This window comes from Variovorax dokdonensis, from assembly GCF_030316895.1.
Classification (GTDB): domain Bacteria; phylum Pseudomonadota; class Gammaproteobacteria; order Burkholderiales; family Burkholderiaceae_C; genus Variovorax; species Variovorax dokdonensis.
Genome location: NZ_JASZYV010000003.1, coordinates 967,270 through 1,023,497 on the forward strand (window position 1 = coordinate 967,270; position 56,228 = coordinate 1,023,497).

The window sequence follows — 56,228 nt, forward strand, 5'->3', positions numbered from 1 at the left end:
GTCGCCTGGAACTGGGCCAACACTTGATCGGCGTTCATCACGAAGCACTCCCTTCGACGCTGGCACGCAGGCCATCGACCAATTGGTCCAGCTTGTCGTCGCTCATGAAGCTGCACATGGTGCGATCGTTGACCAGCATGACCGGCGAATCGGCGCAGGCGCCGAGGCATTCGCTCTGCTGCAGCGTGAACAGGCCGTCGGCCGTGGTCTCGCCCATCTGGATGCCCAGCTTCTTCTCGAGGTGGTGCAGCGCATGCTGGCCGTCGCGCAACTGGCACGGTAGGTTCGTGCACACATTGAGCTTGAAGCGGCCAACCGGGCGCTGGTTGTACATGTTGTAGAAGGTCGTGACCTCATGCACGGCGATCGGCGCCATGCCGAGATACTCGGCCACTTCGCGCTCGCGCTTCACGCTGACGAAGCCTTCTTCATGCTGCACGATGGCCAGGCAGGCCATCACGGCCGATTGCTGTTGGCCCGCTGGATACTTGGCCACTTCGCGGGCAAAGCGCTCCAGCGTGGCAGCCGACAGCGGCGCGCTGCCGGGACCCTGTTCGGTATTCATGTGCGTACTCATCGATCAATCTCGCCGAACACGATGTCCATGGTGCCGATCACAGCCACGGCGTCGGCAATCATGTGGCCTCGTGCCATTTCGTCCAAAGCCGCCAGGTGGGCGAAGCCGGGCGCACGGATCTTCAGGCGGTAGGGCTTGTTCGCACCATCGCTCACGAGGTAGATGCCGAACTCACCCTTGGGATGCTCGACCGCCGCATAAGCTTGACCCGGCGGCACGTGGAAGCCTTCGGTGAAGAGCTTGAAGTGGTGGATCAACTCTTCCATGTTGGCCTTCATGGATTCGCGCGAAGGCGGGGCCACCTTGTGGTTGTCGGTGATCACCGGGCCCGGGTTGGCGCGCAGCCACGCCGAACACTGCTGGATGATCCGATTGGCCTGGCGCATCTCTTCGACACGGACCAGGTAGCGGTCATAGCAATCTCCAGTCTTGCCCACCGGAACATCGAAGTCCATGCGGTCGTAGACGTCGTAAGGCTGCTTCTTGCGCAGATCCCACTCGACGCCGGAGCCACGCAACATGGCTCCGGTAAAGCCCAGATTGAGGGCTCGCTCGGGCGAAACCACGCCGATGCCGACCGTGCGCTGCTTCCAAATGCGATTGTCGGTGAGCAGCGTCTCGTACTCGTCAACCATCTTCGGAAAGCGCTTGCAGAAGTCGTCAACGAAATCCAGCATCGAGCCCTGGCGGTTCTCGTTGAGCTTGGCAATCGCCTTGGCATTCTTGATCTTGCTGACCTTGTACTGCGGCATGGTGTCCGGCAGATCGCGGTACACGCCACCAGGACGGAAGTAGGCCGCGTGCATGCGAGCACCCGACACTGCCTCGTACAAGTCGAACAAGTCTTCCCGCTCACGGAAGCAGTAGATGAGCATGTTCATCGCGCCGCAATCCAGCCCGTGCGCACCAAGCCAAAGCAGGTGGTTCAGCAGGCGCGTGATCTCGGCGAACATGACGCGGATGTACTGGGCACGCAGCGGCACTTCCAGACCCAGCATCTTTTCGATGGCCAGGCAATACGCGTGCTCGTTGCTCATCATCGAGACGTAGTCCAGCCGGTCCATATAGGGCAAGGACTGGATGAAAGTGCGCGTCTCGGCCAGCTTTTCGGTGGCGCGGTGCAGCAGGCCAATGTGCGGATCTGCGCGCTGGATGACTTCGCCATCGAGCTCGAGCACCAGGCGCAACACGCCGTGCGCCGCCGGGTGCTGTGGCCCGAAGTTGAGTGTGTAGTTCTTGATTTCAGCCATGGAACTCGTGCGCCTCAGTGAAGGCCGCTGCCGTACTTGTCTTCGCGGATCACGCGCGGCGTGATTTCGCGCGGCTCGATGGTCACCGGCTGATAGATCACGCGCTTCGCCTCGGGGTCGTAGCGCATTTCCACATGACCCGAGATCGGGAAATCCTTGCGGAAGGGGTGGCCGATGAAACCGTAATCCGTCAGGATTCGGCGCAGATCTTCGTGCCCTTCGAACACGATGCCATAGAGATCGAATGCCTCGCGCTCGAACCACACAGCCGCGTTCCAGATGGCACTGACAGAGTCGACCACCGGCAGATCATCGTCAGGCGCAAAAACAGTCAGGCGCACGCGTTGATTGAGGGCCACGGACAGCAGGTGGCTCACCACGCCGAAGCGCAAGCCCTCCCATTCGCCGTCGCGGTAGCTGGAGTAATCCATGCCGCAAAGGTCGATCAACTGCTCGAACCGGCAGCCCGGCGCGTCGCGCAACAGGCGGGCCACTTCCAGATAGTCAGCCGCGTCCACCACCAGGTTGACTTCACCCAACTCGACGCTGACGCGCTTGGCTTTGCTGCCCAGCACCTCAACCAAGGTGGCCTGCAAGGATTCAGGGGAAATTGCGAAATCGCTCATCGTCGGCATCCGCGTCTCAAGCGCGCGCAATGGTGTTGGTGCGGCGGATCTTCTGCTGCAGCTGAATGATTCCGTAGAGCAGCGCCTCTGCCGTCGGCGGACAGCCAGGCACATACACGTCGACGGGAACGATGCGGTCGCAGCCACGCACCACCGAATAGCTGTAGTGATAGTAGCCACCGCCGTTGGCGCAGGAGCCCATCGAGAGCACCCAGCGCGGCTCCGGCATCTGGTCGTAAACCTTGCGCAATGCCGGCGCCATCTTGTTGCACAGCGTGCCGGCCACGATCATGAGATCGGACTGGCGAGGGCTGGGACGGAACAGCATGCCAAAGCGATCGATGTCGTAGCGAGCCGCACCCGCATGCATCATTTCGACCGCGCAGCATGCAAGACCGAAAGTCATCGGCCACAGCGAGCCGGTCTTGGCCCAGTTCACCACGGTGTCGTACGTCGTGGTGACAAAGCCTTCTTTCAAAACGCCATCAAGGGCCATTTGCTTAGTTCCTCGTCATTCCCAGTCAAGGGCGCCTTTTTTCCACTCGTAGACGAAGCCCACGACGAGGATGGCCAGGAAAATCATCATGGCCCAGAAGCCAACAGCGCCGATCTCCTTGAGCGCAATGGCCCAGGGAAAGAGAAATGCAATTTCAAGATCGAACAGGATGAAGAGGATGGCGACCAGGTAGTAGCGCACATCGAACTTCATGCGGGCGTCCTCGAAGGCTTCGAAGCCGCATTCGTATGGGGAGTTTTTCTTGTCGTCAGGGCGATTGGGGCCCAACAAGAAACCGAGGACCTGCGGTGCAACTCCTACACCGACACCGACCAGGATGAACAAAAGGACGGGGAGATAGGAATCGAGGGTCATCGGGGGTTCTTTACCGCTTGCCACCGGCAGGAAGGAATTCCTGCCGGTGAGATTTGGTGCCGTCGGCGAGACTCGAACTCGCACAGCTTTCGCCACTACCCCCTCAAGATAGCGTGTCTACCAATTTCACCACGACGGCTGTATTCGTGTGCCCGGATGGCATGAGGTACCGAGGCGAGTACCTCTGGCTTTTGGCTTTCCGGACAGCTTTAGAGTTTACCCTGAAATGCGGTCGTTTCCGTCACGACTGCACACAAGTTCACCAACTCATTTGTTTGGGATCTGATCGGCACTGCCAGACGCCGGTGCTTTTGCGCCCGCGGGCTGCCCTGCAGCGGCGCCCGTCGAGGGAGCGGCAGCCGGCTTCTGGCTTGCGCCAGCCGGAATTTCAGAGGCAGGCGCGACAGGTGCAGCCGCCGGAGCCGCTGGGGCCTGGGTCGCTGCGCGCTCGAGCAAGCTGTCGCCGCCGGCCGGACGCGAGTGCCCCAGGTAAGCCAGGCCCAACGTGCATCCAAAGAACACCACTGCCAGGGCCGCCGTCGTGCGCGACAGGAAGTTGGCGCTGCCACTGGCGCCAAACAGGCTACCTGCACTGCCACTGCCGAAGGCAGCGCCCATATCCGCCCCCTTGCCATGCTGAAGAAGGATCAGGCCAATCATTGCCAGGGCTGCCAGCATTTGGACGCCGACCAGCAAATTCATCATCACGTTCATTCGTTCTTACTCCGGATTTCTTGTTTCTTGGGTATCAGGGGCGGACGCCAGCTTTTGCGACGTCGTTCGCGGCAGCAATGATCTGCAGGAAGTCGGCCGACTTCAGGGACGCGCCGCCGATCAGGCCACCGTCGATATCGGGCTGGGCCAGCAACTGTGGCGCGTTGGCAGCATTCATGCTGCCACCGTAAAGGATACGAATGCCGGCGGCATGGTCGCCAGCTGCGTGGTGCAATTGAGCGCGCAGCAAATGGTGCACTGCCTGCGCCTGCTCGGGCGTGGCGGTCTTACCAGTGCCGATGGCCCACACCGGCTCATACGCGACGACGATCTCGCTGATGCAGTGACCGTTGTCGTGAATGACGGCCGCCAACTGCCGCTTGACCACCTCTTCGGTCTGACCGGCCTCGCGCTCGGCGAGCGTCTCGCCGACGCAGACGATGGGCGTGATGCCGTGTCGGAGGGCCATCGCCGTCTTGGCAGAAACGACTTCGTCGCGCTCGCCGTGGTACTGGCGACGCTCCGAGTGACCTACGATTGCATAACGGACACCGAACTCCTGGAGCATCGCCGCCGACTGCTCGCCGGTGTATGCCCCGCTCGGATGTGCAGAGACGTCTTGCGCGCCGAGCGCGATCGCGCTGCCACTGACGATCCCGCCCACCTGGGCAAGGTAGGGACCGGGGACGCAAACGGCGACATCGCACACGGACGCACCCAGACCTTCCAGCACCGCCTTGAGCAAGGTCTCATTGGAAGCCAGGCTGGCGTTCATCTTCCAGTTGCCGGCAATCAGTTTGCTCTTGTGAACCGTCATGCTTTCAGTTTCCTTGCCAGTTCAGCACGATCTTCCCGATGTGCTGATTCGATTCCATCAATGCGTGCGCCTGTGATGCTCCGCTAGGTTCGCCAGCAGCAGCGAACGTGCTGTGGATCACGGGTCGCACGGCTCCGCTTTCCAGCAGCGGCCACACCTTCTCGCGCAGGGACTTGGCAATGGCCCCCTTGAATTCCACCGGGCGCGGACGCAAGGTCGAGCCCGTGATGACCAGCCGGCGACGCAGGACCTGCCCGGCATCGAAGCCGCTTTTGACACCCCCCTGAATCGCAATGATCACGAGTCGACCGTCATCGGCCAGGCAACTGACTTCGCGCGCCACGTACTCGCCAGCGACCATGTCCAGGATCACGTCCGCCCCTTTGCCGCTCGTGAGGCGCTTGACCTCTTCGGCAAAGTCGGCCGTCTTGTAATTGATGGCGTGATCCGCGCCAAGGCGCTTGCACGCCTCGCACTTTTCATCGCTTCCCGCCGTGGCGATCACTGTCGCACCCAGAGCCTTGCCGAGTTGAATGGCAGTGACGCCGATTCCGCTCGTACCGCCCTGGATCAGCAGGGTCTCGCCTTTTTGCAGGCGACCGCGATCGAAGACATTGCTCCACACGGTAAAGAACGTCTCTGGCAACGAGGCCGCCTCGATGTCACTCCAGCCCTTGGGAACCGGCAGGCACTGCGCCACGGGAGCGACGCACAATTGCGCGTAGCCGCCGCCAGCCACGAGCGCGCACACGCGGTCACCCACCTTCAGCCCAGCCTCTCGCATGGCCGCCTCGTCGCCCGAGACAATTTCGCCTGCGACCTCCAACCCTGGAAGGTCAGACGCACCCGGCGGAACCGGGTAGTGGCCTTTGCGCTGAAGCACGTCTGGCCGGTTCACGCCGCTGGCCGAAACGCGGATCAGCAGTTCGCCCGATCCGGCAGCCGGATCGGGACGCTCGACTTCACGAAGTACCTCGGGGGCACCGTAGGACGCAATTTCAATGGCTTTCATGATCCCTCTGGCGACGAAGCCGCCAGCGTGTTAACGCGGGCGGCTGAGTTGGCAAAGAATACCGAGAGTGATGCCCCGCCACACAGGCGAGGCACGCACTGTCAGCCCTGCTGGCCGGGTTCGGCGTCGCCAGACGGCTGCTGTTGCTGCTGGTTGACCGAAGCGTCGTTATTGCCTTCGACGTTGCTGGCACGTGGCGCGCGTTCCTCGCGCGGAGGACGCTCGCGACGGTCACCGCGTTCGCCACGCTCACCCCGCTCGCCGCCTTCCGGCATGCCAGCCGGTCGCTCGGCCAGAGCCTTCATAGAAAGCTTGACGCGCCCCTTGTCATCGGTCTCGAGGACCTTGACCTTCACGATCTGGCCTTCGCTGAGGTAGTCGCTGACCTTCTCCACACGTTCGTGCGCGATCTGGCTGATGTGCAGCAGGCCGTCCTTGCCGGGCAGCAGATTGATCAGCGCGCCGAAGTCCAAGATCTTGGTGACCGGGCCTTCGTAGACCTTGCCGATTTCCACCTCTGCCGTGATCTGCTCGATACGGCGCTTGGCCTCCTCGGCCTTGGCGCCATCGGTAGCGGCGATCGTGATCGTGCCGTCTTCCTCGATGTTGATCTGCGTGCCGGTTTCGTCGGTCAGCGCACGGATCACGGCGCCGCCCTTGCCGATCACGTCCCGGATTTTTTCCGGATTGATCTTCATCGTATAGAGCTTGGGCGCGAAGTTGGACACCTCGGTCTTGGCCTCGCCCATCGCGTCCTGCATCTTGCCCAGGATGTGCATGCGTGCCTCCTTGGCCTGCGCCAGAGCGACTTGCATGATCTCCTTCGTGATGCCCTGGATCTTGATGTCCATCTGCAGCGCGGTGATGCCGTTGGTCGTACCGGCCACCTTGAAGTCCATGTCGCCAAGGTGATCTTCGTCGCCCAGGATGTCGGTCAGCACGGCGAAGCGGTTTTCTTCCTTGATCAGGCCCATGGCGATGCCTGCCACGTGCGCCTTCAAGGGCACACCGGCGTCCATCATCGACAGGCAGCCACCGCAGACCGACGCCATCGACGATGAGCCGTTGGACTCGGTGATCTCCGACACGACGCGGATGGTGTAAGGAAACTCGTCCTTCTTCGGCAATACGGCCACAAGGGCACGCTTGGCCAGGCGGCCATGGCCGACTTCCCGGCGCTTGGTCGAGCCCATGCGACCCACTTCGCCAGTGGCAAAGGGAGGCATGTTGTAGTGGAAGAGGAAATTGTCTTCGTATTCGCCCGCCAGAGCGTCGATGCGCTGCGCGTCGCGCTCCGTGCCCAAGGTGGTCACCACCAGGGCCTGCGTTTCGCCGCGGGTGAACAAAGCGGAGCCGTGCGTACGGGGCAGCACGGCGTTGCGGATTTCGATCGGGCGAACGGTGCGCGTATCACGACCGTCGATGCGCGGCTCGCCGGCCAGAATCTGGCTGCGCACGATCTTGGCTTCGAGTTCGAACATGAGGTCGCCGACCTTGGCGGCATCGACCGCTTCGCCGGACTCACCCAGAGCAGCGAGCACATCGGCCTGCGCCTGGCGCAAGGCCTGGGTACGAGCCTGCTTGCTGCGAATCTGGTAGGCGGAGCGCAGCTTTTCTTCGGCCACGGCGGTGACCCTGGAGATGAAAGCCTCGTCCTTAGCGGCGGGCTGCCAGTCCCAGACAGGCTTGCCGGCGTCGCGGGTCAGTTCGTGGATGGCCTCGATGGCAACGCGGGCCTGGTCGTGGCCGAAAACCACACCGCCGAGCATCACTTCTTCGGACAACTGCAGGGCTTCGGATTCGACCATCAGCACGGCAGCTTCGGTGCCGGCGACGACCAGATCCATCTGCGAGTCCTGGCGAGCCGTCTTGCCTGGGTTGAGCACGTACTGACCATTGATGTAGCCCACGCGCGCAGCACCGATCGGGCCGCTGAACGGAATGCCGGAGATCGAGAGTGCGGCGCTGACGCCGATCATGGCGGCGATGTCGGCATCCACCTCGGGGTTGAGCGACAACGTGTGGATGACCACATGCACTTCGTTCAGGAAACCTTCGGGGAACAGCGGGCGGATCGGCCGATCGATCAGACGCGACGTCAGGGTTTCAAGTTCGCTGGGCTTGGCTTCACGCTTGAAGAAACTGCCGGGAATCTTGCCCGCCGCGTAGGTCTTCTCGATGTAGTCGACCGTCAGCGGAAAGAAGTCCTGACCCGGCTTGGCGCTCTTGGAGGCCACCACGGTAGCCAGCACAACGGTGCCGTCGATGTCCACCACCACTGCGCCCGTGGCCTGACGGGCGATCTCACCCGTTTCCATGACGACGGTCTTGTCGCCCCACTGGAAGGACTTGGTGACTTTATTGAAAAGGCTCATGTTTGCTCCTTGTTGTGAGCAGGCCCCGGAAAAGGTGCCTGCAACGGCCGGAGCAGCTTGCCCAGAACACGATGCCATTCCAGCAAAACCCGCCACATCACAAGTGGCGCAGACCTTGTTGGAATGACACAGCTTCGCTCTGTGGTGCAGCTCCGAAGTAAAAAACGCCTGAGCTAGCGGGCTAACTCAGGCGTCTTGCATGTGATTGGCGCTTACTTGCGCAGACCCAGCTTAGCGATCAGCGCAGTGTAGCGGTCGGCGTCCTTGGACTTCAGGTAGTCCAGCAGCTTGCGGCGGCGGCTCACGAGGCGCAGCAGACCGCGGCGGCCGTGGTGATCCTTGGCGTGCGTCTTGAAGTGCGGCGTCAACTCGTTGATGCGAGCGGTGAGAATGGCGACTTGCACTTCTGGGCTGCCCGTGTCGTTGGCAGCGCGTGCGTTGTCCTTGACGATCTCTGCCTTGGCGGCGGAATTGATCATGTTTGATTTCCTGTCGTTCCGGAATATTTGACTTGCGAGCGCGCGATGGAACTGCACGCGCCGTGTGCCCTTGCGAGATGCAAAGCCCGACGATTATATACCGGGCCATAAAACGGGGGATTTATTGCGCAGACAACCAATTGCGTAGGCGCTCGACACCTTCTCGCAAGCGGGCCGGGTCCTTGGAGGCAAAACACCAGCGAAGCCACCCCTCGCCCTCTTCTCCGAAGGCAGAACCGGGCGCCAGACCGAGGCCTGCCTCGACCACCAGTCGCTTGGCGAGCGACAGCGAGTCGCTAAAACCGTCGATCCGGAAGAACGCGTACATGCCTCCCCGCGCTGGCGCCACCTGTACGCCAGGCACCTGCTTCAGCAACGGCACCAATGTGTCACGGCATTGCTTGAGGTGCGCAACCACGCGCGGAGTCACCTCATCGGTGCGCTGCAAGGCGGCGATGCCAGCCCGCTGAGTAAAGACGCTTGCGCAAGAGGTGTTGAACTCGATCAGCTTGCCAATGCCTTCGACCAACTGCGGCGGAAGGACCAGCCAACCCAGACGCCAACCCGTCATCAGAAAACTCTTGCTGAAGCTGTGGACCACCACCAACCGATCATCCGGCGAGGCAATATCGAGGAAGCTCGGCGCGCAGCCGTTGGTTGTTGGCTCGAAATAGAGCCGCTCATATACCTCGTCGGCCAGGATCCAGGTGCCCGTCGCGCGGCAATGTGCGAGCAATGCCTCCTGCTCCGGGCGACTGAGCGTCCAACCGGTCGGATTGTTGGGCGCGTTGACGATCAAGAGGCGGGTTGCCGGCGTGACGGCGGCACGCACGGCGTCCATGTCCAGCATCCACTCTCCATCGCGCGAAGTGAGGGACACGCACCGGACCTTGGCGCCCATGATGGCCGGTTGAGCCGTCAGGTTTGGCCAGACGGGAGTAATGGCCACGACGTCATCGTCCGCATCGACCAGCGCCTGGACGGCCAGCATCAGCGCGCTGACGCCGCCCGAAGTCACCGCGATGCGCCCGGCATCCACCCTGGGGTGGTAGCGACTCATGTAGCCGGCCACGGCGTCGCGCAATTCGGGCAGGCCGAGGTTGTGCGCGTAGAACGTCTCGCCCTTGGCCAGGGAGTCGAGCGCGGCTTGCCGGATGAAGTCAGGCGTGACTTCATCGCTCTCGCCGAACCAGAAGGCCAGCACGTCGGTGCGGCCGATGCCGGCATTTGCCACCTCGCGAATGCGAGATGCTTCCAGGTTCGAAATGGCTTGTCTCATGTCATTGTCCGGAAATGTCTAGTCGCTCAAGGTCGCACCATGCGGCAGGTCGTCGGCATGCGCGCCTGTTCGGCCGAGAGGCTGCGGATGACGCGGAAGCCGTAGCCAGAGCCCTCCACATCGAACTGCACGCCCGGCTCACCCCGGCGGTCCATCACCCCGACCACGAGCGACTGTTGGAATTGGTGGTCTTCGGATCGCATGAAGCCGCGCTGCCCCGCGAGCGAGACGTCGGCGTGCTCAAGTGCCCGCGCCACCGGCGATGCTTCACTGCTGCCAGCGCGCGAGATCGCCTGGGCCAACGCCTCGATCATGAGCTGCATGCGCATGTGAACGTAGTCGTCGGCTGGCTTGGGGAAGCGTTCGCGAAATGCCTTGTAGAAGGCGGCCGATTCGCCAGTTGGCACGTTGGGCAGCCAGTCTGCCACCGCCACGACGCGGCCAACACCCGCCTCGCCGATGGCCGCCGGCGCACCCAGCGCATTGCCATAGAAGGTATAGAACTTGCCCGAAAACCCGATCTCGCGTGCAGCCTTCACCAACAGCGTCAGGTCATTGCCCCAATTGCCCGTGATCACCGCCTGCGCGCCGCTGGCCATGATCTTGTTCGCATAGGGCGCGAAGTCCTTCACCCGGCCCATGGGGTGCAGTTCATCACCCACGATCTGCACGTCGCCGCGCACTTCGCCGAGTTGGCGGCGTGCTTCGCGCAACACGGCCTGTCCGAAGCTGTAGTCCTGTCCGATGAGATAGACACGCTTGAGCTCACGATCATCGCGAATGACCTGCATCAGCGCTGCCATGCGCATATCGGCATGAGCGTCGAAACGAAAGTGCCAGAAGCTGCAGCGCTCGTTGGTGAGCGCCGGGTCGACCGCCGAGTAGTTGAGGAAGACCGCCTGCCTGGAGGGGTCGCGTTGGTTGTTCTTCTCGATGGCATCGACAAGCGCTGCGGCAATGGCTGAAGAATTGCCCTGCAGCACGATGCGCGCTCCGTCATCGAGCGCCGAACGCAGCGCGGACAGCGCCTCTTCGTTCTGCCCCTTGCTGTCGTAGCGTTCAAGCGCCAGCAGCCGCTTCGTGCCGGCGATCGTGACGCCCCCCCGCTGGTTGACCCGCTCCGTTGCCCAGATGAGGTTGCGCCAAACGGCTTCGCCGGTATTTGCAAAGGCGCCACTGAGGCTCTCGATCAGCGCCAGCCGGATGGGCTCGGATGAAGCGGCCTTGGCTTGGCGGGTTGCCGCCAAAGCTTGCGAAAGACTCACGCTACCGGCGCCGGCGCATAGTGCCGCGGCGCCCGTTTTCAAGAGTTCACGTCGCGAAAAAAAGGGATTGCGCATCGACTTGAAAAGCGCCGCGCACATTCCCAGCTTGGATGCATGCGGCACTCATGGTTGAAGGCCGCGCAGTGTAAGGGACGCGATTCTCCGCGCCCGTCGTTTGCCCAACTTCTTCAAGGAGCCGTCCATGTTTTTTGCACCCACCGTCATCCGTAGTCGCAACTTCTCCCCGCGCGCATTCGACCGCAGCTTCGAGCGATTCTTCAACGAAGCCTTCACGGCAGCTCCCTCGCGGAACATGCAGTTCGAACAGGACGAGAAGAACTGGAGCCTGTCGCTTGACGTCCCAGGCCTGTCCCGTGACGACCTCGCCATCTCGATCGAAGGCGCGACGGTGCGCATCGAGAGCAAGGCTGACGCCAAGCGGCAATTCAAGGCTGCTTACGAGTTGCCGCTTGAGATCGACGTCGCGGCCAGCGAGGCCAAGCTCGAAAACGGCGTCCTGAGCCTGAAGCTTTCCAAGAAGGTCCCGGAACGCAACATCAGCCAGCTCGCGATCAACTGAGATTTCGGAGAGCCAAAGGGCGGATCCACAGCGCCCAAAACGAAGAAACCCGCCGGTGTCGAAACCGGCGGGTTTACTTTTTTGTTGCACTAATCTGTAATTGCAACATTCAGTTGCTTTTGGTTTCACAACAACAGCCGACAATCCGGAAGCATCCCTACGTCTTTTGAGGCACAAAGGCTTGTTAACTTTGTGCTTATGAGGACGGATTGACGCTTTATAGATCGTATTGTGGCCAGAAGGAGCTGTAACCGATGAAACCAATGGGCACGCAAATCATGCGTTCGGGCAAAACTTCACGCTCGGACACACTGATGATCTTTCTGCCCGGCGCGTATCTGGCGCCCGAGGACTTTGAGCGCGAAGGTTTCGTCAGCGCAGTGCGAGAGCGGGACCTCGAAGCCGACGTGCTCCTGGTGGACGCCGACGTCTCCTACTACTACGACCAGACCTTCATCGAGCGACTCGACGCCGATGTGCTTCAACCTCAACGGGCGCGCGGCTACGAAACGATCTGGCTGGTGGGCATCTCCATCGGCGGCTTCGGCGCTTTGATTCATGAACTGGCTCGGCCGGGTGGCGTGGACGGCATCGTCGCGCTGGCGCCCTACTTGGGCCGCCGCCCGCTCGGCGCAGAAATCCGCAAGGCCGGTGGGCTGCGTACCTGGCGGGCTCCGGATGGCCCGGCGCCCGACGAGGAGATCGACCGCAAGTTGTGGCCTTGGTTGCAGCAGTACGCCGACGGCGGCGAGGCGGCGAAGCACCTGCCCCCTCTTTACCTCGGTTTTGGTCTGGCCGATCGCTTCGCGCCCAATCACCAGTTGCTGGCCGATGCCCTTCCGTCCGATCGCGTATTCACCACCGAAGGTGGCCATGACTGGCCGCAATGGTCCGAGTTGTGGACGCGCATGCTCGACGTGCTGCCGCTGCAGGCGACTCGCCGCGCAAGCCGCACCCGCAGCCTGGCCGACGGCATGCCTGAAGGGATTTCGCTGGAGCCGTCGCGTCCGGTAACCGTGCCGCCTATGCTGCCGCGCCAGCCAGCGGCAGTGCATCAAGCGGCCATCGCGGCTTGACGTCGAAGGCGTAGCGGGCCGACGCGGCTTCCAGGCCCGCTTGCATGCGCATCGCCGCCGCCATGGCAATCATGGCGCCGTTGTCTGTGCACAGGGCAAGCTCGGGATAGTGAACGCGGACATTGCGCCGAGCGCAGGCTGCGTTCAACTGCTCCCGCAAGCTGCGATTCGCTCCCACGCCCCCAGCCACGACCAATCGGCCAAGGCCGGTGCGATCCAACGCGGCCAGCGATTTCTTGAGCAGCACTTCGACGATGGCTGCCTGCGTGGAGGCTGCGAGATCGCTCTTTCTCGACTCGAGGTCGTCGCCGAGACGCCGCGCCTGCGTGAGCACCGCAGTTTTCAGTCCGGCGAACGAGAAGTCCAGATCGCCGCTGTGCAGCAGCGGGCGAGGCAGCTTGAAGGCCTGGGAATCGCCCTGTTCGGCCAACTTGGCGAGCCAGGGGCCACCGGGGTAAGGCAGGCCGAGCAGTTTTGCGCTCTTGTCAAACGCCTCTCCTGCGGCATCGTCAATGGTCTCGCCGAGGATTTCATAGCGTCCGACGGCTTCGACCGCCATCAATTGCGTATGACCGCCAGAGACCAGTAGCGCGACAAACGGGAACTCGGGGGGATCCGCGCTCAGGAATGGCGACAACAGATGCCCTTCGAGATGGTGTACCCCCAGAACGGGCTTGCCCAACGCAACGCCCAGGGCGCAAGCCACGCCGGCGCCAACCAGAAGCGCGCCTGCCAAGCCAGGCCCACGCGTATAGGCCACCACGTCCACTTCGTCCAGGTCGCGGCCGCTTTCGCCCAGCACCGATTGCGTCAACGGCAATACGCGGCGGATGTGATCGCGACTGGCCAGTTCCGGCACCACGCCCCCGTAGGCCTGGTGCATGGCAATCTGACTGTGCAATGCGTGCGAAAGCAGCCTGGGCACGGCCGAGCCTTGCGTCTCGACCAACGCGACCCCGGTTTCATCACAAGACGATTCGATTCCCAACACCAGCATGGCCGGAAGTGTAGGCGGCGAGGCATGGCAAGGCACGGGACTTGCTCAATGGCCCTCGAGTCACACAAGAGATCCCTTCCGCACGCGATGAAGTCCGGTCTGAGCTTCCTGGTCGCTGCCAGGCAATGCGAAATCGAAGTCCTCGAACAGTTGGGCCGCTCGGTCGAACTGGTCGGTGCCATCGGTTCGCTCGTGCATGCGCTTCAGCGCGAACGGGGTCTGTCCAACGGCTGGCTGGGCTCGGGCGGGCAGCGCTTTGCGCAAGAGTTGGATGGGCAGACGGCGCAGAGCGACGAGCAGGAAGGGCATTTGCGCAACGCGCTCGCACATTTGATCGAATCGCCGCATGGCGCTCCGGGTGCGCGCCTTTGCAACCGCGTGGCCTGGGCGCTCGCGGGGCTGGACGCTCTTCCCGCATTGCGCCGGAGCATCCGGGCGCAAGGGCTTTCGGCCGAACGTGCCACCTCGGCCTACGTCAAGCTCATCGGCGCCCTTCTGGGGGTGGTCTTCGAAGCAGCTGATGAGGCCAGCGATCCGGCCCTGTCCCGGCCGCTCGTCGCGCTGTTCAATCTGATGCAAGGCAAGGAGTTCGCCGGCCAGGAGCGCGCTTGCGGTGCGCTGGCGTTTGCCTCGGGTGTGAACGACCTGGCACGGCAGCAGCACTGGCTTCATCTGATCGACTCGCAAGAGCAGTGCTTTCGCATCGTCGCAGAGTTCGCCAGTCCTGCATTGCTCCAGTTGTGGAAAGCCAGCCTGGACGAAGCGCCGACGGCCGAACTGGAGCGACTTCGCCGCATCGCGTGCGCAGCGCTGCCCGGCGCCACGCTGGATGGCGAACAAAGCGCCGTGTGGTTCGAGGTGTGCTCGCAACGGATCAACGCCATGCGAAGGACCGAGGTTGAACTCATGAGGGAACTGCTGACTCTCAGCCAGGATCGGCTGGTCCAGGCGCGTCACGAGCTTCAGACACAGCACGCGCTGCTGGCAAGACTGCCTGGTGCACCGGCCCACACGCCCGAAGACTTCTTCGACCGCGCGCCCTTGATGCCGACCGCCATCGGAGGAGCACGTTCTTACGGGGTGCAACTGCAACGCTCCATTCTCGATCTGGTGCAGGAGCAGGCCCAACGCATACAGGCCGTGAACGATGAGTTGCAGACGGCGCGCGCCTCGCTCAACGAGCGCAAGCTGGTGGAACGCGCCAAGGGGTTGCTGATGGCGCACCGGCGCCTGTCGGAAGAAGACGCCCACAAGATGCTGCGCCAGACCGCCATGAACCAGAACCGGCGCCTGGTCGACGTGGCCGAGTCGGTGCTGGCCATGTCCGAGTTCCTGCCCACGAACGAAGCACGTTGAACCGGATCGTCCGGCCGCCCCGGCCCGATTTGGTGCAATGCACAAGCACTGTGCCTGCGCACTCAGTTCCGGCGAGTTGCGCGACGTCCCGCCCCGATCCGCGTGCGCATTGGCGTTGCTGCTATCGATTTGGGAGCGCGGAGCACTGAACAAGGCTTGGCACGCGGCTTGCTCAACTGAGCGCGTAGACCCATCAGGGGTCTGAAGGCAACGCAGTCCAATGACGGAAGGCGTTCAGCCGACCAGGACAAAGGCGTCCTCGAATGCATTCGCCGCTGCTTCAGTGCAGCACGGCGAACGCGGATCGAGGACGCCTTTTTTGTTTTCTTTCTTTGGTTTGTCTGGAGTCCACGATGCCTCAGTCCTCTTCCCGCACGCTTCGCCGCCGCCAATGGCTCGGCGGTGCTGCCGCCCTGGCCGGCAGCACCGTCCTCGGCCTGCCCCGCGCCTTTGCCGCCAAAGGCGGCGTCGAGAAAGACACGCTGAAATTCGGCTTTATCAAGCTGACCGACTGCGCGCCACTGGTCATTGCCTATGAGAAGGGCTTCTTTGAAGACGAAGACCTTGCCGTGACCCTCGAAGCTCAGGCGAATTGGAAAGTGCTGCTCGACCGCGTGATCGACGGCCAGCTCGACGGCGCACACATGCTGGCAGGCCAACCTCTGGGCGCCAGCATCGGCTTCGGCACCAAGGCCGACATCGTGACCGCCTTCAGCATGGACCTCAACGGCAACGCCATCACGGTCTCGAACGCGGTCTGGGAACAGATGAAGCCGCTGCTGCCCACCGAGGCCGGCAAGGTCAAGCACCCCATCAAGGCCGACGCGCTCAAGAAGGTCGTGGACAAGTGGAAGTCGCAAGGCAAGCCTTTCAAGATGGGCATGGTGTTCCCGGTATCCACGCACAACTACGAACTGCGCTATTGGCTCGCTGCCGGCGGACTCAACCCCGGCTACTACACCGAAGGCGACATCACCGGCACCGCCAAGGCCGATGTACTGCTGTCGGTGACACCGCCGCCACAGATGCCCGCCACCATGGAAGCCGGCACCATCAACGGCTACTGCGTTGGCGAACCCTGGAATCAGCAAGCCGTATTCAAGGGCGTCGGCGTACCGGTCATCACCGACTACGACATCTGGCGCAACAACCCGGAGAAAGTGTTCGGCGTCACGCGTGGATGGGCCGAAAAGAATCCCAAGACCCACGTGGCCGTGGTGAAGGCACTGATTCGCGCCTGCATGTGGCTCGATGCCAGTCCCAAGAACCGTGCCGAGGCGGTGAAGATTCTCAGCGGCAGCGCCTATGTGGGGGCCGACGAGGCGGTCATCGCCAACAGCATGACCGGCACTTTCGAGTACGAGAAAGGGGACAAGCGCCCCGCGCCAGCCTTCAATGTCTTCTTCAAGGACTTCGCCACCTACCCTTTCTACAGCGACGCGGTCTGGTATCTGACGCAGATGCGCCGTTGGGGTCAGATCGGCCAGGACAAGCCGGACAACTGGTATCTGGAAACCGCCCGTCAGGTCTACCGCCCCGATGTGTACATGACGGCCGCGCGCGCGCTGATCACCGAAGGCAAGGCCAAGGAAGCCGATTTCCCGAAGACCGATGGCTTCAAGGGGCCGCAGGACGGCTTCATCGACGGCATCGTCTACGACGGCCGCAAGCCCAATGACTACCTCGCCAAGTTCCCCATCGGCCTGAAGGCCGGCGACAAGCTCTGAGCCCGGGCTCGATACGAAGGACATCGTCATGACCGCATTGATGCAACGCCTGTTGCCCATCCGCATGGACGGCCGCAAGCTGCTCCTCAACGTCGGCGCGCCGCTGGCCGCACTGGTGCTGTTTCTTGTGTTGTGGTCTGCCGTGGCAGCACGCATTCAGACCAGCCTCGGCGCCGTGCCAGGCCCACAGGCCGTCGTCGAACAGGCGCAAGGACTTTGGAGCGAACACCTGGCAGAGCGCCAGCGCGCCGTCGAGTTCTACGAGCGCCAGGACAAGCGCAACGCGCAGCGCCTGGCCGAAGACCCCGCCTACCAGCCACGCCATCGCCAGTACACGGGCAAGGCCACGTACTTCGACCAGATCCGCACCAGCCTACTGACGGTGTTCACCGGCTTCCTGCTCGGCACGCTGATCGCCGTGCCGCTGGGCATCATGGCCGGCGCGTCGCGCGTCGTGCAGGCCGCCATCAACCCGCTGGTGCAGATCTTCAGGCCCGTGTCGCCATTGGCCTGGCTGCCCATCGTCACGCTCGTCGTGAGCGCGCTGTATGTCAGCCAGGGCGAACCGATGTTCGAGAAGAGCTTTCTCATCTCTGCCATCACGGTCACGCTGTGCTCGCTGTGGCCCACGCTGATCAACACCGCGATCGGCGTGACCTCGGTCGACAAGGAGCTGGTGAATGTGGGCCGGGTGCTCCAGCTGCCCTTGGCCACGCGAGTGAGCAAGATCATTCTGCCCTCCGCCCTGCCCTACATCTTCACCGGCATGCGCCTGTCGCTGGGCGTTGGCTGGATGGTGCTCATCGCGGCAGAGATGCTTGCGCAGAACCCGGGCCTGGGCAAGTTCGTCTGGGACGAGTTCCAGAATGGAAGCTCCGATTCGCTGGGTCGCATCATGGTGGCGGTGTTCACCATCGGCCTGATCGGCTTTGCACTCGACCGCGCCATGCAGCTGCTGCAGCAGCTGGTGACGCATCGCTGAAGCGTGAAGTGGGGAACGACATGGAACTGGCCCTGCGAACCACTTCGCTGCTTGAAGCGCGTGGCGATGAAGCGAACCACGCTTCGACACTGTCGGTCGTGCCAGCAACTGCCGCGCTGGAGCTTCGCGGCGTGCACAAGGGCTTCGGGCGCGGCAACGCACGCACCGAAGTTCTCTCGGACCTGAACCTGCGCATCGCTCCAGGTGAATTCGTCGCCATCGTCGGCTTCTCCGGAAGCGGCAAAACGACCCTGGTCAACCTGCTGGCTGGCCTTGCCGACGCCGACCGCGGCGAGGTCCTCAAACGCGGCGAGCAGATCCAAGGCCCCGGGCCGGATCGCGGCGTCGTCTTTCAGAGCTACTCACTCATGCCATGGCTCACGGTGCGCGAAAACGTTGCACTGGCGGTGGATCGCGTCGCATCTCACCTCGCAGCGAACGAGCGCGCCGCGCTGGTTCAGCGCTACGTGGCGATGGTGGGCCTGAGCGCCGCCATCGACAAGAAACCTGCCCAGCTTTCCGGCGGGATGCGCCAGCGCGTGAGCGTCGCCAGAGCCCTCGCCACCGACCCCGACGTGCTGCTGATGGACGAGCCATTGTCCGCTCTGGATGCGCTGACCCGCGCCCAACTGCAGGACGAGATCGTGCGCATCTGGGGCGAAGACCCGGCGCAGCGCAAGACAGTGCTTCTCATCACGAACGATGTGGACGAAGCGCTGATGATGGCCGACCGCGTCATCACCCTGACCCTGCCGACCAAGGGCGGCGCCGGCGCGACACTGGGCCGCAGCTTCGACATCGACTTGCAAAGGCCGCGCGAGCGCTCGGCCATGAATCATGATCGACGCTTTCAACAACTGCGCGCCGAGATCACGCAGACCCTCCTGACGCTTTCGCACGAGCGCCAGCACCAGGGCAGCGGCCAGGTCATCGCGCTGCCGACGCTGGTACCGCGCGCGGTGAATGCCCCGGCACAGCGCCCCGCGCTGCCTCGCGTCCTGCGGATGCGGCACGCCGCGCTGGTCGAGCGCATCGAGCAACAGGCGCAGCAGGCGACAGGGCCCGCGCTGCGGCCCGGGGCACCAACGCTGGAGGCGCGGCATGGCGACGAGCGATTCGTCGAGTTCTCCAATGTGGTCAAGACCTATCCCACCCCTCAAGGCCCGCAGACCGTGGTCGATGGCTTCGATCTGCGCATGGCCAAGGGCGAATTCGTCTCGTTGATCGGCCATTCGGGCTGCGGCAAGAGCACGGTGCTTTCGATGATGGCAGGACTCACCGATCTCAGCGACGGTGTGATCGTGCTCGACGGCCGTGAAGTACGCGACGCGGGCCCCGATCGGGGCCTGGTGTTCCAGTCTCCCAGCCTGGTTCCGTGGTTGAGCGCCTTCGACAACGTGATGCTTGGCGTGGCGCGCGTCTTCCCCCACGTCAGTGATGGCGAGCGGCGCGACGCCGTCGGCTACTACCTGCAGCGCGTGGGCTTGGGCGACGCGATGCACAAGCGCGCCAGCGAACTGTCCAATGGCATGAAGCAGCGCGTGGGCATCGCCAGGGCCTTTGCGCTGCAGCCCAAGCTGCTGTTGCTGGACGAACCGTTCGGCATGCTGGACGCGCTCACCCGCTGGGAACTGCAGGAAGTGCTGATGGAAGTGTGGGCCCGCAACCGCGTCACCGCGATCATGGTCACGCACGATGTGGACGAGGCCATCCTGCTGGCAGACCGTGTTGTGATGATGAGCAACGGCCCGCGCGCCCGCATCGGCAACATCATGGACGTGCCGCTGCCCCGCCCTCGCACGCGCGAAGCGCTGCTGGCCCACCCGCGCTACTACGAGTTGCGCGAGGAGCTGATCGGATTCCTGGCGGCCTGTGGCCATCAGCATTGACCGACCTGCACGAGGATTCCACGATGCACAGCGCGAAGGAACAGGGCCGGCCGCGCCTGGTCATGATCGGCAACGGCATGGCCGGCGTGCGCACGCTGCAGGAGCTGCTGCGCATTGCACCGGGACGCTACGACATCACCGTCTTTGGCGCCGAGCCACATCCGCACTACAACCGCATTCTTCTGTCGCCCGTGCTGGCCGGCGAGCAAACCCTGGACGACATCGTGCTGAGCGGCTGGGACTGGTACGAGAAGAACGGCATCACCTTGCATTCAGGACGCAAGGTGGTGTCGGTGGACCGCCGCCGACGCGTCGTGCGGGCCGACGACGGCACAGAGGCCACGTATGACCGGCTCCTGCTGTGCACGGGTTCGCGCCCGGTCATCCTGCCGATTCCAGGCAACGATCTGTCCGGCGTCATCGGATATCGGGACATTGCGGACACCGAATGCATGATCGACGCCGCGCGCACGCACCAGCGTGCCGTTGTCATTGGCGGTGGCCTGCTGGGCCTGGAGGCCGCCAATGGCCTGATGCGGCGTGGCATGCAGGTGACGGTCGTTCATCGGGGAGCCTGGCTGATGGAGCGACAGCTCGACCGTGCCGCCGCAACGCTGCTGCGCACCGAGCTGGAGCAACGCGGCATTGCGTTTCGCATGCAAGCCCAGACCGAAGCCCTGCTGGGCACCGACAGCGCGCGCGTTTGCGCCGCGCGCATGGCCAACGGCGACGAGATCGCCGCCGACCTTGTGGTCATGGCCGCTGGCATCCGCCCCGAGGTCGAGCTGGCACACGCGATGCGCCTTCACGTGGAGCATGGCGTCGTCGTCAACGACACACTGCAGACCGTGACCGATGCGCGCATCTACGCCGTGGGCGAATGCGCGCAGCACCGCGGCGTGGCCTATGGCCTCGTGGCGCCGCTTTACGAGCAGGCGCAGGTGGCCGCCAATCACCTGGCCGAGTACGGCATCGGACGCTATGCCGGTTCGGTCACCTCGACCAAACTCAAGGTGACGGGCATCGAGCTGTTCTCCGCCGGCGACTTCATGGGCGGCGGCGACGCCGAGGAGATCGTGCTGAACGATCCGTTGGACGGCGTGTACAAGAAGTTGGTGATCCGTGGCGACAAGCTGGTGGGCGCCTGCCTCTATGGCGACACGGCCGATGGCACCTGGTATTTCCAGTTGCTTCGCGAGGGGCGCAGCGTGGCCGGCCTGCGGGACTCGCTCATGTTCGGCAGAGACACATCGCCGCATGCGGAGGCAGCGACATGACCGAGACGAAATCGACCTGCCCCTACTGCGGCGTCGGCTGCGGCGTCATCATCGAAAGCGCGGGCGGACAAATCACTGGCGTTCGCGGCGATCCGGCTCATCCGGCGAACTTCGGACGGCTGTGCACCAAGGGCTCGACGCTTCACCTCACGGCAACCGCCGAGGTGACGCTGCAGACTCGCCTGCTGCAGCCCATGCGCCGCGTCGCGCGTGGCATGCCGCCGACGATCACCACATGGGAAGGCGCCCTGGACGACGTCGCCGAGCGCTTTGCGAGCGTCATCGACCAGCACGGACCGGATGCCGTGGGCTTCTACGTCTCGGGCCAATTGCTCACCGAGGACTACTACGTCTTCAACAAACTCGCCAAGGGCCTTGTCGGCACCAACAACATCGACACGAACTCGCGGCTGTGCATGAGCAGTGCGGTTGCAGGCTACAAGAAGACGCTGGGAGCGGATGCGCCGCCAACCTGCTATGACGACGTCAACCACGCCGACTGCCTGTTCTTCGGGGGCAGCAACGCGGCGTGGGCCCATCCGGTCTTGTTCCGGCGCATCGAGGATGCAAAGCGCGCCCGGCCCGACATGAAGATCATCGTCGCCGACCCGCGACGCACCGACACGGCGGAGATCGCCGACCTGTACCTGCCTCTGCGGCCCGGCACCGACGTGATGCTGTTCAACGGCATGCTGCACGTCATGTTGCGTGAAGGCTGGACGAATCCCCGCTTCATCGCCGAACACACGCGCGGCTTCGAGGCACTGCGCGAGCGCGTTCGCGACTGCACGCCCGAGCAGGCAGCCGCCACTTGCGGCATCACGCTTGAGCAGTTGGTGCGCGCCGCGCGGCTTTTTGCCACCTCTCGCGCCACGCTGAGCCTCTATTGCCAGGGGCTGAACCAGTCCTCCTCCGGTACCGCCAAAAACGCGGCGCTGATCAACCTGCATCTGGCGACCGGCCAGATCGGCCGCCCCGGCGCCGGCCCCTTCTCACTCACGGGACAGCCCAATGCGATGGGCGGGCGGGAAGTGGGCGGACTTGCGAATCTGCTGTCGGCGCATCGGGACCTGGCCAACGCCGGTCATCGCGCCGAGGTCGCTGCGCTCTGGGGTGTGCCGTCGGTTCCTGAGCGGCCCGGCAAGACGGCGGTCGAGATGTTCCAGGCCGCCGCCGACGGCGAAATCCGCGCGCTGTGGATCGCCTGCACCAATCCGGCCCAATCCATGCCGGACCAGGCGACGGTGCGACGTGCCTTGGATCGCTGCGAGTTCGTGGTGGTTCAGGAGGCTTTCTCGACCACCGCCACCTGCGCATTTGCCGATGTGCTGCTGCCGGCGACCACCTGGGGCGAAAAGATCGGCACCGTCACCAACAGCGAGCGCCGCATCTCGCGCGTCCGCCCGGCGGTGCCGGCGCCCGGGGCGGCGCGGCACGACTGGTCGGTCGTGGTCGATGTGGCGCGGCGGCTGGAGACTCGGTTGCCGCGGCGCACGAACGACGGACGTTCCCTCTTTCCCTACGCGCTTGACAATGCAGCCGGCGCAGAGGCCATCTGGCTCGAGCACCGCGAGTCGACGCGCGGGCGCGATCTGGACATCACCGGCCTTGACTGGGCCCAGCTCGACGCGCAGGGCCCACAGCAGTGGCCCATGCCTGAGGGCGCACTCGAAGGCTGCAGCCGACTGTACGAAGACGGGATCTTTCCCACCCCGGATGGCAAGGCGCGCTTCGTCGACGCCGTCTACGCACCGACCGCGGAAACACCGGATGCCGAACATCCGCTGTGGCTCAATACGGGCCGCTTGCGCGACCAATGGCACGGCACCAGCCGCACCGGCACCCTGGGGCGACTGTTCGGTCACGTGCCGGAGCCGGCGCTGCAAATGCATCCGCAGGACATGGGCAAACGGCAACTGAGCGACGGCGACCTCGTGCGCGTCTCTTCCCGGCGCGGTGCCATCGTGCTGCCAGTAGAAGGCTGCGCCGATCTCACGCCCGGACAAGTGTTCTCAGCCATGCACTGGGGCAGCGAGATCGTCGGCGGCCAGGGGCCAGAGGGTGCGGCGCTGGGCGGTGTCAATGCGCTGACCAACAACGCCTTCTGTCCGGATTCGAAGCAGCCCGAGCTCAAGCACGCAGCCGTGCAAGTCGCCGCCGCGCGGCTGCCATGGACCCTGTTGGCCATGGCACTGCTGCCGTCGTCCAGCGCATTGCAAATCCTGCATCTTCTGCGAAGCAAGATGACGCAGTTTCAGTTCGCCACCTGCGTGCCCTTTGCTGCCGACGGCGTAGCGCTTGGCGCGTCAGACGCGGCTTGGAGCGGCGTCTTGCTGCGTGCGGCGCACCGCGAGCCCGTAACCTCACGGTTGCTCGACGAGATCGAAGCACTGTTGGGGCTGGATGCCCCCGAATCGATGCGCTATGCCGACGCCGGGCGCGGCCAGCGGCGTGCCCTGCGGTTGAATGACAGCAAGATGGGCGACGGTCGCCTGCGCGCCGTTCTTCTGGCCGGTGACACGCGCGCTGAATCCTGGATTCGCACCCTGGTGCAAGACCAGTTGCCAGCTCAGGCCTTCGGACGCCAGTTGCTGCGGTCGAGCAGCCGCGCGCCCAGCGGCGTCAGCGCCCGCGGCAAAGTGGTGTGCAACTGCCTGGATGTGTCCGAGACCGCCATCGTCAACGTATTGGGTCGCGCCGATGCGCCGCGCGGGAGCGAAGACGAACGCTTGGCCGACCTGCAGTGCCAACTGCGTTGCGGCACCAGTTGCGGCTCCTGTGTGCCTGAACTTCGCCGGATGCTGCGTGCCAGCGAAGTCACCGTGGCGGCGCCATCGTGAAAGTCGGCCCTCCGCAATTTCCGCATGCCGTGCGCGGGCATAAGAACCTGGGCGATTCGGCATAAGGCTTGCTGGACAATCGGGGGCAGCCAGGACCACTCATGGGTATCAGCCACTACATCAAGGAAATCGGACGCGGTGCCCGCGGGGCACGGTCGCTCGACCGCGACCAGGCGCGTGACCTCTTCGGACAGGTGCTCGACGGGACGGTGACCGACCTGGAGATCGGCGCCTTCTGTCTGGCCATGCGGATCAAGGGCGAGACGCCCGCCGAGATGGCCGGGTTTCTCGACGCCACCCATGAGCGCATGGCACGGTTTTCATCTGGCCGGTTGACAGTGGTTCTGCCCAGCTACAACGGTGCTCGCAAGCTGCCCGTGCTCACGCCGCTGCTCGGCTGCCTGCTGGCCCGCGAGGGACACGCCGTGCTGTTGCACGGTACCCAGACCGAAACGCGGCGCGTCACCTCGTCATCGGTGCTGGAGGCGATGGGCATCGCGGCCGCACTGGACGTTCAGGCATTGCGTGCCGGCGAGCTTGTTCATGTCGATACGGGCGTACTCAGCCCCGGCCTCAAGCGGCTGCTGGCCGTGCGCCAGGTGGTGGGCCTGCGCAATCCGGCTCACAGCGTGGTCAAGCTGATGCAGCCGGCGCTTGGTGGCAACCTCGTCCTGTCGAGCTACACGCATCCGGCGTACCTGGATTCGATGAATCAGACCTTTGCGCTGCTGGACATGCATGCCCTGCTCTCGCGCGGCCTGGAGGGCGAGAGCGCGGCCGATCCGCGCCGCACCGCGCAGGTGGATGGCTACGTGCATGGGCAGCGCATCGAGCTTCAGGCCCAGGCCGCGGGCACGCTCGACGAAGTGCCCGGCCTGCCGGAAGCCATCGACGCAGACACGACCGCCCGCTACACCCAGGATGTGCTCGATGGTCGACTGCCGGTTCCGCTTGCCATCGCTCGCCAGATCGAGCACGTCGCGCGGCTTTGCGCACTGATCGAAGCGGGGCGCGACAGCGCCGAAGCATCTCAACCTCAACTGGCCGCGACCATGGCCCTCGACCCATGAATGCCATCCCATCCCTGCAAGGCACTTGCACCCTGGTGGGTGCCGGCCCTGGCGACCCCGAACTGCTCACCCTCAAGGCCGTCAAGGCGATCAGGGCTGCCACGGTGCTGCTGGTGGACGACCTGGTGAACGACGAAGTGCTTTCGCACGCTCGGCCCGACGCCCGAATCGTGCATGTCGGCAAACGGGGCGGCTGCAAGAGCACGCCGCAGGCATTCATCGAGAAGCTGATGATTGCGGCGGTGCGTGAAGGCGAGCATGTGGTGCGGCTCAAAGGCGGTGACCCGTTCATCTTCGGTCGCGGCGGCGAGGAGGTGGAGCACTTGCGGGCTGCGGGCATCGAGGCGCGCGTCGTCAATGGCATCACCTCCGGCCTGGCTGCGGTCACCGCGCTGAACGTGCCGCTCACCCATCGAGACCGGGCGCAAGGCGTCGTCTTCGTGACCGGACATGCCAAGGCCGATGCTCCAGATGCCCATTCGACCGATTGGCTTGCGCTGGCTGCAGCCGCTCGCGATGCGCGCCTGACGCTTGTCGTCTACATGGGCATGGCGGGCGCCGCTCACATCCAGCATGGCTTGCTGAGTGCACTGCCCGGCGAAACGCCGGTGGCCGTGGTGCAGCATGCGACGTTGCGCGAACAGCGCCACGTCGTGGGCACGCTTGGCCGACTGCACGAGATCCTGGCCAACTCCGGACTTGGCAGCCCGGCCGTGATCGTCGTGGGCGATGTGCTCAAGGGCATGGCCGCCGCGATGGCGACAGACGAGAAGGGCAAGGCCCAACCCGACGGCGCACAAGCGTCCCGCGTGGCTTGAGCGCCGACTTCGACGTCATCGTCATTGGCGCGGGTGCAGCCGGGCTCTTCTGCGCCGCCAGGGCCGGTCAGCGCGGCCTGAAGGTGCTTCTGGTCGACCACAACTCCCGCGTGGCCGAAAAGATCCGAATCTCTGGAGGCGGGCGAGCCAACTTCACCAATCGCGACCTCGATCCGCGCGCGCCGCAAAGGCACTTCGTCGGCGGCAACCCGCACTTCTGCCGCTCCGCACTGGCCCGCTTCACGCCCCAGCATTTCATCGACTTGGTGGAGCGCCACGGCATCGCCTGGCACGAAAAGCACAAGGGCCAGTTGTTCTGCGACGGACCTTCGCAGCAGTTGATCGACATGCTGATCTCCGAATGCGAGCGCGCCGGCGTGCTGCACTGGCAGCCTTGCAGCGTGCTGGCTGTACGACACGAGGGAGGAGCCTACGTGCTCGACTCCTCGCGCGGAACTTTGCGTGCGGCCAAGCTCGTGGTCGCGACGGGAGGTTTGTCGATTCCGCAGATCGGTGCGACCGACTTCGGCTTCAGGCTGGGCAAGCAATTCGGCCTGCGCGTCGTGGAACCGCGCCCGGCTCTGGTGCCACTCACATTTGGCGGCGAGGCCTGGTCGCCCTACGCTGAGCTCGCGGGCCTCGCCCTGCCCGTGACCATCTCGACTGGCACAGGCAAGTCGCGGATGAGCTTCAACGAAGACTTGCTCTTCACGCATCGCGGTCTTTCCGGGCCGGCGGTGCTTCAGATTTCTTCCTATTGGCAGGCCGGCGCTCCTTTGGTCGTCGACTTTGCGCCGGAGGTGGCCATGGAGGAGCGCCTTCGCGAAGCCAAGAACCGATCGCGCAAGCAGGTGGCCAACGAATTGGCGCAATGGATGCCGGCGCGACTGGCCAATGCGTGGGTCGCGCAGGATGCGGGGCTTGCTCGCCCTGTCAATGAGGTGGCCGACCGCGCCCTCGTGCAACTGGCCGAGCGCATCGGTCGCTGGCAGATCACGCCCACCGGCACCGAGGGCTACAAGAAGGCCGAGGTGACAGCTGGCGGCATCGACACCCGAGATCTGTCGTCGCAGACGATGGAGTCGAAGCAGCCGGGCTTGTATTTCATCGGCGAGGTGGTCGATGTGACCGGCTGGCTGGGCGGCTACAACTTCCAGTGGGCCTGGGCCAGCGCGGACGCCTGCGCACAGGCTCTCTGATGCCGGAACCCGGATCGCTCCGCCGGTGACTTTTACGGAGGCTGAAGCCTCCACGGTCCGCCGGCCATCAGCGCAGTCCCTCCCACCAGCGTCGGTTGTCTCGCTGCTTGCCAATCGTGAGCACTTCGCCGATCTCCGGCGTCGCCAGATCGATGCCTTGAGCCTGCGCGAGCGCCGATACGCGTTCCAACGGGTCTCGCCAGGTGTGGAACGCCAGGTCGAAGGTGCTGTTGTGAACCAGATAAAGCGTTCGCGCGCCCAAGTCGCGAAAAGCCTGGACTGTCTCTTCCGGGCGCATGTGCACGCTGGGCCAGTAGCTGTCGTAGGCCCCGTTTTCCATGAGCGCGATATCGATCGGCGGCAATCGACGCCCGATCTCCTTGAAGCCTGGAAAGTATCCCGAGTCGCCCGAGTAGAAGATGTGCTGCTCCCCGCTTCGCAGCGACCAGGAGGCCCAAAGGGTGCTGTCACGGTCCCACAGGCTACGGCCGGAAAAGTGCTGGGACGGGGTGGCCGTCAGGGTCACGTCACCCCATTGGCTCTCATCCCACCAATCGAACTCCTGGATCTGATCGGCTGGAATGCCCCATTCGCGCAGGCGCTTGCCCACCCCAAGCGGCACGAAATAGCGGCGCACCCGATCCTTGAGTGCCTCGATGGTGGGCACATCGAGGTGATCGTAGTGGTCGTGCGACAGGATGAGCCCCTCGATCGGCGGCACGTCTGCCAGGCCAAGCGGAGGTGGGTGAAATCGCTTCGGCCCCGCCCAAGTCAGCGGCGAGGCGCGCGGTCCGAACACCGGATCGATCAGCCACCACTTGCCCCGAAGCTTAAGCATGTGCGAGGAGTGTCCCAAGCGAATAATGTGGTTGGACACGTCATCCAGCGCCTGCAACGAGGTGGAGTCGAGCATCCGCACAGGGATGGGATCGACCGGCACCGTGCCCTCCTTGCCGGTAAATAGGAAGCGAGACCAGATGGCCCAACCTGAAGCACTTGGCTGAGCCTGGGGGTTGGGCATGTTCCGGAAGCGCGCGTTCTCCGCCTCGAACTGGGGCGACGCAGTAAGTCGCTCCTGCGACGGATCCGGGCTTTCGGCGCCTGCCTGCCCTGAAAGCAAGGCAGTGAACACTGGAATCAGACAGCCACAGGTGAGTCGCTTCATGAATCTGTACCTTCGCTGGCGAGCTTGACGGACCGCCATCTTCCATTGCCGACAAAGGCTTGCTATAATTGAGGGCTAATTTTTTGGCCACCCTTCTCAACGGCCAGTTACGAGAGCGGCTTCGTGAGCAACGAAGACGCGAGCGAGTTGAGGAAACCAGCAGCCGGGTTCTCGATCTTGCCGGGCTACATCAAAGCATTGACGAGTTAAATGACCACCATCCGCGTTAAAGAAAACGAGCCCTTCGACGTCGCCCTGCGCCGCTTCAAGCGCACCATCGAGAAGCTGGGCCTCCTCACCGACCTGCGTGCCCGCGAGTTCTACGAAAAGCCGACCGCTGAGCGCAAGCGCAAGAAGGCAGCTGCCGTCAAGCGCCATTACAAGCGCGTGCGCAGCATGCAATTGCCCAAGAAGCTCTATTAAAGAGCCTTTCTCCGTCGCATTGGCATTGGCCAATGCAACGATTGAGCCGCGCCGGGGTCACCTGCCGCGGCTTTGTTCATTTTTGCTCAAGGAAAACGCATGTCCCTCAAGGAACGTATCAACGAAGACATGAAGAGCGCCATGCGCGCCAAGGAATCCGAGCGCTTGGCGACCATTCGCCTACTGATGGCCGCACTCAAGCAAAAGGAAGTCGACGAGCGAATCGAACTCGACGATGCGATGGTGGTCGCCGTCATCGACAAGATGCTCAAGCAGCGCAAGGACTCGGTCGCCGCCTTTGCCCAAGGCGGTCGCCAGGATCTGGCTGACAAGGAAGCTGCCGAAATCAAGGTACTTGAGGTCTACCTGCCCCAGCGCATGGGCGCCGAGGAGATCGCTGCCGAGGTCAATGCCATCGTCACCGAAATGGGCGCCAAAGGGCCTGGCGACATGGGCAAGGTGATGGGCGCCGTCAAGACCCGTCTCGCTGGAAAGGCGGACATGGGCGTCGTCAGCGCTGCCGTGAAGGCCGCTCTGGCGGGCGACTGATGAACCCCGGCGACGACGGCGGCCTTGTGCTCAAGGCATGCGCCTGCGTGGTGGACAGGCTCGGGCGATTGCTTGTTTTCTTTCATCCCGGTGACGGCAACATGCAGTTGCCAAAGGGCACCGTCGAACCCGGCGAGTCGCCGGAAGCTGCCGTTCGGCGCGAGCTACTCGAGGAGTCGGGCATCGACTACACCGGCCCATTAGAGCCTCTAGGCATCTTGGAGCGCCAATGCCCGGCCGGAGTAGAAGGCAACAAGGCGTCGCATCCACAACTGTGGCATCTGTACCTGATGCGTATCGAGCATGAGCTGCCGAATGCCTTCGAGCACATTGCCGAAGGTAGCCCTGAGGAAGATGGCCTGGTCTTTCGCTTCCGCTGGTTGGCCACCGGCGACGAACTCGACGAGTTCATTGCCCCCTACCGCCAAGCCATCGGCATGGCCCAGGCCGCATGGGCCACAACCGCTCCCTGACCATCACTTTGCGCCCGGCGGAATCTGCGATCAGCCTGAGCGCATCGATCGGACTCAGTCGTAGAGAACCAGGATGGTCGCCGTCGCGGTGAACGGGCCGACCTTCGGAACTCCGAGTGAAACCAGGCTGGCTGACATCTCCACACTGGCATTCGATTGACTCGCCGAGAAGTTGACCAGCGGAAAGGGCTCTTGAAGCGCAACCTGCCTGCCGTTCGCATCGTTAATGCGAATGCCGAAGTTGCTGTCTCGGGTCGGCAAAATCAGACCGTTCATGATTGGGTGACTTGTCTGCAGGTAACCCCCAATCTTGATGGGCGTCGCGCACTGCTTTTCGAGCGCGAGCGAGAACGGTTGGGTTGGCACCGCCGGCATGAAGCCGCTTCCGGTCGACTGTATCGGACCGAAATCGATAACCCCAGGCTCCGGCGTCACTTTCACGTCGACCTTGCAAGAAGTCCCAACAATGTTGGACAGGCCAGAAAGAACGTACTGAAAGCTTGGCTGACAACAGTTGATGCCCCGCACACCATCGAACTGGAACAGCGAAAACATGTCCTGAGTCGGCTTCAAGAACGGCGACAGGCCATGTTTACGGATGATGATCTGGTAGGTGATACTGACATTGATGAAGCATCTGCCTGCTTCATAGTCCGTCGGGGAGCACGGCGGGAGCACAAACTCAGTGGGCACACCGGAAAACATCCACTCCAACGGATACTCGGTCCCGTTGAACTTGATTGAAATACTGATGCCCCAAGAATTGGGATCGCCCGGATAGAGTGCCTGACTCTTGCCCATCACCGAGTAAAAGGAGATGGGGTCAGCGATGCCAAGGGTCCAGTCGTTTTGCGCCTTCTTGCACGTCCCCGACGTGGTGCGAGTAGGGGAGATCCAGATGATCGACCCATCTGGCACCGAATCGGGAACTGACAGACGACCTATGGGTTCGACGAACTGCGTTTCGTTGGTGTAAGTCTGGCAGGTAAGGGCCCACGCCGATTGGCTGCCGATAGCGGCAAGAATCAGAAAAGTACCAATAGCAAGCGCTTTGCGAACCCGCTTAGCCCATCCTTGCAGCTTCACGGTCATCATTTCTGGGCGCTCCTGCACTGTCCGGCGCCGCAGTCGTAGGGGACTTCTGTCTCTCCGCCGAAGTCGTTGACATGTGTGACATTGAGTCTGCTCGGCAATGCCGTCTTGAAAGGAACCTGGGCTTGGCTCATGGGGCTGACCATGACCGATTCAAGAGGAATCGTCTTCTTGTCTTCCCCGGCCAAGCCAACCACCGTAATATGGAACGGGGTCGGATTGTCAAACACCAGCTGGCCCGCTGCAGCGTCGTGCCGAATGGTCATTGGGAGCGTTGTGTCGGTGCCGCGCTCGGGTTTGATGCTCTTTGGTCGATAGAAGAGTTTCAACCGTGAATGAAGGGCGATCTGCAGTGCATTGACCGCCTCGGACTTCGGCGGGATTTCGCGAATGTTCAGATAGAAGACCGACTCGCGATCACTTGGCAACGCAGAAGACGGCGTCAAAGCGACACGCAAGACATTGCGCTCTCCAGGTTCAACGCGCTGCAGGGGCGGAAGCACGACAAAGGGGGCGGTAACCTTCTTGCCTGTCGCATCCTCAATCCAGGACTGAATGAGAAACGGAAACTGTGGGCTCTTGTTGGTTACGGTGATGCTTTCGGACTGGACGCCCTCGTCGTAGATGACGCGAGTCCGATCGGGCACCACCGCCGCATGCGAAAACATGGGTAGCGAAAGCGCCATGAACATGGCGGTCCGTATGAAAGCGGTCTTTGCCGAGGATGTGTTCGTGTTCATTGAATTTCTCGTTGTGAGGAAGCTCAGGTCAATGGCAAGTGAACGTTGCGGGAGCGCCATTGGGCGGAGACTCGTCAGGCAATTTCTCGATGCTGCAATCAGCGTGTTGAGACAGGCGAACGACCAGCTTGCTTTCCGATTGGATCTGCGTGAGATAAGTCAGGCCATCCTCTCCCACAATCCCAACTTCCTTGCCCGAATTCAGGTCCACAACAGATGCGCCAAATGGGAGCGGCTTGCCGTCCGGCAGGGCGAGGACTGCCTGTACGTTGCGCCCCTCGGCAGCGTCGAAATGCACATATCCAATGGCGCCGTCGGTCAGAACCAGACGTTGTACTGGATGCGTCACTTGCGTCTGCAGTGACAGTTTGTTCGTGTTGACACGGGCGTCATAGGTATTGAAGGGCGAGATCGATCCGATCACGGCGTATCCGCGATCGTTCGTGCGCGCCTGACCTCCGAAGAGCGGCACCTCGGCCACCCCGTCTGTCGAGACGAGAAGTCTCGTATCGCCGTTGTAGCCATTTGAATGGGGAATGACGCCGAATCGGGTTGCAACCAGCGAACCGTCCAGCTGAACGGAAGCGGACGTATAGGAGTTCGATACCGTCGAAGCTTGCGCGCTGACCTGGTAGGTGGGCGTCATCTTCCGTACAGTGCCGCTGGCCATTGGCTTACCGGATGAGGTACCACCATAGCCGGCATAGGAGAAGCCATTGCTATCGCCCCCCATGAAGCCGCCGTTAACGTCTGTGTGTCCTTGACTATTGGACGAGACGTTGGCCGTGACCGCCTGGCCGTTGCCCAACGGAATCGTTGCGGTGAAGTACACCTGCGCCCCATTGCCAGCGTATCCCCGCGTATGAAACGCAGAAAGGTTGAGGCCGACGTTTCTCAGACTGCCCAACGCGATCGTGCGCGCGACGGTGACGCCGTAGCGACTCTCTGCCGGCCGGTCCCAATAACTTGCATAGTCGACCGAAAAGAAGGTTGAATAGTCGAACAGCCGCTTGGCAAGCGTCAAGGAAACGCGCTGACGGCTGCCGGCATTCGAAAGGGAATTCGGATCGCCACTGAACTGCGAAAAAGTGGTGTATGTCCGGTCGGAAAAGCGGTAGCCAAAGAAGCGCAGATCGGTATCCAGCTGTTCGAAGCGCTTGGAATAGTTCAAGCGATAGGACTGGCCTGATCGCGTTTGACCATTCCACCAAAGCGTTGCGCGTGACGTGGTCGCGTCTGCGGATATGGCGCCAATAGCGCCAAGATCCTTGCCCAGACCGAGGGCAGCTGATGAATAGCCCGACGCCATGATCGCGCCTCCATAGACCGTTGCGTCCATTGGCAAACCGTAAGCCGCCTCCGCAAAGGTCACCGTGGGCGTCACGCCCCGGCCACCAAACAGACGCGGACGGCCTACGGCCGCCTTGTAGCGCAGCTCACCCCGACGCGCAAGAAAAGGCACGGCAGCGGCAAATGCCTGAAAGCGCTGAATGGTTCCGTCTTCCTCTTCCACCGTCACATCGAGCGCGCCCTGCACACTGGCGCTGACGTCCTGAAGCGCAAACGCTCCTGCAGATACTTTCGTTGCGTAGATCACGCGGCCTTGCTGAGACACGGTCACCGTTGCGTTGGAGCGGGCCACGCCGGTGATCAGTGGTGCGTATCCACGCAGACTTGGCGGCAGCATCCGCTGGTCGCTCTCGATCGAGGCACCTGTGTAAGCGAACGTGTCGAAGATGTCGGAATTGAGGTAGTTCTGACCGAGTGATGTCGTCGCTCGAATACTCGGAAATGCACGATACGCGTACAGCCGGCTGAACTCGGCCATGTCCTCGCTATGCACAGTTCCGCCGCTTCCGCCGAGTTTCGTCCGACTCTGGAAGTCGCCCCGAAATCGCCAAGCCCCGAAGTTGGCACCGAGCGTGCCGTAGCTGCGCAATGAACTGCTGTTCGTCCAATCTGAGCTGGTTCGTTGCTTGTTGGTACTGGCCATCACGTGATAGTCCAGGACAGCTCCGTTGATGCCATTGCTCCAGCGTTCGCGAGGGATGTAGTTGGGGTCGCTGTATTCGAACGCGACCTGAGGGATGCTGAGCTTGAGGGTGCCGCTGCCCTTCACATACCTGACCGAGGCGCCATCGATACTCCGGATATCGATGCATTCGTCCGCGCCCTTCGGCTGGAGCGCCTTGACAACCTCCGACGTGAGACCGAGGCCGCTCACGAACTCCCGTGAGAAACACGGCAAGCTTCGCTGCGACTCGTCACCATCGACGATCCGAATCGTCTGGCGACCGAAGAATTGGTTGTTGACGACCACATCCACCAGATAGTTTCCTGGCGTCGTGTAGTCAGCATAGGCGAATTGAGACAAATCTGCCTCATTCGAGCCATCGATCTTCAGAAATGCCGAGTTGAATTCGACGGCATGCGTAACCGGGCTCAATAGCACCAGTACCGCAATGAAAAGGGACGACTTTTTGAATTCGAAAGACCGATGCATTGGAAGCCTCTAGAGCGCGCAGGTAGGCGTCTTCCAATGGGCATGACCCATTGAGAATGAAAGAGGGGGCACGCGCCCCCTCCTCTTTTCTTACGGATCAGTCGATCAGTAGTAGGCGACCGTGAAGTTCGCGACCGAGTCAGCAACGCCCGGGGTGACCTTGGCAGCCGTCGACTCGTACATCGCGCCGAACATGACGGTGTTGTTGCCGTTGCTCAGAACGAAGTTGCTCGATTGCTCGGTACCGTTCTTCAGGATTTCGCCGCTCGGTGCCTGCAGACGGATGCCCACGCCGCTTGCGCTGCCGGTCGTACCGAACAGTTCAGCGTTCGCGTCGGCAGCAGCACCCGTGAAGGTGAACTTGGCGTTCTTCTGGGTCGTGGTGTCGCAGTCGGTCAGGATGATCGGGAAGTTCACTACTTCCGAACGGTCGCCAGCAGCCTTGAAGGTGTTGGCCGGAACTTGGCCGAGGTTGACGGTTTGGTTCAGCGTATCGCCGGAGATGCCGCAGGCACCGGTCACGATTTCACCCTTGAAGGTGATGACGCCGGGGTTAGCGGCAAAAGCAGCAGCGGAAACCGCCGAAAAAGCAGCAATAACTGCGAGCTTTTTGAAAGACATGGAAAACTCCCTGGGTTTGAATAATTTACATTTGCCAGTGTTTCACCGGCAATAAACAACTGCTTGCAGCGAATCCGCAATCAGCAATGCAAATTATGAGAATGCCGAACAAACCCTTGCTACGAAAGTTCTCACTTGACCCAAGAAACGGCTGATTCCACGCGAATGTTATGAGCTGTGTTGTCAAGTTCAGACGACACCTAGAACGCACATGCGCGGCGAATGAAATAGAAACGATGTTACTGGCGACGCAACAATTCGCCAACGCACTTATTCACTGAATAATTGCAATTAACAATGTGGCTGCGGCGGCGCCCGCATGGACGCGCGCAGTCTCACACGATGGCTCTTCAGCTACCCGCGAGCTTCATCCGGTTGATGAGGATCGATCCGGTAGTCTTTGCTCCATAGGTGTATTCGTCCGCACCCACGGCCTCGATGCCAAGAAGCATGTCCTTGAGATTACCGGCGATGGTGATTTCCTGAACGGGAAACGCGATGCGTCCCTTCTCCACCCAAAAGCCACTGCACCCGCGCGAGTAATCGCCCGTGACGTAGTTCACGCCTTGGCCCATCAATTCAATGACGAAAAGCCCCGTCCCCAACTTTTCCAGCATCGCGTCAAGATCATCTTGCGCATGAGTGCGGGAGGAAGAAAGTCGCAAGTTGTGCGAGCCGCCGGCGTTGCCGGTCGTTTTCATTCCCAGCTTGCGCGCCGAATAGGTCGACAGGAAATAGCCTTGCAACTTCCCGTCGTCCACGACCTTGCGCGCGTGGGTCTTGACGCCTTCGTCGTCGAAGGGCGAGCTACCCTTGCCACGGAGCTGGTGCGGCTCTTCATCGACGCTCAAATGGTCCGACAGCACAGGCTTGCCCAAGGAGTCGAGCAGGAAGGTACTGCGCCGGTAGAGGGCGCCTCCGCTGGTGGCCTGGACGAGCGCACCCAGCAAGCCGGCCGCCAGGGTCGACTCGAACAGCACGGAGCATTCCGTGGTCTTGACCTTGCGTGAGCCCAGCCGGCTCAACGCCCTTTCTGCCGCATAGCGACCCACGGACTGGGGGCTGGCCAGTTCGTCCGCAGACCGCATGGAGGTGTACCAGGCATCGCGTTGCATGTCGTCGCCGCGCCCGGCGATGGGTGCGACGGAGATCGAATGGCGAGAACTGGCATAGCCACCCCGAAACCCGTGCGTGTGCGCGCTGAAAAAGTGGCTGTGCTGGGCAGAGACGCCTGCGCCCTCGCTGTTGGTGATTCGTCGGTCCGTGGACAACGCCGCGGCTTCGCATTCCTTGGCGATCTCGGCGGCTTCTTCGCTGCTGACAGCCCACGGATGAAACAGGTCGAGCTCGGGAGGGTTGCGTTCGATGTCCTCTTCGTCGGGCAGGCCGGCCACCGGGTCTTCTGCCGTGAACCTGGCGATGTCGTAGGCGGCCTGGACGGTCTGGTGAATCGCAGATTCGGAAAAGTCGGACGTGCTCGCATTGCCGCGGCGCTTGCCGACATACACCGTCACTCCAAGCGACTTGTCACGATTTCGCTCGACATTCTCCAAGTCGCCCTTGCGCACCGAGACGGACAGGCCGTAGCCCTCAGACGCCTCCGCGCCGGCGTCGGTGGCACCCAATTTCCTGGCATGCGCCAGGGCCGTATCGACGAGGTGTTCGAAGTGGTCGCGGCTGTAAGCGAAGCCGCTCTCGCTGCGCGAGGAGATTGTGTCTGCCATGTGAGTGACAATCATACTTTGCGTCCGCGCCGAGCATCTTCAGATGACCGTTGAGCGCGGCCGCCAGACCAGCCCATACAAAGCCATGCCTCGCAAACCAAAAAAAGGCTACTTCGTACGCGGACAGTTCGTGGCCGAAGGGAGCGAACTCGACGTCGAACTCAAGCGCGAACTCAAGGGCCAGGAAACCAGCAAGACCGACCTCAAACGCGAAAGTGCGCGCCTGCAGGCGCTCGGCGAAGCCCTCCTGGACCTGCGCGGCGCGCCATTCGAGCAGCTCGAATTGGACGATCGCCTCACCACGGCCGTCGAGGACGCTCGTCGCATCACCAACTTCGAAGGCAAGCGGCGGCAGATGCAATTCATCGGAAAGCTGATGCGTTTGCAGCCCGCCGAGGTCATCGATGCCATCGAGGCGGCGCTCGCCGAGCAGGACCGACCCAGCGCCGAAGCGACCGCCGCCTTGCACGAGGCGGAGCGATGGCGCGAGCGCCTGATCGCCGACGATGACGCCATCGGCGGATGGATCGAGATTCATCCGGCCACCGACGCACAGCAGCTGCGCGCCTTGGTACGTCAGGCTCGCAAGGACCTCAAGAGCGGGGCTCCCGGTGAAGCGCCGCGCCAGGGTCGCGCCTATCGGGAGCTTTTCCAGCTGGTGCGCAACGAACTAGCGGCACATGGCGCTGAGGACGCGGGCGAAGTTGCCGAGGAAGAGTCGCGCCAACGCGACGCGTGATGCCGAGACAACCCATGCAGGACTGCCCATGACCAGCCCCTACGATCCCATCCGCATCGGTCTCGTCTCCGTCAGCGACCGCGCTGCCAGCGGCATCTACGAGGACAAGGGCCTGCCCGCCCTTCGCGAGTGGCTGGGCAAGACCCTGAAGAATCCGCTCACGTTCGAAGAGCGCCTGATACCGGACGACCAACCCCAGATCAGCCAGACTCTGTCCGAACTGGCCGACGTCGCCGGTTGCGCGCTGGTGCTGACCACCGGCGGCACCGGCCCCGCGCCACGCGATGTCACGCCCGAAGCCACCATGGCGGTGGCCGACAAGCTCATGCCGGGCTTTGGCGAGCAGATGCGGCAGATCAGCCTGCACTTCGTCCCGACGGCCATCCTGTCGCGGCAGGTGGCGGTGATCCGTGGCAAGTGCCTCATCATCAACCTGCCAGGCCAGCCCAAGTCGATCGCCGAGACGCTCGAGGGTCTCAAGGACGACCAGGGTAAACAGTTGGTGCCAGGCATCTTTGCCGCCGTGCCTTACTGCGTCGACCTGATCGGCGGCCCCTATCTGGAAAGCCGCCCCGAAGTCTGCAAGGTGTTCCGCCCCAAGACCGCAATCCGCGCCTTCGAGTAGGCCCAGCAGCGCCTCCGGCTGCTGCCTACTTCCCGACCAGCTGCGAAACCTTCTCTGCCTCGAAGCATGACTGGCGGGCTGCATCCCCAGGCACGCAATTGCTCGGCTGACGGTCCTTCTGCTGAGACAGCTTCTCGATGGCTTGCCAGATCAGTGTAATCTGGCGGTCTTGCGAAGAGGCGCTGTCGATGAGGCTGCGCATGGCCATGGACAGCGGATCGTCGCCCTGCGTCACGCCGTAGGCGGCAAAGGCGCCGCCCCCCTGAGCAGCCTGCTCGCCTGCCGCAGGAATGATCCGCGCCGGAATACCGACGGCGGTGGCACCCGCGGGCACGGGACGAGTGACGACGGCGTTGGAACCGATGCGCGCATCGTCACCGACCGTGAAGCCACCCAGGACCTTGGCGCCCGCACCCACCACCACATTGCGACCCAGGGTGGGATGGCGCTTGGTTCCCTTGTAGAGCGAGGTGCCGCCGAGCGTGACACCCTGGTAGATGGTGCAACCGTCGCCGATCTCAGCCGTCTCGCCGACCACCACGCCCATGGCGTGATCGAAGAACACCCCGTTGCCGATGCGAGCGGCCGGATGGATTTCGATGCCGGTCAAGCCACGGGATGCGCGCGCGACCGCGCCGGCGAGCCAACGCAGCCCATGGTTCCAGCACCAGTGCGCCATCCGGTGCAGCACGACGGCGTGCAGCCCCGGGTAAAGCGTGAGCACGTCCCACGCCGAACGCGCGGCAGGATCGCGTTCGAGGATGCAGCGGATGTCGTTGCGCAATCGCTTGAACATCATGGAACTTCGGGTGATGAGCAAATGGGGTGGCGAGTCTAAGCCCGGTTTCAACGGGCCCACCGTCGGCGGGGGCTATGAATCTGTGGCAGGTGCGGGCTTGCCGTCATCGGCTTGAGCGGACGGGCGGCGCGGCTGCGCCATCATCTTGGCGATGCCCCGCAGGATGTGAATTTCCTCCATCGTCGGCTGCGCCCGATTGAACAGCTGAGTCAGCCTCGGCATCAGTTTCTTGGGCGCCGCCGGGTCCAGGAAACCGATGTCGACCAGAGACTGCTCCCAGTGAGAGAGCATGCCGGCCAACGCTTGCGCGTCGGCCAACTGAGCAGGCGCCGCCGCCTGCGAGACGCCGAAACCACCCAGCGCCTGGCGCCATTCGTAGGCAATGACCTGAATCGCAGCGCCCAGGTTGAGCGAACCGAAGTCCGGCGCGGTGGGGATGGTCAGCGCCACGTGGCAGCGATACACGTCTTCGTTGCGCATCCCGAAGCGCTCCGAGCCGAACAAGAAGGCCACGTGCTGCGACCCGCCTGCCGCAAGCGGCCCCAGGTGCTCGCGTGGGGTGCGCGTCGGCGGACCGAAGTCACGCGGCACCATCGCCGTGGCGCACAGATGGGTGATGCCGTCCAGCGCCTCGTCGAGCGTTTCGACGATGCGGGCCTTGGCCAGCACGTCGAGCGCGCCACTGGCTCGCTGCAAGGTTTCCTCGCGGCGCAGCACGTTCGGCCAGCGCGGCGCGACCAGCACCAGGTCATCGAAGCCCATGGTTCGCAACGCTCGGGCGGCCGCGCCAACATTGCCGGCATGGCTGGTCTGGATGAGGATGAATCGGGTCTTCATGTTCGCGCGCGCCCGCTCAGAAGGTGGGCCGGGTAAAATACGCCGCATTGTCGCCGCCTGCATCGCCGGGCTTCGCTTCTCCGGCCTCCTTCCCGCCGACCAGCTCTTCCTACAATTCATGTCGTCCAACCAGCACCCCATGCTCAACGTGGCCGTCAAGGCCGCTCGCGCCGCCGGCGCCATCATCAACCGCGCTGCACTCGACGTCGAAGCCGTGCGGGTGTCGCAAAAGCAGGTCAACGACTTCGTCACCGAAGTCGACCACGCCAGCGAAAGCGCCATCATCCAGACGCTGCTCGAGGCCTATCCCGGCCACGGCATCCTGGCCGAGGAATCGGGGCGCGAGCATGGCGCCAAGAACTCCGAATTCGTCTGGATCATCGATCCGTTGGACGGCACCACCAATTTCATCCATGGCTTTCCGGTCTATTGCGTCTCCATCGCGCTCGCGGTGAAGGGCAAGATCGAGCAGGCTGTCGTCTACGACCCCACCCGCAACGACCTGTTCACCGCCACCCGCGGGCGCGGCGCGTTCCTGAACGACCGCCGTATCCGCGTGAGCAAGCGCACCCGACTCAACGAGTGCCTGATCTCCACCGGCTTCCCGTTCCGGACCGGCGACAACTTCAAGCAATACCTGGCGATCATGGCCGACCTCATGCCGCGCGCGGCGGGCCTGCGGCGCCCTGGGGCCGCCGCGCTCGACCTGGCCTATGTGGCTGCGGGCTCTTGCGACGCCTTCTTCGAGACGGGCCTGAACATCTGGGACGTGGCGGCCGGCTCGCTGCTCGTGACCGAGGCGGGCGGCCTCATCGGCAATTTCACCGGCGAGCCCGACTTCCTGGAGCAGCGCGAATGCCTGGCCGGCGCGCCCCGCGTGTACGGCCAATTGGTGCCGCTGCTGGCCAAGTACTCCAAGTTCGCCAGCGTCGACGACAAGCTCGATGCCTCCGAGCGCGTTCGCGCCGTGAGCCAGGAAGCAGCACGCCAGTCCGGCAATGCCACCGAAGGCGACATCTACGCGCGCAGCACCGTCTCGCTGCAGCAACCCGACGCGCAAGCCGCTGATGGCGAAGCCGCACCGGCACCCGCCCCGCGCAAGCCGCTGCGCGCGCGCGCCAACCCGGGCAACACGGACGGCAAATTCGGCCGATGACGCTATCGCCCGTCGCCGCGGCGCGCGCCCGCGCGGCGATGCGGGTGGCGCTGTCCTACTACGTCACCAATGGCGTGGCCGTGGCGCTCGGCCTGGCCTTCATCTCGGCGATGGCGCATCTGCTGCTGGGACCGATCGCCGCAGCAGCAGTGTCGGTCGGCGTGATCGTCGCCACGCCGCCTGATCTGGCGGCGCCGCGCCGCGGAAAGCTGCGGCAGATGCTCCCGGCGCCCTTGATCGGCGTGCCCTTGTTCTTCGCGGTGCAGATGCTGCACACGCATCCACTGGAGCTGGGCCTGCTGCTGGTGCCAGCGACTTTTTTCGCCTTCCTGGGCATGGCGTGGGGCAAGCGGGGCATTCCGATCGCCATTGCGGTGATGTTCTCGATGATCTTCGCCATGGCGACGCCTCCACCCGCCAGCGCGAAGGAGGCATTGAGCACCACGATGTATTTCGGACTTGGCGGCCTGCTCTACGTGGTGTGGGCTGCGCTTTCCAACATCGTCCTCAACGGGCGCTACCGCGTGCAGTTCATCGCCGATGTGCTTCTCTCGCTGGCGGCGCTGATGCGCACGCATGCGCGCCAGTTCGACGCGCCCGACGACACCGACGACGTGCGCGAGACCGAGGCCCCGCTGGTCGGCCGGCTATTGCGCGAGCAGTCCGCATTGACCGACCAGTTGCAGGCGGCGCGCGACATCGTGCTCGAATCCCCCCGCACCGAGCGACGCCAGCGCCTTGCGGCAATGCTGATGATCGCGCTGGAAATGCGCGACCACCTGGTGGCCAGCGAACTCGATCTCGAGGCCCTGCGCGCCCATCCGTCCGGCGCCCGGATACTTGGAGAGATGCGCGCCATCCTGGAGGAACTGGCCGGAGAAACCGCCGCACTGGCCGACGCCCTGCTGCTCGGTCGCCAGCCTCAGGCGCCGCTCGACAGACGGCCCTACCTCACCAGCATTCAGATGCCGCAGGACAGCCGCCCCAATAGCGCCGGCATGGGGCCCACGCCCGCCCTGCTGGCACGCGGCATCGCCAACCGCATCGGCCACCTCAACGACGACGTGCTGCGCATGACTCAGGTCGCGCGCAAGGACATCGAGCCCGACCTTGCCGCCGTGCGCACCGGCTGGAAGATGTTCGTCAGCCCCACGCGCTGGTCGCTGGCGCCGTTCCTGTCCATCTGGCGCTGGGACGCGCCACCGCTTCGCCACGCCATCCGTGCCACCTTGGCCATTGCCGCCGGTTATACGATCGCGTCGCTGCAGTCCTGGGGCTCGCACGACTACTGGATCCTGCTGACCATCACCGTCGTGCTGCGCGGCAGCCTGTCCCAGACGCTGGAGCGGCGCAATCACCGCGTGGCCGGCACCTTGCTGGGCTGCATCCTGGCAACCGCGCTGCTGGCATCGCATCCCTCGGCGTTCGAACTGCTGCTCTGCCTCACGGCCGCACAGGCCTTTGCGCATGCATTCGCGATCCGGCGCTACCTCTTCACCTCCGTGGCGGCCACCGTACTGGGGCTGGTACAGGCCCACATGCTCAACACGGGGATGTCGCCGTCGCTGGCGCTGTTCGAGCGCGTGGCAGACACGCTCATCGGCGCCAGCCTGGCCTGGATGTTCTGCTACGTGCTGCCCTCGTGGGAGCGGCATCAATTGCCGGCACTGGTGGCGCGCACGCTGCGAGCCCAGGCGCGACATGCGAAGCTTGCGCTGTCGCCCGAGCAGCTCCATGCGGCCGACGACAGTCCCGAACTGGCCTGGCGACTTGCCCGGCGCGAGGCCTACGACTCGCTGTCGGCCCTGGTGCAGGCCACGCAGCGATCGCTCTCGGAACCGCGCGCAGTGCAGCCGCCGCTCGGGCCGCTGGAGCACCTTCAGGCGCACAGTTATCAGCTTCTGGCTCAGCTTAGCGCCGTCAAGTCCATGCTGGTTCTGCGCCGCGACCGGCTCACACCCGATCAGATCGAAGGGCCGATGACGCGCGTGGCCCATTACATCGACGAACAGCTGTCCGCCGACCCCGCGGACGCTTCGCGCTCACCGCCTCCCGAAGGCATGCCCGCCAGCCCCAGTTCGGGCGGCCCGGTGACATTGCCCGACCCATTCGAACATGACATCAGCCCCTGGCTGCTGCGCCGCCTGGATATCGCCAGTCGCATTGCCGTGCAACTGAAGGTCGACTCGGCACGCATCCTGCAGGCGCTGAACGACGAGCCCGACCCTCAACGATGACGCTTGATCTGCTGACATCCCACGAATGGTTTCTCCCCGTCGTGGCCGCCCTGGCGGCCGCGCCGCTGGCGTTCATCGCCCATCGCATCGCCTCCGCGGTGCTGATCCGACTCACGCGTGGCCTGCCCGGCCTGCATGGCATGGTGGTGCAGGCGCGCTCCCCGGCTGGCTGGCTGATCCCGCTGCTGGCGCTGGAGCTGATCTGGCAGGGTGCGCCGAACGACCTCCCTGGCATCGACGCCGTCCGCCACCTCACCGGCCTGCTGCTGATTGCCACGGGCACGTGGTTGGTGGTGCGCGCGATCCGCGGCTTCACGCAGGGATTCCTGGATGCGCACCCCGCCAACCTGAGCGACAACCTTCAGGCGCGGCGCATCCACACCCAGGGCCGCGTGCTGTCCCGAACGGCCATGTCTGCGGCGGTCGTGATCGGTGTGTCGATGGCGCTCATGACCTTCCCAGGCGCCCGACAGGTCGGCACCAGCCTGCTCGCCTCGGCCGGCGTAATCGGCCTGGTCGTGGGCCTGGCTGCCAAGCCCTTCTTCGGTAATCTGGTCGCGGGCCTGCAGTTGGCGCTGGCGCAACCGATTCGCATCGACGACGTGCTGGTGGTCGAGGGCGAGTGGGGCCGGGTCGAGGAAATCACCGGCAGCTTCGTGGTCGTGCGAATCTGGGACGACCGGCGCCTGATCCTGCCGCTGACGTACTTCATCGAAAAGCCATTCCAGAACTGGACGCGCAGCAGCGCGCAACTGCTGGGCACGGTGTTCTTCTATGTCGACTTCAGCATGCCCCTGGCCCCCCTGCGCGCCGAACTGGAACGCGTGGTGCGTTCCGCGCCCGAGTGGGATGGCCGCACCTTCTTGCTGCAGGTGACCGACACCACCGAGCGCACCATGCAGCTTCGGGTGCTCGCCACGGCGGCCGATTCGGGCCTGGCCTTCGATTTGCGCTGCCGCATTCGCGAAGCCCTGATCGACTTCATGCAGCGCAAGCATCCCGACAGCCTGCCGCAGCTTCGTATCGTCCGCGAGGGCGAGCCGCCCGGCAGCGTCCCCGCGGCGGCGCAGGCTGTGCGCTGATCATCCGCAAGCCCTGTCCGCGTCGCTGGCACGGGCGGCGCCATCGGGGTAATTCCGAGGCACTGTCGTTCGATTCGGCTTCATTGCTGACCTAAAGTCGATGGTTGGCGCCCTGCCCCGACGTGCAGGCGCTGGCAACCACTCGGGCAGGCGTCCCGCCCGCTCGACCAAGTACGACGAAGGCAACAGCATGAATCTCCGCACCACGCTCCACCGCATCGCAGGCGCCATCGCCGCGGCCGGCCTGATGGCCGCCAGCTCGGCACTCCACGCGCAGAACCTCGACGGCCCGCTGCGCATCGTGGTGGGCTACGCGCCAGGCGGCGCCACCGATCGCGTGGCGCGCATCGTCGGCGACAAGCTCTCCGCCAAGCTTGGCGTGCCCGTGGTCGTGGACAACAAGCCTGGCGCGGGCGGCCGCTTGGCCGCGCAGCAGGTCAAGGCCACCCCCGCCAACCAGAACGTGCTGATGGTGGCCAACCCCGCCGTCATCGTGGTCGCGCCCCTGGTCTTCAAGGACAACGGCTACGACGCCGAGAAGGACTTCGTTCCCGTGTCCCACGTGAACGACTACGAGTTCTCGCTGGCTGTCGCCACGGCCGTTCCGGTCAAGCAGCTTTCGCACCTGTTCGCCTGGATGAAGGCCAATCCCAGCCAGTCGAACTTCGGCGTGCCGGCCACGGGCAGCCTGCCGCACTTCTTCGCCCTGATGGCCGGCGAGAAGGCGGGCGTATCGGCCCAGGTGATCGGCTACCGGGGTTCCGGCCCGCTGCTCACCGACCTGATCGGCGGGCAGGTGCCCATCGCGGTCGACACCTTCGATGTGGCCCTGCCGCAGCACGAGGCCGGCAAGATCCGCATCCTCGCAATGTCGGGCACCAAGCGCTCGCCCTTTGCCCCCGACGTACCCACCTTCAAGGAAGCAGGGCTCGATCTGGCCGCCACCGGCTGGAACGCCTTCTTTGCCCCGGCCAGCATGCCGCCAGCCAAGGTCACCATGCTGTCCAAGGCCATCCAGGAGGTGATGAAAGACCCGGACACGCTTGCGCGCTTCAACGCGGCCAAGATGACGGCCGTTTCAAGCAGTCAGGCGCAAACCCAGGCCATGTTGAGCGCGTTCCGTGCGCAGTGGGCCCCCGTGGTCCGCAAATCGGGCTACCAGCCTTGAAACATGCTGCGGCGAGCGTCACGCAACGCCGCAGCGAACGCCGACACGCTTGACGGGCATGCGCTGACAGGGCCGAGCTCGCCCCGGGCGCAGCATGAAGTCCGGGCGGCATGGGCCGCCCCATCGCCACGGGAAAGCCAACGGATCAGACCGTGGCCACCAAAAGGAGATGTTCATGCCCAGAGGTGACAAGTCGGCTTACTCCGACAAGCAAAAGCGCAAGGCCCGCCACATCGAGGAAGGCTACGAGTCGCGCGGCGTGTCCGAACACGAAGCGGAGCGGCGCGCATGGGCCACCGTCAACAAGGAAAGTGGCGGCGGCAACAACAGCGGCAGCGGGCGCGGTAAGCCAGACAGCCACAGTGCGGCGCGCAAGGGCGGCCACATCGGCGGCCAGGCTTCTGCCCGTCGCAGCGCCGCGCAACGCTCGGCATCCGCAAAGAAGGCAGCGGCCACGCGCCGCCGTCATGCATCGGCTTGATGCAGGGAGGATCCAGCCATGTCATATGTCGACGGTTTTGTCGTTCCGGTGCCCAAGGAGAAGGTCGAGGCCTATCGGAAGATGGCTCATAGTGCCGGCGAAATCTGGCGCGAATACGGCGCACTCCAGTTTCGCGAATGCGTGTCCGACGACGTGAAGCCAGGTGAATTGACTTCCTTCCCACAAGCGGTGGATCTGAAGGAGGGCGAGGTCGTCATGTTCTCGTGGATCGTCTACGCTTCGCGCGCAGATCGCGACGCCATCAATGAGAAGGTGATGAAGGACCCGCGCCTCGCAGAGATGATGAAGCCGGGCGCCGATGTGCCCTTCGACGCCAAGCGGATGATCTACGGCGGCTTCGAGGTGCTCGTCGATCTTTGAGTCGGCGACAACTCGCTCCTAGGACGTTGCGGGCACAATGCCCGCAACTGTCGGAGAAGCATTTCATGTTGTTGTTGACCAAACAGCGCCTGCGTGGCGCCAACCTCGTCCTGGCGCTTCTGACCTCGGTGGGCGTGCATGTGTCCGCGCAGGCGGCTGGCGACCTCATGTTCCTGAAGAACAGCCCTGCCACCAAGTTCACCCAGGCTGATTTCCAGATGCTTTCCAAGAGTATCGACCAGGCCTTGGCTGGGCCCGCCGACGGCCCTGCGCAGACTTGGAAGAACGACACGACTGGCGCCTCTGGCACGGTCACCCCGCAGTCCGGCCAGGACTCGGCAGGCGCCCAGGAATGCCGCCGCCTGAAGATCGCGAACAGCTACAAGATGATGAAGGACGAAGGCATCTACACCTTCTGCCGCACTGGCAGCAAGGGCAAGTGGAAACTGCGGCCCTGAGGCCGGGCGCACTCTTCCCCACATGTATCCATTCGTTTGGGGAAGACGCGGATCGCAGACTGCGGCAAAAACGCGGTATGCGTGGCCCTTGGCGTGCCACCGCGCCCCATGGGACACAAGCAATGAATGCGACTGGACTGGAAAGCGACTTCATCATGCCGCGCATGCAGCGCAGCATTGCCGCCTCTCGGAACGCGGCCCGCGAAACCACGGAGGATTCGGGTGCGGCGGAAGGCAGCGTCCTGGGTGCCGTGGCCTTGGCGGAGCAGACCATCTCCGAACTTCTGCGCCTTCTGGAAGAACACATGAGCGTGCGCGCCGCCTTCGTCGCGCGGCAGCCCAACGATGATGCCAACTCCGCCGGCCCCGCCGACGGCGCATGCGACCAGGGCGAAGGCACGGGCGTCGGCATGCCGATTCGTCTGGCGGACGGCAACATCTTCGGCATGCTCTGCTTCTTCCGCGCTGGCGACCAGGCACAGCTCGACGATCGCGACGTGCGTCGTCTGCAGATGTCCGCCCGCCTGGCCGCCCGCATGATCGATGGGCACTACGCGCACGGCATTCCTGCCTGAGCTCGTCCCGACCGTCCGCTGACGGTCGCGCATTTCCCCCGACCACACTCGGTCCGCAAGGGGCCGCTCCGCTGCAATTTGCGCAGGCAAGGCACGACAGTTGCATTGCCATCGGCGAACCTTGCGCCTGAAAATTGTTGTTCACAATAACTCGGCCGCATCGTCGACAATCGCCTTCCGATCAGCCCCCGCTGCGCCATGTCTTCGACACCGACCTCCCCCACCACCGAAATCGACTTCTCGGCCATCACCGCCTACCAACGCTACAAGTTGATGGCCAGCCTCATCGTGCCCAGGCCCATCGCCCTGGTAACGACGCAGAACGACCAGGGCGTGATCAACGCCGCGCCCTTCTCGATGTTCAACATGCTGGGCGAGGACCCGCCCATCTTGATGATCAGCATCAACAAGCTGCAGGACGAGCTGCTCAAGGACACCTCCGCCAACATCCTGGCCAACGGCGAGTTCGTGGTCCACATCGCCGACGAGCCCATGGCCGAGCAGATGCATCGCTGCGGCGACAAACTCCCCGCCAGCGAAAGCGAACTGGACGCCGTGGGCCTGACCAGCGCGCCATCGCGCACCGTCCGTCCGCCGCGCATCGTCGAGGCGCCAGTGGCCTTCGAGTGCAAGCTCTCCGAAAAGCTGGAGACCGCCAGCCGCCACATCTTCATCGGCGAGGTGAAGTGGCTGCATGCGCGAGAAGGCCTGATCGACCTGGAGCGCTACCGCGTGCACCTGCAGCACTACTTCCCGGTGGCACGCTTTGGCGCAAGCTTCTACGTGCGCACGCGGGACCGCTTCTCGATGGAAGCGGCCACTGCGATCAACACCATCGATTCGCTCGACTGATCGCGCGACGCTTCTGGCGAGCGGAGTCCTACCGCTGGCCGAGCGCCTGGGACAGCTTTCTGGACTCAACCTTGAGCTGCTCGACGAATTGCTTCACACGCGCCTCGTCGACCCGCACTCCTGGCCCAAAGACGGCCAGTGAGCCGATGACGTTGCCGTCTCCGAGGAATACCGGAACGGCGACGGCGACCGCACCCTTGATGAGTTCATCGCGACTCACTTCGTAACCCTGCTCGCGCACCGTCTGAAGCCTCTTGTGCAACTTCTCGAGGTCGGTCGAAGCGTCGACCCCATCCTGGACATAGACGTCGGGTGAGGTCAGGTTGGCCAAGATGACACGTCCGCTTGCCCCTTTGGCGACGTGCTCACGGTGTCCTACTCCGCGCTTGAAGCTCAGTGGCTGCACGCTGGGCAGTTCGGCCACGCACAGCCGGTCGCGCCCCTCATGAACCAGAAGGGCCACCGTCTCTCCAGTTTCTTCCCACAATCTCCGTAACGCGGGTCCGGCGACAGCGGCAATGTCCAGTCCCATGCCCCAAACGTGGGCCAACTGCGCCACCGAGGCGCCGAGGGCGAAGCGTTGCGGATCGCCGGAAGAGAGGATGAAGCCCTTGTTTTCAAGCGTGCGCAACAGGCGGTAGAGCGTCGGGCGGCTGAGGTTCACCCGCTTCAACAAATCGCTCGCGGTCAGCTCTCGGTCGCCAGGACTGAAGGCCATCAATATGTCCAGCGCGCGCTCGACTGCACGGACGCCATCGCCCGCCTTTTCTTCTTCGTTCACCCCATACCTCCAGCCATTGAAGTGGCCCTGATCATAGTCAATATGTCCAACAGACGGACAACAATTTCAATTTTGTTGACTCACATCAAACTTGTCCGTACTATGGATACATGTCCATCCAACGGACATCAATCGAAACTGGAGAAACCGCGATGAACAAGGACATGTCGGAAACGCTGACAAGGGTTGGGCCCGGGACCCCAATGGGCGATTTATTGAGGCGCTATTGGGTGCCCGCGCTCATGTCCAGCGAAATCGCAGATGCAGACGGCTCGCAGGTAAAGGTGCAACTGATGGGTGAAAAGCTGCTTGCGTTCCGAAATACAGATGGCAAGGCTTGCCTGATCAGCGAGTTCTGCTCGCACAGAGGCGTGTCGCTTTACTTCGGGCGCAACGAGGAGAACGGCATCCGCTGCGCATATCACGGCGTGAAGTTCGATGGCAACGGCAAGTGCGTCGATGTGCCTTCGTCACCGCAGTCTTGCGCACGAATGAACATCAAGGCCTACCCGTGCGTCGAGCGGGGCGGCATCGTCTGGACCTACATGGGCCCGGCAGACAAGCAGCCCCAACTGCCCGAGGTTGAGTGGTGCACCCTGCCGGCCGAGCGCGTGTTTGTCTCCAAGCGATTGCAATACACCAACTGGCTTCAAGCGATGGAAGGCGGGATCGATACGGCACACGTCTCTTACGTTCACCGCTATGAGGTCGACAGCGATCCCATGCATCAAGGTGTCAAGGCACTGGACTACATCAAGGCGGACGGCAACGTCGTCTTCGAGATCGAAAAGACGCCGTTCGGCCTGAGTTTGTTCGGCCGTCGCAATGGCGAGGCGGACTCCTACTATTGGCGGATCACGCAATGGCTGTTCCCATGGTTCACGCTCATCGCGCCTTTTGGTGACCACGCTCTGGCGGGCCACGTCTGGGTCCCCATCGACGACGAGAATTGCTGGGCTTGGAGCATCAATTGGCGACCTGATCGGGCGTTGGAAGCAGAGGAACTGGATGCCATGAAGGCCGGTCAGGGCATCCACGTTGCCTACGAATCCCCCGGCAGCTTCGTGCCGGCAGCCAATCGCACGAACGACTACCTGATCGACCGCGCAGCCCAGCGAGAAAAGCGCTCCTACAGCGGCGTCTTCGGTTTCTCGGCACAAGACTATTCGCTGCAGGAAAGCATGGGCCCCATCCAGAATCATGAAGCCGAGAACCTGTTGCCCACCGACAAGGCCATCGTCATGGCCCGCCGGATGCTCAGCGAGGCCGCCATGGGTGTAAGAAATGGAGGCGAACCACCCGCGCTGGATGCCATCCAGCAGCGGGTGCGCCCCGCGGGCGTGCTTCTGCCACGGGACCAGGACCCGCTTGACTGGGCAACAAAAGAACTTGCCGACAGCACAAGCAAGCCCGTATTCAGTCTTTGACGCCCAGCGCTCGCCGACCGCGCGGAACTCCAGCGCGCCCCCTTCCCAAGATGTCCAGGAGACAAGAATGAAATTCACCACGATGCTGCTTGGCGCAGCGCTAGTTGCAAGTGCCTTTGGCGTCCAGGCCCAGGAGAGCGTCGGCGACGAATGGCGCCCGAGCAAGCCGGTTCGCATCATCGTTCCGATTGTCGGCAGCACGAACGACGTGCTTGCCCGCCTGTTGGCCCCGAAGTTGCAGGCCGCTTTCGGTCAACCCTTCGTCGTGGAGAACAAGGGCGGTGCCGGCGGCAACATCGGCGCCGCCGAGGTGGCGCGCGCAGTTCCCGATGGGCTCACGCTGCTGGTGGGCTACAACGGACCGCTGGCGATCAACGTTTCGCTGTTTGATTCGATGCCCTACGACCCGCGCAAGGCATTCGAGCCGATCACGCTGGCCGTGAAGGCGCCGCAGTACCTGGTCGTCAATCCGTCGGCTGGATTCACGGACGTGAAGGACTTCATCGCAAAGGCCAAGGCGGCGCCGGACAAATACTCATACGGATCGGTTTCCCTGGGTAGCGCCTCGCACCTGACGATGGAAATGTTCAAGGACGTGGCGGGCTTCCAGATGACCCACGTTCCGTACCGGGGCGCTGCCCCGGCAATGACTGATCTGCTGGCGGGCCAGGTGCAGGCGGGCTTCTTCGTGCCCGGGAACGTGCAGGGTTACGTGCAGACCGGCCGGCTCAAGCTGCTTGCGAGTTCCGGTACGAAGCGGTTCCCAAGTACGCCGGACGTCCCCACGCTGGCCGAACTGGGTTTCAAGGGCTTCGAGGCGACGTCATGGATCGGATTCCTGGCACCTGCCGGTACGCCACAGAACATCATCAAGCGCTACAACGAAGAGATGGTGCGCATCCTGAAGTCGCCCGAAATCAGCGCTCGACTCTCGGAGATGGAGTTCGAAGTCGTCGCCAGTTCGCCTCAGGAATTCAGCCAATGGATCGACACAGAGATCACCCGTTGGGGCGCTGTGATCAAGAAGACGGGCGCCAAGTCCAATTGATGCCTGGAGATCAGCAAGCCATGACGAACCACGCCCGACTTCGCAACAAGGTCGCCATCATCACGGGCGCCGGCGCAGGAATCGGCGCCGCCACCTCGTTGTTGTTCTGCGCCGAAGGCGCCGCAGTGGCCATGGTGGACGCCGACCGGGAAGCGCTGGAGCGAACAGCCCAGGCCATTCGAGCGCAGGTGCCGGACGCTCGCATCCTCGCCAGACATGCCGACGTTCGGGACGCGGCACTTGCCCAGCAAGTCGTGAGCGAGTGCGTCTTGCAATGGGACCGGCTGGACGTTCTGGTCAACAACGCGGCCATGCGCAACTATTCGGCTGCGGCAGAAGCCAGCGCTGAAGAGTGGCAGGCCATCGTCGCGGTCAATCTCGTGGGCATGAGCAACTATTGCGCAGCTGCCTTGCCATCGATTCGAGAGTCTGGCGCCGGGAGCATCGTCAACGTTTCGTCCTGCTATGCCGTTACGGGGCGGCGCGGCATGGCCTTGTACGACGCCACAAAGGCTGCCCAACTGGCCTTTACCCGCAGTCTGGCCTTCGAGGAAGCGCCGCACGCCGTCCGCGTCAATGCCATCTGCCCCGGCTCGACCTTGACCGACTTCCACCTGGAACGAGCACTCACTGCAGGCAAGAGTGCCGAGCAATTACGCACCGAGCGCAAGGACACCTCGCTGATCGGTCGCTGGGCCAACCCCATCGAGATTGCGCGTCCCATCTTGTGGATGGCTTCCGACGAAGCATCTTTCATCACCGGAACCACGCTGCTCGTCGACGGCGGACTTCACATCATGTGAGGCTCTGCCTTTGACGCTCGGGTTCTTTTCCATCTCCCATGCCTACACCAAAGTTCCAGGCCCGCGTGCATGCGATGCGCCATGAGGCCGCCGGCATCATCAGCATCGAGCTCCAGCCCGCGTTCCAAGACGAGAAGTTTCCAGACTTCAGCGCAGGCGCGCACATCGATCTGTACCTGCCCAATGGTCTGACGCGAAGCTATTCGCTGTGCACCCCTGCCGAAGACAGCAACGGCAGCTACACCGTCGGCGTACAGCTCGATCGCGCCAGTCGAGGTGGCTCGCGTTTCCTGCATGAACAACTGCGAGTGGGACAGGTGATTGACATCTCCCCACCGCGGAACAACTTTGCCTTGATCGAGAACGCGCCCAGGACCGTGTTGATCTCGGGCGGCATCGGCATCACGCCCTTGTGGTGCATGCTGCAACACCTCTTGAAGATTGGCCGCCCCGTGGAGCTCATCTACTGCGCGCGCAGCCGCATGGAAGGCGCCTTTGCCAAGCCGATCGCGGCGCTGGCCGATCGGGTGCCCACCACTTGGCACTTCGACGACGAGCGCGGCGCGCCGCCCGATCTGGTTGCCTTACTTGCCAATCGCGGTGCAGAAGGCCACTACTACTGCTGCGGCCCCGGGCCGATGCTCGATGCGTTCGAGAAAGCCTGCGAACACCTTGGCTATGCCAATGCCCACATCGAGCGGTTCGCCGCTAGCGCAACACGCCCGGTCGCGACGGCAAGTCGGGGATTGGAGGTGACTTGCAAGAAGAGCGACAAGTCGGTCACGGTGGCACCAGGGCAATCGATCCTCGACGCGCTGATCGGCGCCGGCTTGAACCCGGACCATAGCTGCAAGGAAGGTGTGTGCGGCGCCTGCGAGACCATCGTGGTTGACTTTGATGGGCTGCTGGAGCATGGCGACAGCATTCTCACCAAGAAGGAGCAGGAGTCCGGCAAGACCATGATGATCTGTGTGTCGCGATGCACCGGTGAGAAGCTGACCCTAGACATCTGACGAGAAGCGATTCGGCGGTCGTGGCTGATTGCCAGGGTGGTCGGGGGGTGCGAGCCGCCCGTATAGTCTGGGCTCGCCCGAAACGGCCCCCAATCCCTTTTCGCTCCCCCAGGTTCTCGCATGACCCAAGCCGCCGCCATCGACCTCGGCGCCCACACGCCCATGATGCAGCAGTATCTGCAGCTCAAGGCGGACTTCCCAGACACCCTGCTCTTCTATCGCATGGGTGATTTCTACGAGCTGTTCTACGCCGACGCCGAAAAGGCAGTGCGCCTGCTCGACATCACCCTCACCCAGCGCGGCCAGTCGGCCGGGCAGCCGGTCGTCATGGCCGGCGTGCCGGTGCATGCGGTCGACGCCTACCTGGCCCGCCTGATCAAGCTAGGGGAATCGGTCGCGATCTGCGAACAGGTGGGCGAAGTGGGCGCCACCAAGGGTCCGGTGGAGCGCAAGGTGATGCGCGTCGTCACGCCCGGCACGCTGACCGATGCCGAGCTGCTGGGCGACAAGAACGAGGCCCTGCTGGTAGCCATCCACCCCGGGTCGCGCAACGTCTGCGGCGCCGCCTGGCTGAGCGTCACGTCGGCCCAGTTGCACCTGGCGGAGTTCGCCACCGACGACCTCGAAGCCTGGCTGACCCGCGTGGGGCCAAGCGAACTGGTCTACGGCGCCGACGTCACGCCCGCATTCGAGCAACGCCTGCACGATGCGCGCTCGGCGGGCAACCAGCCCTTCACGCTCACGGTGCGGCCGGCTTGGCAGTTCGATGGCGGGCTGGGCGAAAGGCGCCTGGGCGAGCTGATGGGCGCGGCGTCGCTCGCTGCCTGGCAGGCCGATGGCCTGGCCAACGCCCAGGCGGCGGCCTCGGCCCTGCTGGGCTATGCCGAGCACACGCAGGGGCGCGCCCTCTCGCACATCCAGCGGCTGGTGGTCGAGCGGGACGACGAATTCATCGACCTGCCCGCCGCCACGAGGCGCAACCTCGAACTGGTGCAGACGCTGCGCGGCGAAAGCACCCCCACCCTTTTTTCGCTGCTCGACACCTGCATGGGCGGCATGGGCAGCCGCCTTCTTCGCCGCTGGCTGCTCGCCCCACGGCGCGACCGAGCCGCCGCACGCGAAAGACTGGAGGCGATCGCCGCGCTTTCCTCTGCCGCCGGCGCCGCCGGCCTGCCGGCCTGGCGCGGCCTGCGCGAGCAACTGAAGAACGTGAGCGACGTGGAGCGCATTGCCGCGCGCATCGCGTTGCGCCAGGCCAAGCCGCGCGAGTTGGTCGCCCTGGGCGCCGCGCTGGCCAAGGCGCAGGCCCTTGCCCCCGCCTTGCCTGGCACCGGCAGCGCCATGCTCATGCGCATGGCCGGCGAGCTGCAACCGCCGCCCGGCTGCGCTGAGCTGCTGGCCATCGCGCTTCGGCCCGACCCCGCTGCACAGATACGCGACGGCGGCGTCATCGCCACCGGCCACGACGCCGAACTCGACGAACTGCGCGCCATCAGCGAGAACTGCGACGCTTTCCTGATCGAGTTGGAGGCGCGCGAACGCGAGCGCACCGGCATCGCGAACCTGCGGGTGCAGTTCAACCGGGTTCACGGCTTCTACATCGAAGTCACGCAAAGCGCCCTCTCCAAGGTGCCCGAAGACTACCGGCGGCGCCAGACCCTGAAGAACGCGGAGCGATTCATCACGCCGGAACTCAAGGCCTTCGAGGACAAGGCCCTGTCGGCGCAGGAACGCGCACTCGCCCGCGAGAAGTGGCTCTACGAACAACTGCTGGACAAGCTGCAAGCGCACGTCGCCGCGCTGACGGGTGTGGCGCTCGCGCTGGCCTCGCTCGACGCACTGTGCGCCCTGGCCGAACGCGCCCACACACTGGGCTGGAATGCGCCGGAGTTCGTCTCTCACCCCTGCATCGAGATCGTGCAGGGGCGCCATCCCGTGGTGGAGGCGCGACTGGCCGAACGCACTTCGGGCGCCTTCATCGCCAACGACACACGCCTGTCGCCCCAGCAGCGCATGCAGGTCATCACCGGGCCGAACATGGGCGGCAAGTCGACCTACATGCGGCAGATCGCCATCATCGCGCTGCTGGCTTCCATCGGTTCGCACGTGCCGGCCCAGGCCTGCCGCCTGGGTCCGATCGACGCCATCCACACCCGCATCGGCGCGGCGGACGACCTGGCCAACGCCCAGTCCACCTTCATGCTGGAGATGACCGAAGCGGCGCAGATCCTGCATGCGGCCACACCGCAATCGCTGGTGCTGATGGACGAGATCGGCCGCGGCACCAGCACCTTCGACGGGCTGGCGCTGGCGGCGGGCATCGCGGCCTACCTGCATGACCGCTCGCGCGCCTTCACGCTGTTCGCCACCCACTATTTCGAGTTGACCGAGTTTCCGGCCGAGCACCACCAGGCGGTGAACATGCACGTGAGCGCGACCGAGTCGGGCCGCGACATCGTCTTCCTGCACGAGGTGCAGGCCGGACCGGCCAGCCGCAGCTACGGCATCCAGGTCGCCCGTCTCGCAGGCATGCCGGCCGCCGTCGTCAACCATGCTCGGCAAGCGTTGTCGGCGCTGGAGGCGCAGCAGAACGAGTCGCGCAGCCAGGTCGACCTGTTTGCACCGCCGCCCGCCGAGCAGGCGCCGCCGCCCAGCGCCGTAGAATCGCAGCTCGCAACGATCGACCCCGACGCTCTCAGCCCAAGGGAGGCGCTCGATGCTTTGTACGCCCTGCGCAAGCTCCTGCAACGCGAGCAGCCCAGCGGTGCGACAGCCCCACACTGACCTACACCACCCGCCCAGGAACGCCCATGACCTATTGCGTCGGCATCAAGATCAACGCAGGACTGGTATTCCTGTCGGACTCGCGCACCAACGCCGGCGTGGACCACATCAGCACCTTTCGCAAGATGATCGTCTACGAGCGTCCGGACGAGCGGTTCATGGTGCTGCTGTCCGCCGGCAACCTCAGCATCTCGCAGTCGGTGCGCGAGATGCTGCAGGTCGAGGAGCTGCGCGAGCATGAAGATGCGCCGCCCATGACCATCTGGAACGCGCGCAGCATGTTCGACGCCGCGCGGGTGCTGGGCTCGGCGGTGCGGCACGTCTACGAGCGCGATGGCGAATCGCTCAAGCAGGCCGGCCTGGACTTCAATGTCTCGTTCATCTTCGGGGGACAGGTCAAGGGCGAAGCCATGCGGCTCTTCATGGTCTATGCCGCCGGGAACTTCATCGAGGCCACGTCGGAGACGCCCTATTTCCAGGTCGGCGAATCGAAGTACGGCAAGCCGGTTCTCGATCGCGTACTGGCGCCCGACACGCCGCTCGATGCCGCCGCCAAATGCGCGCTGGTGTCGATGGACTCCACCATGAAGTCCAACCTGTCGGTCGGCCTTCCGCT

General features: G+C 63.7%; 53 protein-coding genes, 1 tRNA gene and 1 pseudogene (2 of these 55 only partly in view). 31 read left to right on the forward strand and 24 right to left on the reverse strand.

Annotation, left to right across the window (positions count from 1 at the left end; all coding sequences use genetic code 11):
- The 14 genes from nuoF to QTH91_RS18235 form a co-directional block, all read right to left on the reverse strand.
- On the reverse strand, positions 1-38 hold the start of the coding sequence (nuoF, locus tag QTH91_RS18170) for an NADH-quinone oxidoreductase subunit NuoF (RefSeq protein ID WP_286661494.1). 1,306 nt of this gene lie to the left of the window's left edge; the window shows 38 of its 1,344 coding nt (coding positions 1-38); it begins with the start codon at positions 36-38; the stop codon falls past the left edge of the window.
- The gene (gene nuoE, locus QTH91_RS18175; protein ID WP_286661495.1) at positions 38-565 is read right to left on the reverse strand and encodes an NADH-quinone oxidoreductase subunit NuoE; all 528 of its coding nucleotides are present in this window, start codon (positions 563-565) and stop codon (positions 38-40) included. The genes nuoF and nuoE overlap by 1 nt, the downstream gene beginning before the upstream one ends.
- 8 nt (positions 566-573) lie before the next feature.
- Entirely contained in the window at positions 574-1,827 is a 1,254-nt protein-coding gene (locus QTH91_RS18180) for an NADH-quinone oxidoreductase subunit D (protein WP_286661496.1), read from the reverse strand.
- Between the two features lie 14 nt (positions 1,828-1,841).
- Positions 1,842-2,453, reverse strand: coding sequence for an NADH-quinone oxidoreductase subunit C (locus tag QTH91_RS18185; protein ID WP_286661497.1), 612 nt, complete (start codon positions 2,451-2,453; stop codon positions 1,842-1,844).
- Between the two features lie 16 nt (positions 2,454-2,469).
- A complete protein-coding gene (locus QTH91_RS18190; protein ID WP_286661498.1) occupies positions 2,470-2,949 on the reverse strand; it encodes a NuoB/complex I 20 kDa subunit family protein in 480 nt (159 codons plus the stop codon).
- A 15-nt stretch (positions 2,950-2,964) separates the two neighbouring features.
- Positions 2,965-3,324, reverse strand: coding sequence for an NADH-quinone oxidoreductase subunit A (locus tag QTH91_RS18195; protein WP_286661499.1), 360 nt, complete (start codon positions 3,322-3,324; stop codon positions 2,965-2,967).
- 54 nt (positions 3,325-3,378) lie between these two features.
- Positions 3,379-3,463 (reverse strand) — tRNA-Leu (locus tag QTH91_RS18200).
- 128 nt (positions 3,464-3,591) lie between these two features.
- Positions 3,592-4,038, reverse strand: a complete 447-nt coding sequence (gene secG, locus QTH91_RS18205; RefSeq protein WP_286661500.1) for a preprotein translocase subunit SecG — start codon at positions 4,036-4,038, stop codon at positions 3,592-3,594.
- A 34-nt stretch (positions 4,039-4,072) separates the two neighbouring features.
- Positions 4,073-4,855 (reverse strand): triose-phosphate isomerase, encoded by a 783-nt coding sequence (gene tpiA, locus QTH91_RS18210; protein ID WP_286661501.1) that lies wholly within the window; start codon positions 4,853-4,855, stop codon positions 4,073-4,075.
- Between the two features lie 4 nt (positions 4,856-4,859).
- The gene (locus QTH91_RS18215) at positions 4,860-5,867 is read right to left on the reverse strand and encodes an NAD(P)H-quinone oxidoreductase (RefSeq protein WP_286661502.1); all 1,008 of its coding nucleotides are present in this window, start codon (positions 5,865-5,867) and stop codon (positions 4,860-4,862) included.
- A gap of 101 nt (positions 5,868-5,968) precedes the next feature.
- A complete protein-coding gene (gene pnp / locus QTH91_RS18220) occupies positions 5,969-8,242 on the reverse strand; it encodes a polyribonucleotide nucleotidyltransferase (RefSeq protein WP_286661503.1) in 2,274 nt (757 codons plus the stop codon).
- Between the two features lie 212 nt (positions 8,243-8,454).
- Positions 8,455-8,721 carry a 30S ribosomal protein S15 gene (gene rpsO, locus QTH91_RS18225; protein ID WP_286661504.1) on the reverse strand — a complete coding sequence of 89 codons (267 nt, stop codon included), beginning with the start codon at positions 8,719-8,721 and terminating at the stop codon, positions 8,455-8,457.
- Between the two features lie 121 nt (positions 8,722-8,842).
- Positions 8,843-10,000 (reverse strand): pyridoxal phosphate-dependent aminotransferase, encoded by a 1,158-nt coding sequence (locus QTH91_RS18230; protein ID WP_286661505.1) that lies wholly within the window; start codon positions 9,998-10,000, stop codon positions 8,843-8,845.
- A 26-nt stretch (positions 10,001-10,026) separates the two neighbouring features.
- The gene (locus tag QTH91_RS18235) at positions 10,027-11,340 is read right to left on the reverse strand and encodes a branched-chain amino acid ABC transporter substrate-binding protein (protein WP_286661506.1); all 1,314 of its coding nucleotides are present in this window, start codon (positions 11,338-11,340) and stop codon (positions 10,027-10,029) included.
- A gap of 127 nt (positions 11,341-11,467) precedes the next feature.
- Between QTH91_RS18235 and QTH91_RS18240 the strand changes: the two genes are divergently transcribed.
- Complete coding sequence (locus QTH91_RS18240) at positions 11,468-11,845, forward strand: Hsp20/alpha crystallin family protein (protein ID WP_286661507.1); 378 nt, start codon at positions 11,468-11,470, stop codon at positions 11,843-11,845.
- A gap of 314 nt (positions 11,846-12,159) precedes the next feature.
- On the forward strand, positions 12,160-12,921 hold the full coding sequence (locus tag QTH91_RS18245) for an alpha/beta hydrolase (RefSeq protein ID WP_286661508.1): 762 nt from the start codon (positions 12,160-12,162) through the stop codon (positions 12,919-12,921).
- Here QTH91_RS18245 and tsaD read toward each other — a convergent pair.
- On the reverse strand, positions 12,869-13,918 hold the full coding sequence (tsaD, locus tag QTH91_RS18250) for a tRNA (adenosine(37)-N6)-threonylcarbamoyltransferase complex transferase subunit TsaD (RefSeq protein WP_286661509.1): 1,050 nt from the start codon (positions 13,916-13,918) through the stop codon (positions 12,869-12,871). The genes QTH91_RS18245 and tsaD overlap by 53 nt on opposite strands.
- Positions 13,919-14,005: 87 nt before the next feature.
- On the opposite strand from tsaD, the gene QTH91_RS18255 reads away from it, so the two are divergent.
- The 9 genes and pseudogenes from QTH91_RS18255 (at position 14,006) to QTH91_RS18295 (ending at position 27,076) form a co-directional block, all read left to right on the forward strand.
- Positions 14,006-15,274, forward strand: coding sequence for a nitrate regulatory protein (locus QTH91_RS18255; RefSeq protein WP_286661510.1), 1,269 nt, complete (start codon positions 14,006-14,008; stop codon positions 15,272-15,274).
- A gap of 353 nt (positions 15,275-15,627) precedes the next feature.
- Complete coding sequence (locus QTH91_RS18260; RefSeq protein ID WP_286661511.1) at positions 15,628-17,001, forward strand: CmpA/NrtA family ABC transporter substrate-binding protein; 1,374 nt, start codon at positions 15,628-15,630, stop codon at positions 16,999-17,001.
- 28 nt (positions 17,002-17,029) lie between these two features.
- Complete coding sequence (locus tag QTH91_RS18265) at positions 17,030-17,983, forward strand: ABC transporter permease (protein ID WP_286661512.1); 954 nt, start codon at positions 17,030-17,032, stop codon at positions 17,981-17,983.
- A 20-nt stretch (positions 17,984-18,003) separates the two neighbouring features.
- Positions 18,004-19,872 (forward strand): ABC transporter ATP-binding protein, encoded by a 1,869-nt coding sequence (locus tag QTH91_RS18270; RefSeq protein ID WP_286661513.1) that lies wholly within the window; start codon positions 18,004-18,006, stop codon positions 19,870-19,872.
- A 23-nt stretch (positions 19,873-19,895) separates the two neighbouring features.
- Positions 19,896-21,113, forward strand: a pseudogene (locus QTH91_RS18275) (NAD(P)/FAD-dependent oxidoreductase); the annotation flags it as partial.
- A 32-nt stretch (positions 21,114-21,145) separates the two neighbouring features.
- Positions 21,146-23,989 carry a nitrate reductase gene (locus QTH91_RS18280; RefSeq protein ID WP_286661514.1) on the forward strand — a complete coding sequence of 948 codons (2,844 nt, stop codon included), beginning with the start codon at positions 21,146-21,148 and terminating at the stop codon, positions 23,987-23,989.
- Positions 23,990-24,090: 101 nt separating this feature from the next.
- Positions 24,091-25,059: a DNA-binding protein YbiB gene (gene ybiB / locus QTH91_RS18285; RefSeq protein ID WP_286661515.1), complete on the forward strand. Its 969-nt coding sequence runs from the start codon at positions 24,091-24,093 to the stop codon at positions 25,057-25,059.
- Positions 25,056-25,877: a uroporphyrinogen-III C-methyltransferase gene (gene cobA / locus QTH91_RS18290; protein ID WP_286661516.1), complete on the forward strand. Its 822-nt coding sequence runs from the start codon at positions 25,056-25,058 to the stop codon at positions 25,875-25,877. Before ybiB ends, cobA begins: the two co-directional genes overlap by 4 nt.
- Positions 25,874-27,076, forward strand: a complete 1,203-nt coding sequence (locus QTH91_RS18295) for a BaiN/RdsA family NAD(P)/FAD-dependent oxidoreductase (protein ID WP_286661517.1) — start codon at positions 25,874-25,876, stop codon at positions 27,074-27,076. The genes cobA and QTH91_RS18295 overlap by 4 nt, the downstream gene beginning before the upstream one ends.
- Before the next feature lie 67 nt (positions 27,077-27,143).
- Here QTH91_RS18295 and QTH91_RS18300 read toward each other — a convergent pair whose 3' ends face one another.
- Positions 27,144-28,241, reverse strand: a complete 1,098-nt coding sequence (locus QTH91_RS18300) for an MBL fold metallo-hydrolase (protein WP_286661518.1) — start codon at positions 28,239-28,241, stop codon at positions 27,144-27,146.
- A 210-nt stretch (positions 28,242-28,451) separates the two neighbouring features.
- Between QTH91_RS18300 and rpsU the strand changes: the two genes are divergently transcribed.
- The 3 genes from rpsU to QTH91_RS18315 all read left to right on the forward strand — a co-directional run bounded on the left by rpsU (position 28,452) and on the right by QTH91_RS18315 (position 29,686).
- Positions 28,452-28,664: a 30S ribosomal protein S21 gene (gene rpsU, locus QTH91_RS18305; RefSeq protein ID WP_007833691.1), complete on the forward strand. Its 213-nt coding sequence runs from the start codon at positions 28,452-28,454 to the stop codon at positions 28,662-28,664.
- Positions 28,665-28,763: 99 nt separating this feature from the next.
- Positions 28,764-29,213: a GatB/YqeY domain-containing protein gene (locus QTH91_RS18310; protein ID WP_286661519.1), complete on the forward strand. Its 450-nt coding sequence runs from the start codon at positions 28,764-28,766 to the stop codon at positions 29,211-29,213.
- The gene (locus QTH91_RS18315) at positions 29,213-29,686 is read left to right on the forward strand and encodes an NUDIX domain-containing protein (protein WP_286661520.1); all 474 of its coding nucleotides are present in this window, start codon (positions 29,213-29,215) and stop codon (positions 29,684-29,686) included. The genes QTH91_RS18310 and QTH91_RS18315 overlap by 1 nt, the downstream gene beginning before the upstream one ends.
- Before the next feature lie 54 nt (positions 29,687-29,740).
- Here the strand turns inward: QTH91_RS18315 and QTH91_RS18320 are convergent, their stop codons facing one another.
- From QTH91_RS18320 to pmbA, 5 genes are all read right to left on the reverse strand, one after another.
- Entirely contained in the window at positions 29,741-30,781 is a 1,041-nt protein-coding gene (locus QTH91_RS18320) for a fimbrial protein (RefSeq protein ID WP_286661521.1), read from the reverse strand.
- A complete protein-coding gene (locus QTH91_RS18325) occupies positions 30,778-31,470 on the reverse strand; it encodes a fimbrial biogenesis chaperone (protein ID WP_286661625.1) in 693 nt (230 codons plus the stop codon). The genes QTH91_RS18320 and QTH91_RS18325 overlap by 4 nt, the downstream gene beginning before the upstream one ends.
- A gap of 76 nt (positions 31,471-31,546) precedes the next feature.
- A complete protein-coding gene (locus QTH91_RS18330) occupies positions 31,547-34,021 on the reverse strand; it encodes a fimbria/pilus outer membrane usher protein (RefSeq protein ID WP_286661522.1) in 2,475 nt (824 codons plus the stop codon).
- A 105-nt stretch (positions 34,022-34,126) separates the two neighbouring features.
- Positions 34,127-34,642, reverse strand: a complete 516-nt coding sequence (locus QTH91_RS18335; protein WP_286661523.1) for a fimbrial protein — start codon at positions 34,640-34,642, stop codon at positions 34,127-34,129.
- 350 nt (positions 34,643-34,992) lie between these two features.
- Complete coding sequence (pmbA, locus tag QTH91_RS18340; RefSeq protein ID WP_286661524.1) at positions 34,993-36,381, reverse strand: metalloprotease PmbA; 1,389 nt, start codon at positions 36,379-36,381, stop codon at positions 34,993-34,995.
- A 70-nt stretch (positions 36,382-36,451) separates the two neighbouring features.
- On the opposite strand from pmbA, the gene yjgA reads away from it, so the two are divergent.
- Together yjgA and mog are read left to right on the forward strand one after the other, a co-directional pair.
- Positions 36,452-37,105 carry a ribosome biogenesis factor YjgA gene (yjgA, locus tag QTH91_RS18345; RefSeq protein WP_286661525.1) on the forward strand — a complete coding sequence of 218 codons (654 nt, stop codon included), beginning with the start codon at positions 36,452-36,454 and terminating at the stop codon, positions 37,103-37,105.
- 28 nt (positions 37,106-37,133) lie between these two features.
- A complete protein-coding gene (gene mog, locus QTH91_RS18350; RefSeq protein ID WP_286661526.1) occupies positions 37,134-37,730 on the forward strand; it encodes a molybdopterin adenylyltransferase in 597 nt (198 codons plus the stop codon).
- 25 nt (positions 37,731-37,755) lie between these two features.
- On the opposite strand, the gene cysE is transcribed toward mog, so the two are convergent.
- Both cysE and QTH91_RS18360 read right to left on the reverse strand, forming a co-directional pair.
- Positions 37,756-38,526, reverse strand: a complete 771-nt coding sequence (gene cysE, locus QTH91_RS18355) for a serine O-acetyltransferase (RefSeq protein WP_286661626.1) — start codon at positions 38,524-38,526, stop codon at positions 37,756-37,758.
- Positions 38,527-38,601: 75 nt separating this feature from the next.
- Positions 38,602-39,366, reverse strand: coding sequence for an RNA methyltransferase (locus QTH91_RS18360; RefSeq protein WP_286661527.1), 765 nt, complete (start codon positions 39,364-39,366; stop codon positions 38,602-38,604).
- Between the two features lie 118 nt (positions 39,367-39,484).
- Here QTH91_RS18360 and QTH91_RS18365 point away from each other — a divergent pair, with 118 nt between their 5' ends.
- From QTH91_RS18365 to QTH91_RS18405, 9 genes are all read left to right on the forward strand, one after another.
- Complete coding sequence (locus QTH91_RS18365; protein WP_286661528.1) at positions 39,485-40,522, forward strand: inositol monophosphatase family protein; 1,038 nt, start codon at positions 39,485-39,487, stop codon at positions 40,520-40,522.
- A complete protein-coding gene (locus tag QTH91_RS18370) occupies positions 40,519-42,759 on the forward strand; it encodes an FUSC family protein (protein WP_286661529.1) in 2,241 nt (746 codons plus the stop codon). The genes QTH91_RS18365 and QTH91_RS18370 overlap by 4 nt, the downstream gene beginning before the upstream one ends.
- Complete coding sequence (locus QTH91_RS18375) at positions 42,756-43,841, forward strand: mechanosensitive ion channel family protein (protein WP_286661530.1); 1,086 nt, start codon at positions 42,756-42,758, stop codon at positions 43,839-43,841. The genes QTH91_RS18370 and QTH91_RS18375 overlap by 4 nt, the downstream gene beginning before the upstream one ends.
- A gap of 190 nt (positions 43,842-44,031) precedes the next feature.
- On the forward strand, positions 44,032-45,009 hold the full coding sequence (locus QTH91_RS18380; protein ID WP_390367247.1) for a Bug family tripartite tricarboxylate transporter substrate binding protein: 978 nt from the start codon (positions 44,032-44,034) through the stop codon (positions 45,007-45,009).
- Positions 45,010-45,184: 175 nt separating this feature from the next.
- Positions 45,185-45,490 carry a plasmid stabilization protein gene (locus tag QTH91_RS18385; protein ID WP_286661531.1) on the forward strand — a complete coding sequence of 102 codons (306 nt, stop codon included), beginning with the start codon at positions 45,185-45,187 and terminating at the stop codon, positions 45,488-45,490.
- 18 nt (positions 45,491-45,508) lie between these two features.
- Positions 45,509-45,871, forward strand: a complete 363-nt coding sequence (locus tag QTH91_RS18390; RefSeq protein ID WP_286661532.1) for a DUF1428 domain-containing protein — start codon at positions 45,509-45,511, stop codon at positions 45,869-45,871.
- 65 nt (positions 45,872-45,936) lie between these two features.
- Positions 45,937-46,329 (forward strand): RT0821/Lpp0805 family surface protein, encoded by a 393-nt coding sequence (locus tag QTH91_RS18395; protein ID WP_286661533.1) that lies wholly within the window; start codon positions 45,937-45,939, stop codon positions 46,327-46,329.
- 122 nt (positions 46,330-46,451) lie between these two features.
- Positions 46,452-46,904, forward strand: coding sequence for a GAF domain-containing protein (locus tag QTH91_RS18400; protein ID WP_286661534.1), 453 nt, complete (start codon positions 46,452-46,454; stop codon positions 46,902-46,904).
- 198 nt (positions 46,905-47,102) lie between these two features.
- Positions 47,103-47,756 (forward strand): flavin reductase family protein, encoded by a 654-nt coding sequence (locus QTH91_RS18405; protein WP_286661535.1) that lies wholly within the window; start codon positions 47,103-47,105, stop codon positions 47,754-47,756.
- Between the two features lie 28 nt (positions 47,757-47,784).
- On the opposite strand, the gene QTH91_RS18410 is transcribed toward QTH91_RS18405, so the two are convergent.
- On the reverse strand, positions 47,785-48,474 hold the full coding sequence (locus QTH91_RS18410) for an IclR family transcriptional regulator (protein ID WP_390367429.1): 690 nt from the start codon (positions 48,472-48,474) through the stop codon (positions 47,785-47,787).
- 215 nt (positions 48,475-48,689) lie between these two features.
- Between QTH91_RS18410 and QTH91_RS18415 the strand changes: the two genes are divergently transcribed.
- The 6 genes from QTH91_RS18415 to QTH91_RS18440 form a co-directional block, all read left to right on the forward strand.
- Positions 48,690-49,964, forward strand: coding sequence for an aromatic ring-hydroxylating dioxygenase subunit alpha (locus QTH91_RS18415; RefSeq protein ID WP_286661537.1), 1,275 nt, complete (start codon positions 48,690-48,692; stop codon positions 49,962-49,964).
- A 67-nt stretch (positions 49,965-50,031) separates the two neighbouring features.
- Positions 50,032-51,012 (forward strand): Bug family tripartite tricarboxylate transporter substrate binding protein, encoded by a 981-nt coding sequence (locus QTH91_RS18420; RefSeq protein WP_286661538.1) that lies wholly within the window; start codon positions 50,032-50,034, stop codon positions 51,010-51,012.
- A 20-nt stretch (positions 51,013-51,032) separates the two neighbouring features.
- The gene (locus QTH91_RS18425) at positions 51,033-51,815 is read left to right on the forward strand and encodes an SDR family NAD(P)-dependent oxidoreductase (RefSeq protein ID WP_286661539.1); all 783 of its coding nucleotides are present in this window, start codon (positions 51,033-51,035) and stop codon (positions 51,813-51,815) included.
- A 38-nt stretch (positions 51,816-51,853) separates the two neighbouring features.
- The gene (locus tag QTH91_RS18430; protein ID WP_286661540.1) at positions 51,854-52,828 is read left to right on the forward strand and encodes a PDR/VanB family oxidoreductase; all 975 of its coding nucleotides are present in this window, start codon (positions 51,854-51,856) and stop codon (positions 52,826-52,828) included.
- A 120-nt stretch (positions 52,829-52,948) separates the two neighbouring features.
- Positions 52,949-55,612, forward strand: coding sequence for a DNA mismatch repair protein MutS (mutS, locus tag QTH91_RS18435; RefSeq protein ID WP_286661541.1), 2,664 nt, complete (start codon positions 52,949-52,951; stop codon positions 55,610-55,612).
- A gap of 26 nt (positions 55,613-55,638) precedes the next feature.
- Positions 55,639-56,228, forward strand: partial view of a proteasome-type protease gene (locus QTH91_RS18440; RefSeq protein ID WP_286661542.1) — the 5' portion only. The gene runs 238 nt beyond the window's last position; 590 of the gene's 828 nt are visible here — the first part of the coding sequence; the start codon lies at positions 55,639-55,641; its stop codon lies off the right edge, out of view.

What these genes read in the sequence shown, in the direction of transcription:
- secG (WP_286661500.1), bottom strand. Translation starts at nt 4,038, where the DNA reads ATGAACGTGATGATGAATTTGCTGGTCGGCGTCCAAATGCTGGCAGCC.
- QTH91_RS18330 (WP_286661522.1), bottom strand. Translation starts at nt 34,021, where the DNA reads ATGCATCGGTCTTTCGAATTCAAAAAGTCGTCCCTTTTCATTGCGGTA.
- QTH91_RS18405 (WP_286661535.1), top strand. Translation starts at nt 47,103, where the DNA reads ATGTCTTCGACACCGACCTCCCCCACCACCGAAATCGACTTCTCGGCC.
- QTH91_RS18375 (WP_286661530.1), top strand. Translation starts at nt 42,756, where the DNA reads ATGACGCTTGATCTGCTGACATCCCACGAATGGTTTCTCCCCGTCGTG.
- QTH91_RS18425 (WP_286661539.1), top strand. Translation starts at nt 51,033, where the DNA reads ATGACGAACCACGCCCGACTTCGCAACAAGGTCGCCATCATCACGGGC.
- QTH91_RS18230 (WP_286661505.1), bottom strand. Translation starts at nt 10,000, where the DNA reads ATGAGACAAGCCATTTCGAACCTGGAAGCATCTCGCATTCGCGAGGTG.
- QTH91_RS18270 (WP_286661513.1), top strand. Translation starts at nt 18,004, where the DNA reads ATGGAACTGGCCCTGCGAACCACTTCGCTGCTTGAAGCGCGTGGCGAT.
- QTH91_RS18360 (WP_286661527.1), bottom strand. Translation starts at nt 39,366, where the DNA reads ATGAAGACCCGATTCATCCTCATCCAGACCAGCCATGCCGGCAATGTT.
- QTH91_RS18265 (WP_286661512.1), top strand. Translation starts at nt 17,030, where the DNA reads ATGACCGCATTGATGCAACGCCTGTTGCCCATCCGCATGGACGGCCGC.
- QTH91_RS18370 (WP_286661529.1), top strand. Translation starts at nt 40,519, where the DNA reads ATGACGCTATCGCCCGTCGCCGCGGCGCGCGCCCGCGCGGCGATGCGG.
- mog (WP_286661526.1), top strand. Translation starts at nt 37,134, where the DNA reads ATGACCAGCCCCTACGATCCCATCCGCATCGGTCTCGTCTCCGTCAGC.
- QTH91_RS18260 (WP_286661511.1), top strand. Translation starts at nt 15,628, where the DNA reads ATGCCTCAGTCCTCTTCCCGCACGCTTCGCCGCCGCCAATGGCTCGGC.
- tsaD (WP_286661509.1), bottom strand. Translation starts at nt 13,918, where the DNA reads ATGCTGGTGTTGGGAATCGAATCGTCTTGTGATGAAACCGGGGTCGCG.
- QTH91_RS18185 (WP_286661497.1), bottom strand. Translation starts at nt 2,453, where the DNA reads ATGAGCGATTTCGCAATTTCCCCTGAATCCTTGCAGGCCACCTTGGTT.
- rpsU (WP_007833691.1), top strand. Translation starts at nt 28,452, where the DNA reads ATGACCACCATCCGCGTTAAAGAAAACGAGCCCTTCGACGTCGCCCTG.
- QTH91_RS18310 (WP_286661519.1), top strand. Translation starts at nt 28,764, where the DNA reads ATGTCCCTCAAGGAACGTATCAACGAAGACATGAAGAGCGCCATGCGC.
- QTH91_RS18180 (WP_286661496.1), bottom strand. Translation starts at nt 1,827, where the DNA reads ATGGCTGAAATCAAGAACTACACACTCAACTTCGGGCCACAGCACCCG.
- nuoE (WP_286661495.1), bottom strand. Translation starts at nt 565, where the DNA reads ATGAATACCGAACAGGGTCCCGGCAGCGCGCCGCTGTCGGCTGCCACG.
- QTH91_RS18335 (WP_286661523.1), bottom strand. Translation starts at nt 34,642, where the DNA reads ATGTCTTTCAAAAAGCTCGCAGTTATTGCTGCTTTTTCGGCGGTTTCC.
- QTH91_RS18420 (WP_286661538.1), top strand. Translation starts at nt 50,032, where the DNA reads ATGAAATTCACCACGATGCTGCTTGGCGCAGCGCTAGTTGCAAGTGCC.
- QTH91_RS18255 (WP_286661510.1), top strand. Translation starts at nt 14,006, where the DNA reads ATGAAGTCCGGTCTGAGCTTCCTGGTCGCTGCCAGGCAATGCGAAATC.
- QTH91_RS18400 (WP_286661534.1), top strand. Translation starts at nt 46,452, where the DNA reads ATGAATGCGACTGGACTGGAAAGCGACTTCATCATGCCGCGCATGCAG.
- cobA (WP_286661516.1), top strand. Translation starts at nt 25,056, where the DNA reads ATGAATGCCATCCCATCCCTGCAAGGCACTTGCACCCTGGTGGGTGCC.
- QTH91_RS18280 (WP_286661514.1), top strand. Translation starts at nt 21,146, where the DNA reads ATGACCGAGACGAAATCGACCTGCCCCTACTGCGGCGTCGGCTGCGGC.
- QTH91_RS18190 (WP_286661498.1), bottom strand. Translation starts at nt 2,949, where the DNA reads ATGGCCCTTGATGGCGTTTTGAAAGAAGGCTTTGTCACCACGACGTAC.
- QTH91_RS18315 (WP_286661520.1), top strand. Translation starts at nt 29,213, where the DNA reads ATGAACCCCGGCGACGACGGCGGCCTTGTGCTCAAGGCATGCGCCTGC.
- QTH91_RS18430 (WP_286661540.1), top strand. Translation starts at nt 51,854, where the DNA reads ATGCCTACACCAAAGTTCCAGGCCCGCGTGCATGCGATGCGCCATGAG.
- yjgA (WP_286661525.1), top strand. Translation starts at nt 36,452, where the DNA reads ATGCCTCGCAAACCAAAAAAAGGCTACTTCGTACGCGGACAGTTCGTG.
- QTH91_RS18380 (WP_390367247.1), top strand. Translation starts at nt 44,032, where the DNA reads ATGAATCTCCGCACCACGCTCCACCGCATCGCAGGCGCCATCGCCGCG.
- mutS (WP_286661541.1), top strand. Translation starts at nt 52,949, where the DNA reads ATGACCCAAGCCGCCGCCATCGACCTCGGCGCCCACACGCCCATGATG.
- pmbA (WP_286661524.1), bottom strand. Translation starts at nt 36,381, where the DNA reads ATGATTGTCACTCACATGGCAGACACAATCTCCTCGCGCAGCGAGAGC.
- QTH91_RS18215 (WP_286661502.1), bottom strand. Translation starts at nt 5,867, where the DNA reads ATGAAAGCCATTGAAATTGCGTCCTACGGTGCCCCCGAGGTACTTCGT.
- QTH91_RS18410 (WP_390367429.1), bottom strand. Translation starts at nt 48,474, where the DNA reads ATGGCCTTCAGTCCTGGCGACCGAGAGCTGACCGCGAGCGATTTGTTG.
- QTH91_RS18240 (WP_286661507.1), top strand. Translation starts at nt 11,468, where the DNA reads ATGTTTTTTGCACCCACCGTCATCCGTAGTCGCAACTTCTCCCCGCGC.
- cysE (WP_286661626.1), bottom strand. Translation starts at nt 38,526, where the DNA reads ATGTTCAAGCGATTGCGCAACGACATCCGCTGCATCCTCGAACGCGAT.
- QTH91_RS18390 (WP_286661532.1), top strand. Translation starts at nt 45,509, where the DNA reads ATGTCATATGTCGACGGTTTTGTCGTTCCGGTGCCCAAGGAGAAGGTC.
- QTH91_RS18395 (WP_286661533.1), top strand. Translation starts at nt 45,937, where the DNA reads ATGTTGTTGTTGACCAAACAGCGCCTGCGTGGCGCCAACCTCGTCCTG.
- rpsO (WP_286661504.1), bottom strand. Translation starts at nt 8,721, where the DNA reads ATGATCAATTCCGCCGCCAAGGCAGAGATCGTCAAGGACAACGCACGC.
- QTH91_RS18195 (WP_286661499.1), bottom strand. Translation starts at nt 3,324, where the DNA reads ATGACCCTCGATTCCTATCTCCCCGTCCTTTTGTTCATCCTGGTCGGT.
- QTH91_RS18325 (WP_286661625.1), bottom strand. Translation starts at nt 31,470, where the DNA reads ATGTTCATGGCGCTTTCGCTACCCATGTTTTCGCATGCGGCGGTGGTG.
- tpiA (WP_286661501.1), bottom strand. Translation starts at nt 4,855, where the DNA reads ATGACGGTTCACAAGAGCAAACTGATTGCCGGCAACTGGAAGATGAAC.
- QTH91_RS18300 (WP_286661518.1), bottom strand. Translation starts at nt 28,241, where the DNA reads ATGAAGCGACTCACCTGTGGCTGTCTGATTCCAGTGTTCACTGCCTTG.
- QTH91_RS18245 (WP_286661508.1), top strand. Translation starts at nt 12,160, where the DNA reads ATGATCTTTCTGCCCGGCGCGTATCTGGCGCCCGAGGACTTTGAGCGC.
- QTH91_RS18415 (WP_286661537.1), top strand. Translation starts at nt 48,690, where the DNA reads ATGAACAAGGACATGTCGGAAACGCTGACAAGGGTTGGGCCCGGGACC.
- QTH91_RS18365 (WP_286661528.1), top strand. Translation starts at nt 39,485, where the DNA reads ATGTCGTCCAACCAGCACCCCATGCTCAACGTGGCCGTCAAGGCCGCT.
- pnp (WP_286661503.1), bottom strand. Translation starts at nt 8,242, where the DNA reads ATGAGCCTTTTCAATAAAGTCACCAAGTCCTTCCAGTGGGGCGACAAG.
- QTH91_RS18385 (WP_286661531.1), top strand. Translation starts at nt 45,185, where the DNA reads ATGCCCAGAGGTGACAAGTCGGCTTACTCCGACAAGCAAAAGCGCAAG.
- ybiB (WP_286661515.1), top strand. Translation starts at nt 24,091, where the DNA reads ATGGGTATCAGCCACTACATCAAGGAAATCGGACGCGGTGCCCGCGGG.
- QTH91_RS18235 (WP_286661506.1), bottom strand. Translation starts at nt 11,340, where the DNA reads ATGCGCAATCCCTTTTTTTCGCGACGTGAACTCTTGAAAACGGGCGCC.
- QTH91_RS18320 (WP_286661521.1), bottom strand. Translation starts at nt 30,781, where the DNA reads ATGATGACCGTGAAGCTGCAAGGATGGGCTAAGCGGGTTCGCAAAGCG.